The organism is Gracilibacillus pellucidus, assembly GCF_033949965.1.
Taxonomy (GTDB): Bacteria; Bacillota; Bacilli; order Bacillales; family Amphibacillaceae; genus Gracilibacillus; species Gracilibacillus pellucidus.
Map to the genome: position 1 here is coordinate 403,701 of NZ_JAWZSR010000002.1, position 57,671 is coordinate 461,371.

The 57,671-nt window shown below is 36.6% G+C and carries 58 protein-coding genes and 1 pseudogene (1 of these 59 only partly in view); 15 read left to right on the forward strand and 44 right to left on the reverse strand.

What is annotated here, in order from left to right:
- Positions 1-280: 280 nt before the first annotated feature.
- Positions 281-455 (forward strand): annotated as a pseudogene (locus tag SH601_RS05240) (NADH-dependent flavin oxidoreductase); the annotation flags it as partial.
- Positions 456-724: 269 nt separating this feature from the next.
- Here SH601_RS05240 and SH601_RS05245 read toward each other — a convergent pair.
- From SH601_RS05245 to SH601_RS05255, 3 genes are all read right to left on the reverse strand, one after another.
- Entirely contained in the window at positions 725-1,282 is a 558-nt protein-coding gene (locus SH601_RS05245; RefSeq protein ID WP_319957203.1) for a hypothetical protein, read from the reverse strand.
- Between the two features lie 146 nt (positions 1,283-1,428).
- A complete protein-coding gene (locus tag SH601_RS05250) occupies positions 1,429-1,845 on the reverse strand; it encodes a DUF6680 family protein (RefSeq protein WP_319957204.1) in 417 nt (138 codons plus the stop codon).
- Positions 1,846-1,887: 42 nt separating this feature from the next.
- Positions 1,888-2,769 carry a DUF6414 family protein gene (locus SH601_RS05255; protein WP_319957205.1) on the reverse strand — a complete coding sequence of 294 codons (882 nt, stop codon included), beginning with the start codon at positions 2,767-2,769 and terminating at the stop codon, positions 1,888-1,890.
- A gap of 143 nt (positions 2,770-2,912) precedes the next feature.
- Here SH601_RS05255 and SH601_RS05260 point away from each other — a divergent pair, with 143 nt between their 5' ends.
- Entirely contained in the window at positions 2,913-3,038 is a 126-nt protein-coding gene (locus tag SH601_RS05260; RefSeq protein WP_319957206.1) for a hypothetical protein, read from the forward strand.
- A gap of 388 nt (positions 3,039-3,426) precedes the next feature.
- Here SH601_RS05260 and rlmH read toward each other — a convergent pair whose 3' ends face one another.
- On the reverse strand, positions 3,427-3,906 hold the full coding sequence (gene rlmH, locus SH601_RS05265; RefSeq protein WP_319957207.1) for a 23S rRNA (pseudouridine(1915)-N(3))-methyltransferase RlmH: 480 nt from the start codon (positions 3,904-3,906) through the stop codon (positions 3,427-3,429).
- An 11-nt stretch (positions 3,907-3,917) separates the two neighbouring features.
- Positions 3,918-4,352: a MarR family winged helix-turn-helix transcriptional regulator gene (locus SH601_RS05270; RefSeq protein ID WP_319957208.1), complete on the reverse strand. Its 435-nt coding sequence runs from the start codon at positions 4,350-4,352 to the stop codon at positions 3,918-3,920.
- Between the two features lie 175 nt (positions 4,353-4,527).
- Here SH601_RS05270 and SH601_RS05275 point away from each other — a divergent pair, with 175 nt between their 5' ends.
- Complete coding sequence (locus tag SH601_RS05275; RefSeq protein WP_319957209.1) at positions 4,528-4,950, forward strand: organic hydroperoxide resistance protein; 423 nt, start codon at positions 4,528-4,530, stop codon at positions 4,948-4,950.
- A gap of 160 nt (positions 4,951-5,110) precedes the next feature.
- Here SH601_RS05275 and SH601_RS05280 read toward each other — a convergent pair whose 3' ends face one another.
- The 3 genes from SH601_RS05280 to SH601_RS05290 all read right to left on the reverse strand — a co-directional run bounded on the left by SH601_RS05280 (position 5,111) and on the right by SH601_RS05290 (position 10,743).
- Positions 5,111-6,490, reverse strand: coding sequence for a glycoside-pentoside-hexuronide (GPH):cation symporter (locus tag SH601_RS05280; protein ID WP_319957210.1), 1,380 nt, complete (start codon positions 6,488-6,490; stop codon positions 5,111-5,113).
- A gap of 208 nt (positions 6,491-6,698) precedes the next feature.
- Positions 6,699-8,927: a glycoside hydrolase family 3 protein gene (locus SH601_RS05285; protein ID WP_319957211.1), complete on the reverse strand. Its 2,229-nt coding sequence runs from the start codon at positions 8,925-8,927 to the stop codon at positions 6,699-6,701.
- A 31-nt stretch (positions 8,928-8,958) separates the two neighbouring features.
- Positions 8,959-10,743, reverse strand: coding sequence for a sulfatase (locus SH601_RS05290; RefSeq protein ID WP_319957212.1), 1,785 nt, complete (start codon positions 10,741-10,743; stop codon positions 8,959-8,961).
- A 176-nt stretch (positions 10,744-10,919) separates the two neighbouring features.
- Here SH601_RS05290 and SH601_RS05295 point away from each other — a divergent pair, with 176 nt between their 5' ends.
- The 4 genes from SH601_RS05295 to SH601_RS05310 all read left to right on the forward strand — a co-directional run bounded on the left by SH601_RS05295 (position 10,920) and on the right by SH601_RS05310 (position 16,028).
- Entirely contained in the window at positions 10,920-12,146 is a 1,227-nt protein-coding gene (locus SH601_RS05295; RefSeq protein ID WP_319957213.1) for a helix-turn-helix domain-containing protein, read from the forward strand.
- Positions 12,147-12,314: 168 nt separating this feature from the next.
- Positions 12,315-13,928, forward strand: coding sequence for a gamma-glutamyltransferase family protein (locus SH601_RS05300; RefSeq protein ID WP_319957214.1), 1,614 nt, complete (start codon positions 12,315-12,317; stop codon positions 13,926-13,928).
- Between the two features lie 251 nt (positions 13,929-14,179).
- Entirely contained in the window at positions 14,180-14,902 is a 723-nt protein-coding gene (locus tag SH601_RS05305; RefSeq protein WP_319957215.1) for an ABC transporter ATP-binding protein, read from the forward strand.
- Positions 14,880-16,028, forward strand: a complete 1,149-nt coding sequence (locus SH601_RS05310) for an ABC transporter permease (protein ID WP_319957216.1) — start codon at positions 14,880-14,882, stop codon at positions 16,026-16,028. The genes SH601_RS05305 and SH601_RS05310 overlap by 23 nt, the downstream gene beginning before the upstream one ends.
- Before the next feature lie 240 nt (positions 16,029-16,268).
- Here the strand turns inward: SH601_RS05310 and SH601_RS05315 are convergent, their stop codons facing one another.
- Positions 16,269-16,886: a TetR/AcrR family transcriptional regulator gene (locus SH601_RS05315; RefSeq protein ID WP_319957217.1), complete on the reverse strand. Its 618-nt coding sequence runs from the start codon at positions 16,884-16,886 to the stop codon at positions 16,269-16,271.
- A 222-nt stretch (positions 16,887-17,108) separates the two neighbouring features.
- Positions 17,109-18,824 (reverse strand): ABC transporter ATP-binding protein, encoded by a 1,716-nt coding sequence (locus SH601_RS05320; protein ID WP_319957218.1) that lies wholly within the window; start codon positions 18,822-18,824, stop codon positions 17,109-17,111.
- A gap of 181 nt (positions 18,825-19,005) precedes the next feature.
- Here SH601_RS05320 and SH601_RS05325 point away from each other — a divergent pair, with 181 nt between their 5' ends.
- The 4 genes from SH601_RS05325 (at position 19,006) to SH601_RS05340 (ending at position 24,452) form a co-directional block, all read left to right on the forward strand.
- A complete protein-coding gene (locus tag SH601_RS05325; protein ID WP_319957219.1) occupies positions 19,006-20,418 on the forward strand; it encodes an ABC transporter permease in 1,413 nt (470 codons plus the stop codon).
- A gap of 16 nt (positions 20,419-20,434) precedes the next feature.
- The gene (locus SH601_RS05330) at positions 20,435-21,919 is read left to right on the forward strand and encodes an ABC transporter permease (RefSeq protein WP_413775098.1); all 1,485 of its coding nucleotides are present in this window, start codon (positions 20,435-20,437) and stop codon (positions 21,917-21,919) included.
- Between the two features lie 27 nt (positions 21,920-21,946).
- Positions 21,947-23,755, forward strand: coding sequence for an ABC transporter substrate-binding protein (locus SH601_RS05335; protein WP_319957221.1), 1,809 nt, complete (start codon positions 21,947-21,949; stop codon positions 23,753-23,755).
- Between the two features lie 337 nt (positions 23,756-24,092).
- Positions 24,093-24,452, forward strand: a complete 360-nt coding sequence (locus SH601_RS05340; RefSeq protein ID WP_319957222.1) for a Lin0512 family protein — start codon at positions 24,093-24,095, stop codon at positions 24,450-24,452.
- 220 nt (positions 24,453-24,672) lie between these two features.
- Here the strand turns inward: SH601_RS05340 and manA are convergent, their stop codons facing one another.
- The 8 genes from manA to SH601_RS05380 all read right to left on the reverse strand — a co-directional run bounded on the left by manA (position 24,673) and on the right by SH601_RS05380 (position 34,585).
- Complete coding sequence (gene manA / locus SH601_RS05345) at positions 24,673-25,635, reverse strand: mannose-6-phosphate isomerase, class I (protein WP_319957223.1); 963 nt, start codon at positions 25,633-25,635, stop codon at positions 24,673-24,675.
- Positions 25,636-25,955: 320 nt separating this feature from the next.
- Positions 25,956-27,194 (reverse strand): S1C family serine protease, encoded by a 1,239-nt coding sequence (locus tag SH601_RS05350; protein ID WP_319957224.1) that lies wholly within the window; start codon positions 27,192-27,194, stop codon positions 25,956-25,958.
- 46 nt (positions 27,195-27,240) lie between these two features.
- Complete coding sequence (locus tag SH601_RS05355) at positions 27,241-28,038, reverse strand: MBL fold metallo-hydrolase (RefSeq protein ID WP_319957225.1); 798 nt, start codon at positions 28,036-28,038, stop codon at positions 27,241-27,243.
- A 3-nt stretch (positions 28,039-28,041) separates the two neighbouring features.
- Positions 28,042-28,980 carry a two-component system regulatory protein YycI gene (locus SH601_RS05360; RefSeq protein WP_319957226.1) on the reverse strand — a complete coding sequence of 313 codons (939 nt, stop codon included), beginning with the start codon at positions 28,978-28,980 and terminating at the stop codon, positions 28,042-28,044.
- A complete protein-coding gene (locus tag SH601_RS05365; protein ID WP_319957227.1) occupies positions 28,961-30,328 on the reverse strand; it encodes a YycH family regulatory protein in 1,368 nt (455 codons plus the stop codon). Before SH601_RS05365 ends, SH601_RS05360 begins: the two co-directional genes overlap by 20 nt.
- Positions 30,325-32,151: a cell wall metabolism sensor histidine kinase WalK gene (gene walK / locus SH601_RS05370; RefSeq protein WP_319957228.1), complete on the reverse strand. Its 1,827-nt coding sequence runs from the start codon at positions 32,149-32,151 to the stop codon at positions 30,325-30,327. Before walK ends, SH601_RS05365 begins: the two co-directional genes overlap by 4 nt.
- 6 nt (positions 32,152-32,157) lie before the next feature.
- A complete protein-coding gene (gene yycF / locus SH601_RS05375; protein WP_319957229.1) occupies positions 32,158-32,862 on the reverse strand; it encodes a response regulator YycF in 705 nt (234 codons plus the stop codon).
- A 313-nt stretch (positions 32,863-33,175) separates the two neighbouring features.
- Positions 33,176-34,585 carry a peptidoglycan DD-metalloendopeptidase family protein gene (locus SH601_RS05380; RefSeq protein ID WP_319957230.1) on the reverse strand — a complete coding sequence of 470 codons (1,410 nt, stop codon included), beginning with the start codon at positions 34,583-34,585 and terminating at the stop codon, positions 33,176-33,178.
- 288 nt (positions 34,586-34,873) lie between these two features.
- On the opposite strand from SH601_RS05380, the gene SH601_RS05385 reads away from it, so the two are divergent.
- A complete protein-coding gene (locus SH601_RS05385) occupies positions 34,874-35,557 on the forward strand; it encodes a hypothetical protein (RefSeq protein WP_319957231.1) in 684 nt (227 codons plus the stop codon).
- A gap of 4 nt (positions 35,558-35,561) precedes the next feature.
- Positions 35,562-36,182, forward strand: a complete 621-nt coding sequence (locus SH601_RS05390; protein ID WP_319957232.1) for an ATP-binding cassette domain-containing protein — start codon at positions 35,562-35,564, stop codon at positions 36,180-36,182.
- Positions 36,183-36,230: 48 nt separating this feature from the next.
- On the opposite strand, the gene SH601_RS05395 is transcribed toward SH601_RS05390, so the two are convergent.
- From SH601_RS05395 to SH601_RS05415, 5 genes are all read right to left on the reverse strand, one after another.
- On the reverse strand, positions 36,231-37,520 hold the full coding sequence (locus SH601_RS05395; RefSeq protein WP_319957233.1) for an adenylosuccinate synthase: 1,290 nt from the start codon (positions 37,518-37,520) through the stop codon (positions 36,231-36,233).
- A 429-nt stretch (positions 37,521-37,949) separates the two neighbouring features.
- Positions 37,950-39,311 (reverse strand): replicative DNA helicase, encoded by a 1,362-nt coding sequence (gene dnaB / locus SH601_RS05400; protein ID WP_319957234.1) that lies wholly within the window; start codon positions 39,309-39,311, stop codon positions 37,950-37,952.
- Positions 39,312-39,387: 76 nt separating this feature from the next.
- Complete coding sequence (gene rplI / locus SH601_RS05405; protein WP_319957235.1) at positions 39,388-39,834, reverse strand: 50S ribosomal protein L9; 447 nt, start codon at positions 39,832-39,834, stop codon at positions 39,388-39,390.
- Positions 39,831-41,810: a DHH family phosphoesterase gene (locus SH601_RS05410; protein ID WP_319957236.1), complete on the reverse strand. Its 1,980-nt coding sequence runs from the start codon at positions 41,808-41,810 to the stop codon at positions 39,831-39,833. Before SH601_RS05410 ends, rplI begins: the two co-directional genes overlap by 4 nt.
- A gap of 29 nt (positions 41,811-41,839) precedes the next feature.
- A complete protein-coding gene (locus tag SH601_RS05415; RefSeq protein ID WP_319957237.1) occupies positions 41,840-42,754 on the reverse strand; it encodes a YybS family protein in 915 nt (304 codons plus the stop codon).
- A 224-nt stretch (positions 42,755-42,978) separates the two neighbouring features.
- Between SH601_RS05415 and SH601_RS05420 the strand changes: the two genes are divergently transcribed.
- Positions 42,979-43,761 (forward strand): HAD family hydrolase, encoded by a 783-nt coding sequence (locus SH601_RS05420; RefSeq protein ID WP_319957238.1) that lies wholly within the window; start codon positions 42,979-42,981, stop codon positions 43,759-43,761.
- Between the two features lie 480 nt (positions 43,762-44,241).
- Here the strand turns inward: SH601_RS05420 and SH601_RS05425 are convergent, their stop codons facing one another.
- Positions 44,242-44,460, reverse strand: a complete 219-nt coding sequence (locus tag SH601_RS05425; protein WP_319957239.1) for a hypothetical protein — start codon at positions 44,458-44,460, stop codon at positions 44,242-44,244.
- Between the two features lie 711 nt (positions 44,461-45,171).
- Between SH601_RS05425 and SH601_RS05430 the strand changes: the two genes are divergently transcribed.
- A complete protein-coding gene (locus tag SH601_RS05430) occupies positions 45,172-45,339 on the forward strand; it encodes a hypothetical protein (RefSeq protein ID WP_319957240.1) in 168 nt (55 codons plus the stop codon).
- A gap of 63 nt (positions 45,340-45,402) precedes the next feature.
- Here SH601_RS05430 and serA read toward each other — a convergent pair whose 3' ends face one another.
- The 20 genes from serA to SH601_RS05530 form a co-directional block, all read right to left on the reverse strand.
- Positions 45,403-46,989, reverse strand: a complete 1,587-nt coding sequence (gene serA / locus SH601_RS05435; RefSeq protein ID WP_319957241.1) for a phosphoglycerate dehydrogenase — start codon at positions 46,987-46,989, stop codon at positions 45,403-45,405.
- 308 nt (positions 46,990-47,297) lie between these two features.
- The gene (locus SH601_RS05440) at positions 47,298-47,486 is read right to left on the reverse strand and encodes a hypothetical protein (RefSeq protein WP_319957242.1); all 189 of its coding nucleotides are present in this window, start codon (positions 47,484-47,486) and stop codon (positions 47,298-47,300) included.
- A gap of 259 nt (positions 47,487-47,745) precedes the next feature.
- Positions 47,746-47,976: a 30S ribosomal protein S18 gene (gene rpsR, locus SH601_RS05445; RefSeq protein ID WP_319957243.1), complete on the reverse strand. Its 231-nt coding sequence runs from the start codon at positions 47,974-47,976 to the stop codon at positions 47,746-47,748.
- A 20-nt stretch (positions 47,977-47,996) separates the two neighbouring features.
- Positions 47,997-48,512: a single-stranded DNA-binding protein gene (gene ssb / locus SH601_RS05450; RefSeq protein ID WP_319957244.1), complete on the reverse strand. Its 516-nt coding sequence runs from the start codon at positions 48,510-48,512 to the stop codon at positions 47,997-47,999.
- 15 nt (positions 48,513-48,527) lie between these two features.
- A complete protein-coding gene (gene rpsF, locus SH601_RS05455) occupies positions 48,528-48,818 on the reverse strand; it encodes a 30S ribosomal protein S6 (protein ID WP_319957246.1) in 291 nt (96 codons plus the stop codon).
- Positions 48,819-48,964: 146 nt separating this feature from the next.
- Positions 48,965-50,065, reverse strand: coding sequence for a redox-regulated ATPase YchF (gene ychF, locus SH601_RS05460; RefSeq protein WP_319957247.1), 1,101 nt, complete (start codon positions 50,063-50,065; stop codon positions 48,965-48,967).
- 215 nt (positions 50,066-50,280) lie between these two features.
- On the reverse strand, positions 50,281-50,481 hold the full coding sequence (locus SH601_RS05465) for a hypothetical protein (protein ID WP_319957248.1): 201 nt from the start codon (positions 50,479-50,481) through the stop codon (positions 50,281-50,283).
- 160 nt (positions 50,482-50,641) lie between these two features.
- Positions 50,642-51,382 (reverse strand): hypothetical protein, encoded by a 741-nt coding sequence (locus SH601_RS05470; RefSeq protein WP_319957249.1) that lies wholly within the window; start codon positions 51,380-51,382, stop codon positions 50,642-50,644.
- Entirely contained in the window at positions 51,379-53,013 is a 1,635-nt protein-coding gene (locus SH601_RS05475) for a phage tail tape measure protein (protein ID WP_319957250.1), read from the reverse strand. Before SH601_RS05475 ends, SH601_RS05470 begins: the two co-directional genes overlap by 4 nt.
- 87 nt (positions 53,014-53,100) lie before the next feature.
- Entirely contained in the window at positions 53,101-53,250 is a 150-nt protein-coding gene (locus SH601_RS05480; RefSeq protein ID WP_319957251.1) for a DUF3954 domain-containing protein, read from the reverse strand.
- Complete coding sequence (locus SH601_RS05485) at positions 53,250-53,591, reverse strand: hypothetical protein (RefSeq protein ID WP_319957252.1); 342 nt, start codon at positions 53,589-53,591, stop codon at positions 53,250-53,252. The genes SH601_RS05480 and SH601_RS05485 overlap by 1 nt, the downstream gene beginning before the upstream one ends.
- A complete protein-coding gene (locus SH601_RS05490) occupies positions 53,591-53,791 on the reverse strand; it encodes a hypothetical protein (protein ID WP_319957253.1) in 201 nt (66 codons plus the stop codon). Before SH601_RS05490 ends, SH601_RS05485 begins: the two co-directional genes overlap by 1 nt.
- Positions 53,788-53,955 carry a hypothetical protein gene (locus tag SH601_RS05495; RefSeq protein ID WP_319957254.1) on the reverse strand — a complete coding sequence of 56 codons (168 nt, stop codon included), beginning with the start codon at positions 53,953-53,955 and terminating at the stop codon, positions 53,788-53,790. The genes SH601_RS05490 and SH601_RS05495 overlap by 4 nt, the downstream gene beginning before the upstream one ends.
- The gene (locus SH601_RS05500) at positions 53,955-54,164 is read right to left on the reverse strand and encodes a hypothetical protein (RefSeq protein ID WP_319957256.1); all 210 of its coding nucleotides are present in this window, start codon (positions 54,162-54,164) and stop codon (positions 53,955-53,957) included. The genes SH601_RS05495 and SH601_RS05500 overlap by 1 nt, the downstream gene beginning before the upstream one ends.
- A gap of 98 nt (positions 54,165-54,262) precedes the next feature.
- Positions 54,263-54,436 carry a hypothetical protein gene (locus tag SH601_RS05505; protein ID WP_319957257.1) on the reverse strand — a complete coding sequence of 58 codons (174 nt, stop codon included), beginning with the start codon at positions 54,434-54,436 and terminating at the stop codon, positions 54,263-54,265.
- Between the two features lie 12 nt (positions 54,437-54,448).
- Positions 54,449-55,054, reverse strand: coding sequence for a hypothetical protein (locus SH601_RS05510; RefSeq protein WP_319957258.1), 606 nt, complete (start codon positions 55,052-55,054; stop codon positions 54,449-54,451).
- 1 nt (position 55,055) lies between these two features.
- Positions 55,056-55,202 carry a hypothetical protein gene (locus SH601_RS05515; protein ID WP_319957259.1) on the reverse strand — a complete coding sequence of 49 codons (147 nt, stop codon included), beginning with the start codon at positions 55,200-55,202 and terminating at the stop codon, positions 55,056-55,058.
- A gap of 324 nt (positions 55,203-55,526) precedes the next feature.
- Positions 55,527-55,934 (reverse strand): hypothetical protein, encoded by a 408-nt coding sequence (locus SH601_RS05520; RefSeq protein WP_319957260.1) that lies wholly within the window; start codon positions 55,932-55,934, stop codon positions 55,527-55,529.
- The gene (locus SH601_RS05525; protein ID WP_319957261.1) at positions 55,931-57,637 is read right to left on the reverse strand and encodes a hypothetical protein; all 1,707 of its coding nucleotides are present in this window, start codon (positions 57,635-57,637) and stop codon (positions 55,931-55,933) included. The genes SH601_RS05520 and SH601_RS05525 overlap by 4 nt, the downstream gene beginning before the upstream one ends.
- A 2-nt stretch (positions 57,638-57,639) precedes the next feature.
- Positions 57,640-57,671: the end of a bifunctional DNA primase/polymerase gene (locus SH601_RS05530; protein ID WP_319957262.1), read on the reverse strand. The gene runs 793 nt beyond the window's last position; the window shows 32 of its 825 coding nt (coding positions 794-825); its start codon lies beyond the right edge, outside the window — the gene reads right to left on this strand; it ends in the stop codon at positions 57,640-57,642.

A 57,671-nucleotide genomic window follows, 5' to 3' on the forward strand; every position in this document is an offset into this window, starting at 1 on the left:
TTTCTTCAATCTCATCAGTAGGTGACTACCTATATGACAAACACTTTCCTTACTTATTCCGCGGTAAAGTGATCATATAAAAGTTCGAGATAGATGTCATATCATGATATTTTTCTTTTAACCTATGAAAATAAAAAAAGTTATGGAGGCAAGCCTGTTGATCATCTAAATTATACCAAAAAATAACAAAAAGAAAAGAGAGACCCTCGTGTACAATGTAAGTGCCTAAACCAACATTGATGAAACGAGGAATCTCTCATATATAAGAATACTACGCCCTATCCCACTTCTCGCCTTAGGAAGAGAGCTTATCATTGATCCTGATTGGATTCGAAAGGTAGATGAAGGTAGAGATGATGAAATCATTACAGAGATTGATAAAGCGAAACAAGAAGAGTTGGTCATACCAGATCTATTGTGGAAAAAATACACCCGGATGGTTTCCAGGGATATAAATTGTTAAAGGCAGATCTGTGGTCTGGAACATAAATCCTTATTGATGTGAATTTATACTTTTTTATAAAAACGGGCCTCTTTGAACTTTTCTGATGCTCAAAGAGATTCGTTGTGCTTTTATTTGGATTGTTGTCATAGCTCCTTGGTTAATTCTATTTTCGCTATCTGTGATGCGGTTCACCGTGATGATTTAAGAGGCAAAAAACAGCATTGGGACATAAATCTCAATGCTACTTTTGGGCAAACATATCCGCTTTATTATATATTATTATTTATACGATAATTCCTCGTGTATCACTTTATCGTTAACTGAGATTGTCTGTCTAGAAACTTTTGTAATGTAATCTTCGTGAATCTTCTTTGCTGTATCTATATTTAAGTTTTTCATTAACTTCGGCGAGCAACAAGATTTTAACAATTCGACATCAGGTTCACCAATTCCTTTCCATATTATAAAAGGTTGTTTGTGACCTTTTCGTAATATTTGGTGGTCGCCACGAGTATCAACAACCCCTAAAAATGGACCAAACTTATCTTTACTAACGTATAATAATTGACTATATTTTGATTCAATAACTTTTTCTCCACTACTTTTAAAAATATTTGCAACAGCTTGCATATGTCTCTCAGCAGTTTCTTTCTGATAATTTCCAAGTAGTTGAGGAATTACTGTTATAATCCCTCCACTTCCAGCTCCTCCGATCAACATGTCATCGTACTTGAATATTTTTCTATCAGTTCTGCTAGTTCCGTTCTCATTTGATACATGAGTATCCCCGGAAATCACGGAAAATTCATCAGTTAAAGTACAACATACTAATGTCATAATTATTCTTTCCCTCCGTCGGCAATCTTAACTTTATTTTTAAATATATTATAAAAATAGATGTCTCTTTTCCATTTACTCTAATCAAATTTGCCACTAACTAAAGAACAGCTACATTTTTATAATCACATCAGTTAGTTATTATTCTAGTAAAGTGTTTGTTTAAACTGTTCCAGGCTAGGTGCCTTTATACCTAAATCTTTATACATGCTTTTAATCATTTCATAAAGCAATTGATCTTTTCTCTCATTAGATACATGTTGAGAAGAAACCATAGCATTTTTCCACTCATGGTATTTCTCAATCACTTCCAAGTTGTCATAAAAAATTACATCAATCCGATTTAAAGCAGAGAAAAAAGGTGCCTTATACATTTCTATTCTTTCATCAGATACTGGTAATAAAGCAGCCCTATTTCCTATTAAACCTTCTAACACTTCAAGTTTTATTTCCTTTCTTCTCTCTTCTTTCCTTTTTCTATCAGTTAAAAAAACCTGCAAACCACCACCACTTAAAGTAAAAAGACCACCTATAACTACTCCAACAATGGTATTCCAATCCATAGAACCGTCCCCCTTTAATATATTTCAAAGCCACAATAGGAATTAAGAGTATATTGCCATTGGTATAACTAACATCGAAGGATTCAAAACTTTTGTTCGAATTTCTGGAAAATCTAGTTGTTCATCAACATTTTTATTCATTGATAGAAATAAGTTTTCAAGAGTCTGTTGCTTAAACAATTTGAATCCCGTATTCCTAAACAAATTTATATTATCTTCTGGACTTCTTACAACTTTGACTACCTTTCCTATTACCGTATAGTTACCATCAATGATTTCATTCATGTTATTTCGGACAAAATAATCCATATAAACAGGTATAACAGCCTTTAATTTTTCAGTTTCATTAATTGTACAAATTATATCTAAAATCCCATTATATACCAAATTATTTCTCATCGTCTTTATCTGTTTAAGAACTTCCTGATCATTATTCTTCTTTCCGCCATTTTTGTTTCCTTGAAAACTCATTGCCATTACACCAATTTGTTCTAATGAATCCAACATTGAAACTAATGGATTCTTTTCTAATCTACTTTTGAACCTTACGAAACTCCCTGTATCCAATTGTTGCAAGTTTTCTCCACATGATATGTCTCTAATTAATTCATTTTCATCCAAGTAAGTTACTAACTTTGAAAATAAAGATGTTGGCGTATGCACTCTTTCTTCATTGGCACTTTTCTCATCCTTATTATTCTTTTCTTTTCCAAAAGCAGCTTTAATCTTCGTTTTCACGCCATAAAGGCCAAATCCAGTTTCCCCATCCGCACTCCCTGTTGTTGTGATACTTTTTGAAGTTGATATGTTTAGATTAGTTACCTGTGCAAATCCATCTTCTATTACAGCTAATAAGTCAAAAACTATCTTTTGATTAAGATAAGTAGTAATTGGTAAAACGTAATTTTTTTCTACTACATTCATTAGACTTCCTCCCGAAAATTTGTAATAAAAAATCCTCTTCAATCTATAATACTATATCTTCACAAAAAGAAAGGGGGATTTTGCCTATGGACAAAGACACATTCTTCACTAGGTTTCATGGACTACCACATATACACTAGAGGATGCTGTCAAAGGAACTAGAATTAATTGAAGAACAGCTGTCAGAATTGGAATCATTACAAGATCGCTATTTAGAAGCATTTGAAAAGAACACCCTTCCAACAACGATTCTACAAGAAAGATTATAAAAGGTTTGTAAAGAAAAAAGTGGAGTTAGAGCAAAGGAAAAATGAGATAACCATACAGCTAAACTCTACAGGTTCGAAGGTTATATAACCCGAACTGATTGAAATGTTGCTGGACCGATTTACCTTAACGTACAAGGAGGCTTCGAGGGAAAGTAAAAAACAGTTGCTTCAACATCTTATTAACAAAATAACGATTAAACAACTAAAAGAAAAATCACGAACAATAGATGAAATTGAACTTGACTTTGATTTTAGAGAGGTCAATATATCCAAGACCTTTACACTTATCCATATGCTGTATCATGGAGCGGATAATGAAAGTGAATATACACTTTCAATACCCACTTATAGCAATAAAACACCAGATTATTCACAACAATTTTTGCCTCTATTTATGGTAAGGCTCCCCCCTATTAATCCTAAACCCCCGATAAACCTGCTCCAACAACACCAATCGCATCAACTGATGTGGCAATGTCATCTTAGAAAACGAAAGCGCAAAGTTACTACGCTGCATCACTGCGTCACTCAATCCTAATGACCCACCAATCACAAAGGCAACCTTACTCTTACCATGTGTTGCAAGCTGGTCTAATTCACGCGCAAGCTGTTCTGAGCTTAGTTGTTTCCCTTTGATTTCTAATGTAATTACATGGGCATCTGCAGGGATTTTGGCTAAGATTCGTTCGCCTTCTTTGTTTTTTACTTCTTCCATTTGGGCGGCACTTAGGTTTTCTGGTGCTTTTTCGTCTGGTACTTCGACTAGATTGATATTGGCATAGGCACGAAGGCGTTTGGTGTATTCCTCAATGCCTAGTTTTAAATATTTTTCCTTTAATTTTCCGACACTAATAATCGTAATATTCATGGCTTGTCTCCTTATTCTTCACCTAGTTGGTTGAGCATTTTTGCTAGGATTCGTTTTAGTTGATCAGATTCTTCTTCGTTTAAGTTCGTTAATTCGAGAAATTGTAATGGGATATCCTCTGCTTGTTGTTCTGCCTGTTTACCTTTTTTCGTTAAGATAACTTCCACGACACGTTCGTCTTCTGTTGAACGGGTTCTTTTGACTAAATCATGCTCTTCCATTCGTTTTAACATGGGAGTTAATGTCCCTGAGTCTAAGTACAATTTCTTGCCTAAGTCTTTGACAGATATCCGGTCTTTCTCCCATAAGACGAGCAATACTAAATATTGTGGGTACGTAATATTTAACTCTGCTAATAACGGACGATAGCGCTTCGTCATTTCTCGTGTTGCAGCATATAGCGGAAAACATATCTGATTATCTAATTTTAACCGTTCTTTTGTCATCATCATTACTCCTACTCTATAAATTTCATTCATGATCAGCGTGAAAAGCCGTCCCACTGACCAACGTCTCTCTTTATTATAGCAAGTTCCGGTTATAAATTATAATAATTGACACAACACAATTAAATTGTGTACAATCTAATTGTAAACAATTAATAATAAGGAGTGTTTTAAAATGGGAGCAGCATTATATACAGCAACATCAACAGCAGCAGGTGGCCGTCAAGGGACAGTGAAATCATCTGATGGTACATTGGATTTAGCATTATCTATTCCTAAAGGTTTAGGCGGGAATGAAAAAGAAGGGACAACAAACCCTGAGCAACTATTCTCAGCAGGTTACGCAGCTTGCTTTGACAGTGCCCTACAAATGGTAGCAGGTCTTGCCAAGAAAAAAATCACTTCAACCATTACAGCAGACGTAAGTATTGAAAAACAAGAGCAATCATTCGGTCTTGCTGTGAAATTAACAGCCGAAATTGAAGGTGTTTCTCAAGCAGAAGCAGAAGAATTAGTTGAAAAAGCACATCAAACATGTCCATATTCTCGTGCAATTAGTGGGAATGTAGAAGTAGAAAGAATGGTTATTGCTAAATAATGACGTGCCCATTACCGTTTGTCTGAGAAGTGAAGTAGACTCTTCCATACGATTAATAGGCCACATTCGCTAAGTATATCTAGCTTGCCTTCTCCGTTCAGGACTTTAACGCTAGACACACAGTAAAAAGAGTCGCAGTAAGAACACTGCGACTCTCCTTTTAGGAAATAGCTTGATTATCCTTTCTCTCTTTGATTTCTTTCAACATTTTAGCATGGTACACATTATCAATTTTGTAAAATTTCAGGGCAATAACGGTGGCTATGTGACCTAAGATTGGTATTAAGGCGAATAAATATACAATCATTCTTAATGTCTCCGCTGACTGAGCTTGACCTGCGACATAGCCTGTTGCTGCTAACAAAGCACCACCTAACATTCCTCCAATAGCGGAACCTAACTTATTGATAAAGGTTAGACTGGAGGAAATAACACCAGCACCCCTGATTCCAGTCTTCCACTCACCATAATCGACACAATCAGGTAACATAGCCCATGCGATGGCACCAGTGAAGGGGCTAAGAACCGCAATAAGAACAGCTGCAGAAAAGTTTAAACCTACCATATCGTAAGAAGAGAATAAGATGATACCAAAAGGCAGAATTGAAGCTATGCTTCCATATACGAAAACCGTTTTCTTCCCGAATCTCTTAGATAAATATGGCAAAAGGAAAAAGGTTGGGACACTTAGTAAAATACCTACCATACCTACTATTGGAAATAGATCTTCTCTTCCCACGTTATACGTCCAATAATAGATGGCGACTGCACTTTGAGTAGAAGTAGCAATTAAGTTCGTACATAGCGATACCATAAGCATTAATAATGGTACGTTTGTTCCAACTAAGGCAAGCTGTTTCCCTAATGAAAATTTCGGTCTATTTCTGCTAGCTTCTTCGCTACAATCTACCACATCATGTCTCTTTGCGCTACTAGCACAAATATAGAAACTGATTACCACGACGATCGCGAATAGCACCGCAGTTATTAACCACCCTTGTTCTCCCCCTCCTGCTAGCGCAACTAAAGGTAACACAAGCACTCTTGCGAGAAAATTAGCAGGTGTTCCCATAAATTGCTTTGCCGTAGCTAACCATGTTCTTTGGTCTGGATCTTCACTAAGAACAGGTGTCAAGGAGTGGTACGGAATATTTACCACAGTTGAAATGACAGAGTAGGCAATATAAGTCACATAGATATATACTAATTTCATATCGGGACTTAGGTCTGGAACCCAGAATAATGCAACAACACTAAGACCTAATACTGGCCCACCAAACAATAGCCAAGGACGATATTGTCCAAGCTTGGTACGTGTTCTATCTGCGATCATTCCCATTAAAGGATCTGTTACCGCATCAATAAAGCGTGTAATAAAGAATAGTGTCCCTATTGCGGCAGGAGATATTTGTACGACATCGGTATAAAAAAACATCAAATATGAAAGAACTAAGAAGAAGGGAATATTAGAGCCCAATCCACCGAATGCATATCGAAAGATTTCCCCTTTAGTTGACCGTCTGTATTCTACTTTTTCCATATTAATCACCCTTTCCTTATTTCTTCTAACCTGTTGTAACATCATCAAAGATTTGCAAACGCGATAAAGAAAGCGCATTCATTAAAAGGAACAGTTTTTGCTATATGGTACTTACGCTGGTCGTCTTTTTATTACTTTAGCTAAAAACTGTTTCAAGCTTCCTAATGGGATGCTCCTAAATTAATGGATACATCCCTATTAAGATAAGCTACTTTTTCTTATATTTTTCTGTTCGATCGTCCGATATAAGCCCGCTCCAATTTAAGCCATATGCAAAGTCATAGCAATTCCCTTCTGAGTCTATGTGAACCTGCATATCATGAGGAACATCTTCTAGTTGCTCTTCAACTGTTTTCATATTTGCTGGCATTTGCATCGGCAATAAGCCAGAAGGTTCCTCTTCTCCTGATAAAATCTCCAAAAGCGCTTGGTCTTGAACACCAAAGTTAACAAGAAGCGCATCGATTTCCTTTTCAAATTCAGATACTATTGCTGGGTTTGATAAAAGCATCGATACGATAACGGGTTTTCCTTGCATAGCCTCCTTTGTTTCCAGAACCAAATCGAGATCCGCTCTATTCCTCGTTTCTACAGATTTCCCTTTATAGGATCGATTAGGAACCTCTCTATCATCATTACCAATACTTACTTCACGCGCATCCACTGCAGTATATGGACGATATTGAAGACTAATCGGCTCATAGCCATTACCACCGGCTTCACGGTCTTCCTTACTATATCCTCCACCTGAATCAGGGCCATGAATACATACTAGTGCAAAATCGGCTTCCTCTGGACAATCTGTTACATGGAAATATTTCTGCACCATCTCCAGATTAATAGAATAGTCCGTCTTATCTGGCGTTTTATTGCCAAACCAGTCTATTTGTTCTGGATAGTATCGCTTAGGAATATAAACTGTCCTTTTCTTGGCTAAAGGAAGAACATTATTTTTATTCTTTAGCATCACAATAGATTGTAATTGTGCTTCAAATCCTTGCTTCATAAAAGTAGGATTACCAACAATCTCGCTACTGTACTCCACGTCAAGATAAGGATTTTCAAAAAGTCCCGTGCGGAAAATATTTTTTAATAACTTTATCGCAGAGGACTCAAAGCGTTCGCGCATAAATGCTTCACCATGCTCCTTAACGCCCATTTCAAACGCCGCTATTACTGGCTCCACTTCATTATTTCCACCAAATTGATCAACACCAGCCATCAGTAGCTTATAATGACGTTCAACCACAGATAAATCTTCTACACCCCAAGGCTTTCCAGCAAATTGTTCCACTGTTTCTGGTTCATCCGCCGTAATCAACCAGTCTGTACAAACAACCCCATCATAATGATACTTGTTGCGTAACAAGTCATTAATTAAATAGGAATTATAAGAATTACCTACATTTTCACCATTTACATGGTCCTGATGGAGTGAAATAGTATAGTATGGCATCACAGCAGAGGCAGATTGTGTTTTGCCTTTCAACTGGAAAGCACCTTCAACAAAAGGCTTTAAATGATCGTTCATGTTATCTCCTGGGTAAACAGCATATTTTCCGTAACCCCAGTGTGCATCACGACCTGCTTCACCACTGCCACCCCCTGGCCAGTGCTTCACCATAGCATTTACACTTTCATATCCCCAACCATTACTGATTTCGGCTTCATCCTCTGATGTCTGAAAACCATCAATATAGGCTCTACCTAAATCGGTTGATAATTGTGGATCCTCGCCAAACGTCCCATTAAATCTATACCATCTTGGGTCTGTTGCAATATCTATTTGTGGCGATAAGGCGGTTGTAATTCCTAATCCTCGATATTCTTTCGCAGCAACTTCCCCAAACTTCTGCACTAAGTGGGGATTAAAGGTTGCGGCAAACCCTAGACTTTCTGGCCACATCGAAATCTTACCACCTGCCCCTTCATTAAACTCTTTACTGGAATCACTACCATGGCGAGGGTCAGAGCTATTATTAGCTGGAATCCCCAGCCCCTCGCCTTCTACCAATGCCTGTACTTCGTTATTCCACTTTGCGGCCGTTTCAGGATTTTCAACAGTAGTGATAAGGACATGGCGAAGGTTATCCTTTATTAAAAATTCCTTTTGTTGATCAGATAATGCCCATGGTTCTTCACCACTTTCATCAAAATCTTTTCCATTATAAGTACTTTGAAACATACCTCTAGTAGCTGCAGGTATAGATTGATGACGGCTGTACAGCATTAAACCGGCAATTTGTTCGATCGTCATTTTCGATGCTAAATCTTTTGCACGTTCTTCAGGTGACAAACGCCAATCCTTATAGGGCTCAACGATTCCACTTCTATTTAGGTCTTTGAAAAAATACCCATCTTCTTCTAAGATGCCGATACCAGATTTCGTGGAATACCCTAATGTTGGGCCATCCTGATTAGCTACATATTTAATCATTCATTTCACTCCTCTACTTAGACGGTCGCCATTAATTAGTACGACCTACTAATCCCATAAAATAGTCAAACATAGAATCATCCATATGCTGTAAGTGTTGTTGTTTAAACTCATACAAATCTGATTCCAAAATAGTCGTTTTGTTCTGTTGCCTTAAGAAGGATACAAGAGCTTGTAAGGTTTGATCGCGCTCCTCAGAGGGAGTCATGTTCATCAGACCGATGATTTGATTGCGAACACTACGTTTCATATCGAATTCTGCTAATTCTTCAAGTTCTCCACTTCTTTCTTCACGCTCTCGATATGCCTTTATATCCTCAATAGTCAGCTCTTTAGCACTATCTAAACCTAGCCGTTCATATTGTTCCATCGGTGCATCATTTTCTTTCATCAATTTCACTAACGCTTTCGTTAGACGAAGTTCTACTTCCATATCTTGCATTTCATTTTCTTGCTTTGGATCTTCTATAAGGTTATAGAGCTTTGATCCATATTGATACGGGTTAATCAATCCTTTACCCGCTTTTATTTTTAAAGGAGTGACATTTTTCATAAAATCAAATGGTTCCGTTAGCTCCATGTTGTGCAACTCACTCGGTGAGAACATATTTCGCATATGAGTCGGCATTAGCGTATATTCATATAAAGGGCCATTCTCTGGTGTTGCAGGTCCTTTCATAAAAACATAATCACCATCGGTAATGTTGACATGAAGTCCATGATGTCCAAATAGTGCGGCTTCACGAATCTTTTCTCCCTCTTTTATTACACCTCTTAATGGTTTCCCTTGCATCGTCTCTGGAATATCCACATTAAAGAATTCTAATAAAGTTGGAGCTAGGTCAATTGTCTGTACTAATGCCTCTCTTCGTGTATTACGAGCTTTCTCTCTTGGATCCCATACAAATAACGGGATATTGGCAATTTCATTGTAAACAGGCATTACCGTTTTTGCCCACCAGCCATGCTCGCCTAGCAAATATCCATGGTCCGTATTGACAATTAACATCGTATCTTCCCACATGTTATATTTGTCCATCATATCTAGAACTTTACCTAGGTTTCGGTCACACATACTTAACAAGGCTGCATATTCCATTTTCCCATGCTCGACAACCTCTTCGCTTTCTTGTACAAAATAATAGGGTGGCCAATCAAAATGCTTCCCCTCGTAATCATGAGGATAGAGATCTTTGTATTCTTCGTAGCTAACGAAAGGTTCATGTGGATCAAATGTTTCTAATTGAAGGAACCAATCATTCTCATTATGATTTTTTTCAATGAATTCTAAACCATTCTTAAAGGTTAAAGACTGTGGATGAGCGTTCTCCTCTTTGTAGTATTCTCTGTTGATCTGATCTTGTTCGAATAATTGTTTCATGATTGGGTTTCTTGTATGGTCTACTTCTGTTTCAATGTTCACGCTCTCATTCACATGCCCTTTCCACGGGTCGCCCTCTTGACCACGAATTAATTCAAACGTGCTATAACGTGTATGATATGTTCCTCCTCCATCTTCCCAGTAGTGTTGGTGATCTGTCACTAAATGGGAGTGAACATTGTTATTTTTCAAAAGTTCTGGCATAGAATCATCAAACGGTTCTATTGGCCCCCAACTTCGATGAAGGAAGTTATATCGTCCCGTATGAAGTTCTCTTCTTGCTGGCATGCATGGCAAACTTCCAGCATAGCAGTTATCAAATGTTACCGTTTTTTCTTGAAGACGTTTAAAATTCGGCGCATGCAACCAATCACACCCATAGTTAGGAAGCATGTTGCGATTTAATGAATCAAACATAACCATTATCGCTTTCATTCTTACACCTCATTTATCGATTTATTTATAACGGGATTAATTCCTGTTAACGCTTTCTTAAAAAGATTCTAATACTTTTCACTCTCTATTTATGGTTATTTAATTGTATTTTTGGTATTTTAATTTTATATAATAAAGAAATGATAAACATCTTAAATGATGAAGGGGGTTTTCCTATGAATGAGTCAATGAAAGATTTGTGTAAACTCGTGTCAGGCACTTTTGAATTATCAACTTTCTTCATTGATCGGAGTGGCGAAGTCCTCTTTGAATGTATCCATAATGATGTATTAAATCCGTTATACCAAAGTAAAAAACAGAAATTATTTGATCTATTAAACTTTAAGCCCCAACAAGAATTCGAGTTTCCTGTTATCAGACAAACATCCCTTTTTGAGAACTTTATATGTATGAGTGTCAGACAACATAACCGCTTCGAAGGAACGTTAATAATCGGACCTACGATTTTTTATCGTTTATCTCATGAAGATATCAATGGCCTAATCAATGACTATGCGGTTTCTGCGCATAAGAAAAATGTATTTCATTACTATGAATCTGTGCGCGTTGTAAAAATGGACAAGCTAGTGACATTTAGTTTGATGATTTACTATACGTTCTACCAAAAGCTGCTCTCTGCTGAAAAGATACTTCATGAAGTCAATGAAATGGAACAAGGACCCGTTCATGTTAATAATCCCGATTTGGAAGTCTCCAAAAGACTACAAAACGTATCCTTGCACCATGACCCGCTCCTTGAGAAAAGATTTTTTAACAATATTAAGGAAGGACGGTTAGAAGAAGTAAAGAAATTTCTTCAAGCTCTTCGCGAAAAAGAACCTGGTCCTCTATCTAAATCAAGCTTCCTCCGTTCAAGAAAAAACCTTGCGATCGCCACTATAACGATGGCAACTCGGTCTTCTATAGATGGGGGACTTCATTCGGAAGTGGCCTTTACATTAAGTGATACGTTTATCCAACGTGTGGAAGAACTGAGCGAAGTAAAGGATTTAAATCATCTAGTCGAAGAAGTGGTGTACACTTTTACAGAGAGAGTTGCAAAAGTCAAAGAACAGCGTTATTCCAAGCCCATTACACTCTGTCAACATTACATCTTTAGTCATATTTATGAAGAAATCACTCATGACGAATTATCGGCAGCTGTTAATTTGAGTCCATCTTATTTGTCCGTGTTATTTAAAAAAGAAGTGGGGATTTCAGTAAGCGAATATATTCAACGCACAAAAATTGATGAAGCAAAAAAATTACTTACCTATACGGAGAAACCTCTATCGGAAATATGTTCATTTCTCCATTTCACTGACCAAAGTTATTTCACAAAAGTTTTCAAGAAAGTAACAGGTGTTACACCGAAGCAATTTAGAACAATCTCTGATAAATAAGATGCATTCTACTTAGACAATTAGGCATATAATGAGAAAAGGTTCCGACCATTAAAGAACATTGATCGGAACCTTTTTTATTTATTTTAGAAACGTCTATTATTGACAAAGCATTAGTATTCTCCTACTATAAGATTAATTTTATTCTCGACAAAAGGAGCTTGTTACATGGATTTTTCGAAATTTTCGGAAGTATCGCACCATTTATCAAGAAAGTCTGTTTACGCTAAAAACGGAATGGTTGCCACTTCACAGCCACTTGCAGCGCAAGCAGGTTTAGACATTCTAAAAAAAGGCGGCAATGCTATTGATGCAGCGATCGCCACAGCTGCAGCATTAACCGTAGTAGAACCTACTTCTAACGGGATTGGTGGGGATGCTTTTGCTCTCGTCTGGACAAAAGGGAAACTGCACGGCTTAAATGGTAGTGGGAAATCACCACAATCTATCTCGATCGATGCCTTAAAGGAAAAAGGATATGAAAAAATCCCGACACATGGTTGGATACCTGTCACTGTTCCAGGTGTACCAGGAACATGGGCAGCATTAGCTGAACGTTTTGGCAAGCTTTCATTAAAAGAATCCTTAGCACCAGCAATTGACTATGCGCGAAACGGTTATCCCATCTCACCTGTGCTAGGCAAGTTCTGGAATGGTGCTTATCGCAAATTTAAAGAGAAGTTAACAGATACGGAGTTCGAACATTGGTTTCAGACATTTGCACCAAGTGGACGCGCGCCAAAAGTTGGCGAGGTTTGGTCCTCTGAAGCTCATGCTACGACATTAGAAGCAATTGCCGAGACGAACGCCAAATCATTCTATCAAGGGGAACTGGCTGAGAAAATCGCTTCTTTCTCGCAAGAAACAGGTGGATTTTTGACGGCTGATGACCTTGCTGGATTTGAACCAGAGTGGGTGGACCCAATCAAAGTGAACTATCGCGGCTATGATGTATGGGAAATCCCACCGAATGGGCAAGGGATTGTCGCATTAGAAGCATTGAATATATTAAAAGGATTCGATTTTGCTATACAAGAATCTGTTGATACCTATCACAAGCAATTTGAAGCTATTAAACTAGCATTTGCTGATGCATTGAAACATGTTACCGAAGAAAGTCACATGCAATATACGAGTGAGCAACTATTAAGTGATACCTATGCAAATGAACGTCGCGCACTCATTAACGACGATGCGTTAACACCTGAAGCAGGTGAACCAAAAGCAGGTGGTACCGTTTATTTAGCAACAGCAGACAATGAAGGAAATATGGTATCCTTTATCCAAAGTAACTACATGGGCTTCGGTTCAGGCATTGTCGTACCCGGAACAGGCATTGCCCTACAAAACCGAGGACACAATTTCTCCATGGATAAGACACATGTGAATGCACTGGCAGGTGGCAAGCGTACCTATCACACAATTATTCCTGGTTTCCTATCAAAAGATGGTGAAGCGGTTGGCCCATTCGGTGTCATGGGTGGATTTATGCAACCACAAGGACATGTACAAGTTATCATGAGCACCGTTGATTTCGGACTGCATCCACAAGCAGCACTAGATGCAGCACGCTGGCAATGGATGAAGGATAAAACGATTGAAGTGGAAAACAGCTTCCCACATCATCTTGCACAAGCATTAGCAGCCAAAGGACATGATATCAAAATACAGCTTGAACCAAATAGCTTTGGCCGCGGACAAATTATATGGCGTGATCCCGAAACAGGTGTCCTAGTCGGCGGATCAGAATCACGAACAGACGGTGCAGTTGCCGCTTGGTGATGAGATTTTACATTTAAAGTTGCCAGTAGCTCTTCGGAGTTTACTGGCAACTTTTTTTGTTTTACTAGCAACTTCTTCACCAGATATAAATAGCAATCTGTGATTTACTCTCCACTTGAAACAATTGTCCCATCCAACTTTAGTATCTATTTTCCTAAATCTTCAAAGAAGAATTGCCACTATTTATTTTTTCTGTTACCATAGTGAGTGAGTACTCACTATATAAATTATAGAAAAGGAGCACACCAAAAATGATCAAATTATCCAATATATCTAAAAGCTTTGGAAAACAAACTATCTTACAAGATGTATCTGTGGATATCCATGCTAATAAAATTACTGGTTTGATTGGTCCATCAGGTACAGGTAAGACAACCTTGATTAAATGCTTAATGGGAATGGAAAGATACGATAATGGATTCATCAGTATAAATAACGTAACTGTACCAAATCGCAAACTTTTGAATAAAATTGGCTATATGGCTCAAAGTGATCCGTTGTACCATGATTTAACTGGATTAGAAAACATTCAATTTTTCTCCCATATGTATGGAATGAAAAGTTCCAAACAGACAATCAAATCCATACTAAATCTAGTTCAGCTTGAACAGCATAAAAAGAAATTAGTACAGCACTATTCTGGTGGAATGAAACGCCGGTTATCTCTTGCTATTGCCTTGATTAACCAGCCAGATTACTTGATTCTAGATGAGCCAACTGTCGGAATTGATCCTGTTCTCAAATTGAACATCTGGGACCAACTGCATGATTTAAAGAAGGACAGTACGATGTTAATTACCACACACATTATGGATGAAGCAATGAGGTGTGATCAGCTATTATTGATGAAAAATAAGGGGATTGCAGTAAGTGGTAGTCCACAAGAGATATTAGAAAAATTTGGTGCAAGTGATATTGATCAAGTCTTTTTGAAATTGGAGGAGAGAGAACATGAGAATGCTACATCTAATTAAAAGGATTTGCCAACAGGTACTACGTGATAAACGTACACTTGCATTATTATTTTTAGCCCCTATCTTTGTCATCACGCTGCTTAATTATATTTTTCCTGATCCAGATGACAAGGTGACGATTGCTACTATCAATGTTAATGAAGATGTCATCAATAGTATGGAAGACAATGATATGATTGTGAAGCAAGAAAATGGGATGGATATAAAGTCTTATCTAGAAGAAGGGGATGCCAACGCTGTCTTGGAAGAAAAGGATGGGGAATGGACATTAATCATTCTCAATGATAATCCAATAGATGAAGGTCCAGCTATTCAAGGGAGTTCACAAGCAGTGATGAAAACAAACTTAACTAACCTTTCCAATAACATTGATGAAATGATTAATAACATGGAGGAGATGATGGAACAGCTTCCTTCTGAAGTAGCTCCGAACACGAACATAGATATAGACACTGATATCAATACAGAAATAGATATGGATGAAGACCTAATTAAAGTAGATTACATTTATGGGGATAAAAGATATACTTTTTTTGAAGTATTAAATCCAATTTTGGTAAGTTTCTTCGTATTCTTTTTTGTCTTTTTGATTGCCGGAATGTCTATGCTAAAGGAAAGAAGTAGCGGCACACTTGAGAAACTATTATCGACTCCAATTAGGAAATCTGAGGTTGTATTCGGTTATTTAATCGGATATGGGATTCTAGCTATTCTACAGTCAGCTGTTATTATCTTGTATTCTATATATATTTTAGACATGGAAATAGCGGGTTCAATGACCAATATGTTTATTATCAATATTTTATTAAGCTTTGTGGCACTTGGGCTTGGCTTGCTGCTATCCACATTTGTTAGCAGTGAATTCCAAATGATTCAATTCATTCCTATCGTTGTTATTCCGCAGATTTTCTTCTCCGGAATGCTAAATGTAGATATGATGGAGCCTTGGCTACAATTGATTGCGCCAATTATGCCACTTTACTATGCAGGAAATACAATGATTGACGTTGTACTAAAAGGATTCACACTGAGTGAAATAATAACTCCTTTATCTATTTTACTTTTATTTATCGTTATTTTCATTACGCTCAATATTTTGGGGATGAGGCGATATCGGAAAGTATAAAATGAAAGTTCTTGTTATATAGGACTAGTAAAAACTCTTTCTCAACTTTATTGTGAGAAAGAGTTTTTTATAACTGATTTAGCTTATAGAGATCCATAATCTAAATACATATTGTATCTAGTAATCTAGCAAGTAACTGTAATGTATCTCTTTATCAACGCCCGCCACTGGACGTAACTCACTTAGTCAAAAAAGCTCAACATTCTAACGAAGGTGGTCAATCCACGTACTAAGTTCTCTTTATTGCATAACTCCGCTCTTCAATATTTGAATAATTCTTTCTATCTCCACTTCCTCCTCATCCCAATTTGCTTCAGGAAGAAGGACATATCTCATAACAACATATGACAAAATAGAGGAAGCAATAGTGCGGATAATCACATCTGGATTCATATCAACCAATTGTCCTTTATCTTGATAAAAACGGACAATTCCTTCCATTCTTTCAAAAAGATCCTTTCCGATTGATTCAATAAATTGTTCTTTAAGTTCCGGATGAAAAGGAATTTCCTGAATCAGTATTCGTAGCAATGGCAAATTATTTTTAATAAATTCTTTTCGGTTTTCAATCATGGCCCGAATTAAGTCCTGAAAATGCTCAAATTCTTGATCCAATACTTTTTCCATATCTTTTTTTATCATTGGAGCAAGAAATCTCATCATCAACGGGGAAACAATCGCCAATAGCAGCCCTTTTTTTGATTTAAAATGCTTAAAAATAGTTCCCTCCGCTACTTCTGCCTTCATCGCAATTTCACTTGTTGATGTCCCAGCATAGCCTTTTTCCGCAAACAATTCTGTTGCAGCCTCTAATATAGCTTGTTGTTTTTTCGTTAATTTCGGTTCATTATTTGTCATTTTCATTCGCCTCTTATTCAGATCACACTTGTTATATCCACCACTTTACTATGAAGCAGGAGAAAGTGCAAATACATATAAAGGCCTGAAACCCTCGTGATTAAGTCTTACAATTCTAGAGAAATATTAATCTCACTCAAGAGCAATGTCATTCCATTAAAATCGGTTTCATCGGTGACACGAAAAGAGAGCATCACCCTCATAGTTTTGCTCTCCTCTCCCCTACACCAAGACCCAATGATTCGGGCGTTTTTCTTCAAATATATTCTTTTCGAATTGATAGCTTTGTAATTCAATACTATGCTCACGGATTTTCTGTGATTCAATGATCGGATCTGGTACTGGCACTGCATCGAGTAATGCTTGTGTATACGGGTGAATCGGATGCTGGTAAAGCTCTTCGCTTTCAGCAAACTCGATAATTTTTCCTGAGTACATCACGGCAACACGATCACAAATATGTTTCACCATGGCTAAATCGTGGGCAATGAATAGATAGGTTAAGCCTAATTTTTTCTGTAAGTCTTGTAATAGATCCACGATCTGTGCTTGGATCGATACATCTAAGGCGGATAATGGCTCATCACAAACAATGAATTTCGGTTTTACCGCAAGTGCTCGGGCGATACCGATACGTTGTTGCTGACCACCGGAGAATTCATGTGGATACCTGTTTGCATGTTCTTTCTTCAGTCCGACAAGCTCTAACAGCTCTTCCACTCGTTCACGTCGCTCTTTTTTCGTTTTGCATAGCTTATGAATATCTAATGGCTGCCCAATAATGTCCAAAATCTTCATTCTTGGGTTCAATGATGCTTGCGGATCTTGGAAAATAATTTGCACATCGCGACGCAATTCTTTCATTTCCTTCTTATTAAATTGGTGGATGCCCATCCCTTGGAACATTACTTCCCCATCTGTTGCTTGCTGCAATTGCAAAATCAGTCGTCCTGTTGTGGATTTACCTGAACCAGATTCACCAACTAGACCTAATGTTTCACCAGGTCGGATCTCAAAATTAATTTTATCTACCGCATGAACCGCTCCCCCGAATTTTAGTGGGAATAACTTTTGCAAATCACGTACTGCAACAAGTGGCTCCGCGTCTTCCTCCAAGTGATTATCTTGCTGAATCTTCGGTTGATCGATTCGAGGCAAAGCATTTAATAGCTTTTTCGTATACGGGTGTGCTGGTTGCTGGAAAATAGATACTGTATCATTTTGTTCTACAAGCTCTCCATCCTTCATCACGACAACCCGATCACACATACCTGCTACTACACCAAAATCATGTGTAATTAAAATTATACTCATCTCGAATTTCTCTTGTAAATCTTTCATTAACTGTAAGATTTGTGCCTGAATTCGCACGTCTAATGCGGTTGTCGGTTCATCAGCGATTAATAGCTTCGGACGACACACTAAGGCCATCGCAATCATCGCTCGTTGCAACATTCCACCGGAAAATTCATGTGGATATTGATGGTATCGTTCTTCTGGCTTGGAAATGCCGACAAGCTCTAACATTTCTATGGTATCTTTTTTCGCAGCATGAGCAAAAATATCACGGTGCTTCATACTCATCTCATCTATTTGTCTACCAATTTTCATCGTTGGGTTAAAGGAGCTCATCGGGTCTTGGAAGATCATACTTATTTCTTGTCCACGTACCTTTAACATTTCCTTTTCGGTATAGCTCGTAATATCCTTTCCATTTAACAGGATACTTTCTGCATCAACGTTAGTCGAATGATCTGGTAACAATTGCATGATTGATTTTGCCGTAACACTCTTTCCTGAGCCGGACTCCCCGACAATGCCTAACGTTTCCCCTTTTCCAACTGCAAAAGAAATATGTTTAACCGTCTCTATATCCTCTTCCGTTGTATGAAAAGACACGGATAATTGATTAACCTGTAATAATTCCTCCATCTGCATTACCTCAGTTCCAAAATTATATTACCTCTTTTTATTAATATATAAGCTTCAAATTCAAAATAATTCGAATATAATGAATCATAATATTGACATCTAATTGAAACATTCCTATAATTCTCTTTAAGCTATTCTATACTAAACAACTAGGAATTATCAACTTTCAAGGAGGTATTTAGATTCATTGACTGATATAGTACAGAACAATGCGCTTTCAACTGGATTCCGTACGATTAATCGGCACCCAGTTTTAAGATGGTTACAGTGGATCATCGGCTTCCCTATTCATCTAGTCGCCTTCTTGTTCTTTTTAATAAAAGGAAATAACAAAACATACCAAGAACTATTACAGGGAAAGGAATTGAATATTCTCCAATCAGAGCTTGGTAAAACGTTACGTCTCCGTTATGAGAAACAGTATGATAACAAACAAGCATACTTTAATCGAACTATAGATGAAAAAGAACGTGAAACATATGTGCAAGCAGAATTAAACAAGCGCCTGACGAAACTAGCAGAGGAAGAATTAGCTCAAGCTGGGATAGAGAAGGTGTCCTATGCAGATTATTTTGATCAGCTTCTTCATCGTAAAGGCTTTGTCGTCGCGAGTTTTATTCCAGGTATTCTCGTATACGCTTTTTATTTTATTTATCAACAAGCATTTATTCGTTTTGTTGTGGAACGACTTTTTATGACGTTATTCGTTATATTATCCGTTATCGTCGTTGTATTTACGATTCTTTATATTTCACCTTCAGATCCGGCGGCAAATATATTAGGAGAGGCAGCGACACCAGATCAGCGTATTGCATTTAATCACCAGTATGGCTTAGACCAGCCGTATCTTGTACAACTTTGGCATTCGATTACCGGCATTTTCACTTTTGACTTAGGTAACTCCTTTGTCGGAAATGAAGCGATCATTACAAGTATCTCTAATCGTTTACCTGTTACCTTAACGCTTGCGATCGGTTCTCTTTTATTAGCGGTAGCGATTGCTGTGCCAGTTGGAATGATCTCCGCTGCCAAAATGAATTCTATTTGGGATTATAGCTTTATGTTTCTTGCCTTAATTGGTCTGTCGATTCCGAGCTTTTGGCAAGGGTTGATCCTTATCTTAACCTTTGCAATTCAGCTAGATTGGTTACCGTCAACTTATTCACCGCATGATGCGATGTCGCTCATTATGCCGATAGTCGTACTTGGTACAGGACTGGCAGCGACGATAGCAAGGATGACGCGCTCGTCCATCTTAGAAGTCATGCATGATGATTATATGGTAACGGCAAAGGCAAAAGGATTAAACGGACGCGAAATGTTTATCCAACACGCACTTCGTAATGCATGGATTCCGATTCTAACCGTGATTGGTTTACAATTTGGTGTCATGCTCGGTGGTGCAGCCGTTACAGAGAAAGTATTCAATATTAGTGGTTTAGGTAGTTATATTGTAGATAAGCAATTCATACCAGATACCCCGGCTATTCTAGCTGGTGTTGTCTATATTGCGATTGTTATCTCTATCGTTAACTTAATCGTTGATCTTCTCTATGCCTTACTGAATCCAAGAATTCGTTCACAAATGAAATCTAACTAGCCAGAGGAGGTGAAGCATATTGGAACGATCTCTTAAACAATCACAACTGTATAAGCACGGACTGTTTTCACTCGTCTTATCGATTGCACTCAGTCTCATTTTCTTATTCAACAGTTATGATTTTAGCAATCAGACTTTTTCGACTGGCTTTAGTATCTTTACGATCCTGTATGCTATAACAAGTATCTATCAAGCATTCTTACTGCTTTTGTTACGAAATGATTTACAGAAAAAAGGAGAAGTGGCAACAAGAACACGTATGTTAGGTGGTATTCAACTTCTATCCTTATTTTCAGGAAATGTATTCGCGACAACATTTGCTTTTCGCCTAATGCGAAAGAAAGCTTCCATTGAATATACCTTTGCCTATTACATGCTAATGACTGATTTTCTTATTGTCGCAGTTACTCTATTAAATTTATTTAAGCCATATGTATCGAATTTCTTTCTATTATCAATGTCGATACTAGTTGTTTTATTCGTTACAGACATTGTACTCGTTATTTTCTTACTTAAATATAACGGCTCTATTCACACTTTACCGAAGTTAATGAAAGGTATTGCGATTGTATTATTTATTACCGGTTTAACGGGTAATATATTCCGCTTCTTATTAGGTTATAGCTTACTATTAAAAGGCTCGAACCGTGAACAATCTGTTATTGATCAGTGGCATTTCTTCTGGGTGAAGTTAACGAAAAACTTCACCGCCATGATCGGGATGTTATTTATCGTCTTTATCTTTTCGATTTCGATTACTAGTTATGGAACATTTGTCACAAGTTTCGCTACATCAAACAACTATAGTGCACTTTTGACAGAACCAAACTTAACGTATCCATTTGGTACAGACAACTTTGGTCGTGATGTCTTTTCTCGTATTATTTTCGGTGCACGAATATCATTAATGATTGGATTATTAACGACTATCATTCCATTAGTAATTGGTGGACTGTTAGGCGCTATTTCTGGATATTACCATCAAGCAATTGATCATACGATTATGCGAGTGATGGATATATTATATGCGATTCCGGGTATTTTACTTGCAATAGCCATTATCGCTGCTTTTGGTTCTAGTACGGTCAATTTAATTATTGCATTAAGTGTAGGCTCCATCCCTATCTATGCAAGAACAATGCGGGCAAATGTGCTAATGGTTTCGAACTTAGAATATATCGAAGCTGCCAAAGCTTTAGGGGAATCACATTGGAAAATCTTATTCCGACATGCCGTACCAAACTCCTTTGCTCCAATGATTGTTCGAGCGACTCTAACAATTGGTACAGCCGTTATTGCGACAAGTAGCTTGAGCTTTTTAGGATTAGGTGTTGAACCACATATTCCTGAATGGGGAAATGTATTACGAATTGGTAGTGCATACTTAGAGACAGAACCTTACCTGGCAATATTCCCAGGTTTTGCGATTATTTTGCTTGTCCTTTCCTTTAACTTTTTAGGAGATGGGCTCCGCGACGCATTAGATCCAAAAATGAATTAATGGAACATTACATTAGGAGGTAACAACATGAAGAAATTAAGCTTTATTTTATTTGGTGCACTAGTATTATTTTTAGCTGGATGTGTCAGTACAGAGTCTGATGTAGAAAATAACAATGACTCAGATGCCAATGACACGCAAGATCAAGAGCAAGCTCAAGGTGATACATCTATTAGTATTCTTGGTATGAGTTCAGAAGAAGATGATTTAAATATTTTACGTGATCAATTAACGAATAGTGGTTTCGACGTTACATTAGATATTCAACCAGACTTCGGTAGTTTTTCCGCGCAACGTGATGCAGGGAACTATGATTTATCATTAAATAGCTGGACTACTGTAACAGGTAACCCTGATTATGCAGTTCGTTCCCTATTTACATCTGATGGAGATAATAGTCTATTTTCTGATGATGAGGCGGATCGATTAATTGACTTAGCAAGTACACAATTACCTGATGAATATCTAGACACATATGCTGACCTAGAGCAACATATCGTATTTGATCAAGCATATATTGCTCCACTTTATACATCTTATAAAGCACAAGGTGTAAACCATGAGATCATGGATGAGTCTACGATTCGTTTACCAAAATCTCGTGCAGCTGTTTGGGAAGATTACTCATTCAATGATGAATCTCAAAATGATAGCCAGCCATTGTTAACACACCAAGCAATCGGTGATTTAACATCACTTGATCCAATCAAAGGTAATGACGGATCTATTAACACATTAAACACAAACATGTATGTGCGTTTAGTAAACTTAACAGATGATGATCAAGTTGTCTCTGATGGATCACTTTCACGTAACCATGCGATTGCAGATGGCAACCAATCTTACTATTTCTTATTACGTGATGACATTCATTTTGCTGCTGTTGATGGTGATGATGCGGTTGACACTGGCGAACTTGTTAGCGCAGAAGATGTTACATTCTCCTTAGAACGTGCAAAAGATCGCGATTCTGTACCAGACCACCGTACGTACAGCTTACATGAAAATATGGACACTATTGAAGTTGTTGATGATTTAAACGAGTTAGAATCTACAGAAACACAAGATGGTACTTCTATTAAAGAAGCATTGGAAGATGGTGTAGACCAGTCTATTTCTACTTTAACAGCTGATAAAACAGAAGTAGATAATGCAAATGGTGTTTACCAAGTAGTAAAAGTAACAACTACTGAGCCATTCCCGCAAGTATTAAACTATCTTGCACACCAATCTGCTGGTATTGTTTCAAAAGACCAAGTGGAAAGCATTAATACGTTTGATGTAGATAGTTATGATGTAAATGAAGATATTGCCTATGGTGACCAACGTACTGTAACAGGTGCTGAGGAAAATACGTTATATGCTAGTGGTCCATATATCATGGTTAGTAAAGATGATTATGAAGCAGATTTCGTCAAAAACCCTGGCTATATGGAAGGTACAGAACATGAACCGAAAATATCAGAAGTTGTTGTGAAATTCATCCAAGATACAGAAGCTGCTTTGGCAGCGCTACGTAATGAAGAGATTTATGTATTCAATGGTGTGCCAGAAAATCGTTATGATACAGTTGAAGACGATGATTCATTAACATTACAACAAAGTGAAAGTAATGCTGTATCTTATTTAGCAATTAATATGAACGAAGACAAATTTGCCGATAACCTAGCGTTGCGCCAAGCAATTCTTTATTCGATTAATCAAGATGAATTCATTTCGTTCTATCAAGGAAACAAAATGCCTGCTGTATCTCCTGTAAGTCCATTAGTAGATACAGGGTTGAAATTAGAACCAAATCAAGAAGAAGTAGAACGTTTATTAGGTGAAGGTGAGTAATATTTAAAAGAAAACCCTAAACTAACTATGTTAGTTTAGGGTTTTTAATTGAAAAGATCTCAATCTTGTCAAAATTTGCGATCAATTAGATAGTGTTACATGCCAATGTTTTACCTTAATGATATAATAAAGTGAGACTTCAATCAGTGGGAGTTTTTGAATCTCACTGATTGTTAGCGAAACTTATCAGGGCATTAGCGTCCGTTTATCCCCCACTTAGCTTCTTTGTTTTAACTCGAATCTTGAAGTGGGGGAATTACGGACTCATGCACCGTGATAAATAGAGCAAATCCCTTTTATTATTACCCGGGAAATAATGCAAGGAGCTGACTGACTAATGGAGAAAATTATCTTTATTGAAACAGGAACAGGAATTGATGTACACGGACAAAATGTGACAAAGGCATGTCTACGTGCTGTAGAAAATGCTATTCACTACAATTCCATGCCAGGTATTAAAGATTACTTACCTGAAAACAATTTACATAACATGAAAGTAAACGTTAAATTAGCAGTACCGATGGATAAAGAAAAGGTAGATATCGACCTAGTGAAGCAAGAAATTCCTTATGGTACGGTTACTGTCGAGATTATTGATGGTGGTATGGCTACCACATCAGGCATTATTCTTGAAGATAAAGAGGATAAAAATGATTTGATGTATATCGTTAACGCGGCGGTAGAAGTCGGATATTAATTTTATCTACTGACTCACAGAAAACTTCATGTTGATGAGTGACCTTTTTCTTTGAAGTTCATTGTTTGGGGCACTCATCAAACCAATGAAGAACCTTTTTCACTGATTTTACATTTTTCGGTCATTCATCAAGCTTATGAATGACCTTTTTCTGTGCGATTCCATCTTTTTTCGTCACTCATTAACGCTTGAGTGACCAATCTCCCATCCTTTTTCACGATTAAGATGTATGAGATACTATGAAGCTTGCCTTACCTGCTAATTGATAAGAGGGAACGCTTGCTGGAATAATGAAATGATCACCTTTTTTGATTGGATGTACATTGTCTGCTATGGTAACTGTTCCGTCTCCATCAATGACACTCACTTGTAGGAAGTCTGCTGTTCTATCTAATGATACTTCCCCATTTAGTTCCCAGTGATAAACCGTGAAATATTTCTCTTCTACAAGTTTTTTCTCAATTAGACCAGCTTTTTCAACGATTTCTTCACTTATTTGTGGTGTTTCATGTGGGACAGTCGTTACATCTTTCGCTTCATTTAAATGTAATTCTCTTGTATTACCTGCTGCATCTGTTCGATCATAATCATAAACGCGATAGGTAATATCAGAGCTTTGCTGTGTTTCCAAAATGACAATGCCTTTACCAATAGCATGGATCGTTCCACTTGGTACATAAACAAAATCACCAGCTTTTACTTTTACACGACGTAATAAGTCATCCCATTTGCCTTCATCAATCATTGTAGCTAATTCTTCACGTGTCTGAGCATGATGACCAATAATTAATTCGGCATCTTTTTCTGCACTTAACACATACCAGCATTCGGTTTTTCCATATGCTTCATTAGCCACTTCTCGAGCATATTGATCATCTGGATGAACCTGCACAGACAGATTATCATTTGCATCTAATATTTTTATTAACAGTGGATAAGCTTCTTCATTGTTATCCACAGGCTTATTAAACAACTCACCATGATCGTTCCATGCTTCTAATAATGTTTTCCCTTTTAATTCACCATTAATAATTTTACTTGGGCCATTTTCATGAGCAGAAATTGCCCATGCTTCCCCCGTTTTTTCGTATGGAATCGTATAATGAAAGTCTGTATGTAGCTTTTGTCCTCCCCAAATACGCTCTTGGAATATCGGTTGAAGAAAAATTGGTTCCTTGTACATAAATAGATTCCCCTTTATTTTTTCTTTTATTATATCCTAAACAAAGTGATCTTCAAATAATAAAACAGCTGTCATTTATCCACAACTTTGTTCACACCATAAGTTTTTCAGTAGTTATTCACATGTTAACCGCAACACAAAACACCTTATCCACATCATTATCAACATATTAACATTTTTCATATATATATCGTATAGGAATTTATGTTCTGTACTATATATGGGGAGTTATCCATAATCATATCCACAGGATGTGAATAACTATTCATTAATGTGGATAAAGAAAAAGCTCCGCACACTAATTGCGAAGCTTTTCTTATTCAATCATTTGATAAGGATGTTAATTCTACTGTCGTTTCTTGCTTCTCACCCTCACGATAGTACGTAATTGTTAAGCTATCACCTATATTTTTCTCCGAATAGAGATGTTTTCGCAAATCGACAATATCATAAACAGGCTCACCGTCTAATGCTGTTATGACATCATATTCGGCTAATCCACCTTGGTCCGCTGGTGACATTGGCTCTACATGGCGGATATACATACCTCCATCGACCTCATCTGGTAAATGTAAGCTGCGGTCCCACTCTATTTTGGCAATATCGTTTAACGAATATGCTTCAATTCCTAAGTACGCCCGTTTTACTTCACCATCACGCTCTAACTCTTCAATAATAGGAATTGCATCATCGATCGGAATCGCAAAACCTATCCCCTCGACAGCAGATTCAGCAATTTTCATCGAATTAATACCAATTAATTGCCCATCCATATTTAGAAGTGCACCCCCACTGTTACCGGGATTAATGGCTGCATCTGTTTGAATAACTTCTGTTTGCCAATCCGCACGACCATCCATCGTAAAATCTTGTGGAATCGCGCGCTGCTTACCACTAATAATACCTTGTGTGACAGATCCAGATAAATGTAGACCTAGCGGATTACCAATTGCAATTGCTGGCTCACCAACATGTACATTGGCTGAGCGGCCAATTTCGATTACTTTGCTCACATTACTAGCATCCATTTCAATTACCGCTAAATCTGTATACAGGTCACTACCAATCAAGTTCGCATCTAGCTTTGTTTCATCAGATAAAACAATTTCTACTAGATCTGCTCCTTGAATAACGTGATGATTGGTCACAATATATGCTTTGTCATCTGTAATTTTATACACAACTCCAGAACCTGTACCTTGTTCGACTTCCTCTCTTTCTTGCCAGAAGGATGCTTGGTTTTGTACGTTAACTACCCCAACAACTGCTGGTGACACATCCTCTACAATCTCCGATATTTTTGAGGAGATGTCTACTTGTATCTGGTCAACGTCACCAAAGAATGTATCATTGTCACGATTGTCTGACTGGTTGAGATTAGCTGACTGATTATGATCACCTACTACCACTTGATATGGTAGTAAATTGTTCCCCACTAAAGATGGTAGTAATATAGCGAATAAAAATGCACCTAAAACAATCCCAATGACAAAAGGCATTAACCATCTCTTTCTTTTTGGTTTTTGTCTTGATGGATAATGATCATCATAATAGCCCAATTACTTCACCTCTTTCCTAATATGTCGCGGTGACACGAATCTCTTCTTACACTACTTCATAGATAGGTGTTGGCATTTTTGGATCGGTATCATGTAATGTGACATGATCACCAACAGAAAAGCCAAAGTCATTCAATCCATTCTCAACAGACATTCTTGCTAATTCCTTCATGTTATTATCTTTGCTTAAATGTGCTAAATAAATACGCTTTGTTTCATTATCAATAATATCTTTCAATGCAACCGCACAATCATCATTCGAAACATGACCACTATCACCTAAAATACGTCGCTTCACACTCCATGGGTAACGACCCATTCTCAACATTTCCACATCATGATTCGCTTCAAAAACTAATGCATCTGCACCATATACAGTCTTCTTAATTCGCTCTGAAACATAGCCTAAATCCGTTACTAACGCCACTTTCTTACCATTATGATGAAAAGCATAAAACATCGGATCAGCCGCATCATGTGAAACAGCAAAGGATTCGACATCCAAGTCACCAAACGTTTGCGTTTCTTCCTTGTTAAAAATAAATTTTTGATCAAGATCAATTTTACCAATTGCGCCATCCATTGCTTTCCATGTTTTTTCATTCGCATAAATCGGTAAGTTATATTTTCTCGCAAATATACCTAACCCTTTAATATGGTCACTATGTTCATGTGTTACTAATATTTTTGAAAGGGTAGAAGGATCGACGTCAATTTCTGAAAAAAGGCGTGTCATTTCCTTCCCACTCAAGCCTGCATCCACTAAAATCTTCTCGTTCTCCGTACCTATATAAAAAGCATTCCCTGTACTACCTGATGCTAAAACACTAAAATGTAACGTCATATCTTACTCCACTCCATTTGTTTCTATTTCTTCTTCTCCTAAAATTTCCACTAAATATTGTTCGATCTCTTCCTCATCCCAATCTTCCCCACTAACTTCAATAGTAGCGTTACTGTCCTTATTAAAATCGCTCAATAAATCATATTTTACCTCATCAATAAATTCTTTCGTATTTCGATAAGATAAGTGGCTTTCTATCGCATTGACGAAATAATATCGTTCACTATTTACTTCGAATTGCCATGTAGGAGCAAGCACTTGTACACCATTTGGCAATGGTAACAAGTTATGATAACCAAGCGCTACTTCCTTCGTTATTTCATCTCCAGAAGTAATATAACCATCATTAAAATACAACCCTGCTAATGCTTCGAATGGTGTATTGATTTCTTCTGGACTTGAGCTATCTTCCGTTTTTTCTAAGATTGTTTGGACATAGCCAGTTACTTCACCCTCTTCATTCGTGTGAACTAATAACAAGCCGCTTTTATTAAAATAAACGGGATGGTCCATTTGTTGAAAAAATATATAGGAATCTGTTACCTCATCCATACCGAAATATTGATATTGATCAAAATCCCAAACATAGGATGCCAATTCTTGTGGGCTTTCGGCAATATTTATGTTAAGTGGCTTATCAAACTCTGCAAAAATTAATTGGTTATCTATAATAACCTTTTTCTGATCTGGTAATGCATCAATCTCTTCTCTGTCTTCCTCATCAAACTCTTTCGTTGCAGCATACAGAATAGCTTCCTCTGTAGGGGCATTATCTGGCAAGTAGTCAAGTCCAGATATATTGTTTCGCACATCATCTTCTCTAGGAAATTCTTCCGTATATTCATAAACCGCACTTGGATTACTAATGTAATGATGTAGCAAGAAGATATCAAGGATAAGAAAGCAAAGAATGAACAGTGTTTTAATTTGTCCCCATTGCATCTGATTCTCCTCCTTGTGTAGCAGTATAGTCTTCACTCGTTACATACTGCCAGCTGTTATTCGTCTCAATACACCATGTTGGTATTAAATCAAACGCTTGTCCACCAGCCTGTTCTTCAATACGATAGCCCAATTGAATATCCACTATTTTATCTAATGAAAATCGGTCTGTTTGCTCGATATACTCTAATAATTCATCGCCATTCATTAATATATCGGACGCTCGATCGTAAGAAAAGGTTAACTGCATCAACGGACGGTTATATTGATATTCCATCTGGTTTTGATACGTCACCATAATCGTTGATAATCCCTCTCTCGAAAAAACCGGGAAATTATGATACAGCATACGGTACTCTGCTTCACGACTAAACTCGCTTACATTATATAAGCGATAACGCAGGTCCTCATCCACTAGCCAGCCATTATGTCTATTCACATACTCAATCGAATTCGTAATAAGAAAGTCACTTAAGGGTTCTGTTAGACTAATTGATTCTTGGCTATTTTCTTCAGACGCTGAAAAATCAATATATTCCATAGCATAGCCTTTAATCGTCACCTCACGTTGTCCATCACTATAAACACGACCACCATCATACGTTGGTGAACTAGCAACTGTTGTCGGATTACGGAAGAAGATATTCTTAAAGTTAGTAGAATCATCAGGAATACCTTCATAACGATATTTCTTTCCTTCAATATTAATCTCATTCGGTATATAGATAGTTCGATCGCCAGCAACCTCTACTTTTTTATATGGAATAAACTCATTTACTAACTGCATACGACTGAAATAATCCATCACACGTGTGGTGTTTTGAACGCTTGCCTGAATATTAACGCCATCCCGATCATTACTTTTAAACACGACTTTCGGGTTAGACATCTCATTATCGATGTAAATATACACACGGTCAAACTTACTAGTCATAGACGGAATATCATCTGTCGTAAACAGCTCGCTAATCATCGATGCAGGAATAGACGTAGGGAAAATAAGTTCAATCGTATGCTCCATATCATCAGCATCCTCCATGTTGTCCGTTGAAATCGTCATGAAATCATATAGAGACCAATCCGAAATATCTTGAAATACCTCCACTTCTTCTTGTTTATCACTAAATCCAGTCGTTTCCCCATAATGATGAACAAGCACTTGTGATGGCTGAATTAATTCTTTTTTCGTTTGGCCTGTACCATTTAGCTGGGCATCCTCTGCTATTAATTCACTACTTGAAGACTCATAATCCCCCTGATATGTCCAAATCCCTAATGTTAGCAATATACTTAGAGCAACTAAAAAAAGTAACAATATAGTCTTTACAATCTCAACATTTATTCTCATTTTTTACTACCTCGCTTTCGTTTCGTTAGCGGTAGTGTAAAATAAACAGTCGTCCCTTGTCCTTCCTTACTAGAAGCCCAAATGTGACCATGATGCCCCTCAATTATTTCCTTGGAAATAGCCAATCCTAATCCTGTACCACCTAATTCTCGTGAACGGGCTTTGTCCACACGATAAAAACGGTCAAAAATCTTATCTAACTTTTCTCGTGCAATTCCTAACCCTTGATCGCTAATACTAATACGAACACGGTGTGGTTCCTTCACAAGTTGTAAAGTGATTTTCCCACCTTCAGGAGAGTATTTAATAGCATTGGACATAATATTATCTGTTACTTGGGTAATCTTATCCTGATCCAACCAAACCGAAATACTTTCCTCCGGTATTTTCCGTTCAAAATAAATCTTTTCTGTCTTATTCATTTCAAATCGATCTAAAATTTGATGAAACATCGGCACAATATCAAGCCGTTTTTTATACATCGTGCTTTCTTTATGATCCATTTTCGACAATTGTAATAAATCATTAACTAGTCGAATCATCCGTTCTGTTTCATCTTGTGTAACTTGTAAAAATCGTGGTGCTAACTCCTTGTCCTCCAATGCGCCACCATCTGTTAACGCCTCTAAATAACTTCTCATCGTTGTTAACGGTGTACGTAGCTCATGTGATACGTTAGAAACGAATTCCCTACGTTCCCTATCTACCTTCTCTTGCTCGGTAACATCACTTATTACCGTAATTAATCCATTAAAATTGCCTTCTTCATCCTGCACAATAGTGAAGTTCGCTTTAATAAGGAATAATTGGTCGTCATCACTGAAATCGATCGTTAAAGAACCTATTTCCTCTAATTCCTTCACATCGACTACCTTATCCTCTACTTGTAAAACTTCTTTTAACGGTAATCCTTTCGCATCATTTAACGTTATACCAATTAATCGTTGAGCAGGTTCATTCATTACCGTTATGTTTCCTTCTTCGTCTGTTGCGATAACACCATCAGACATCTTAGACAGAATCGTACTAAGCTTTCTACGCTCTTCCTCTGTTGATTGATTCGCTAATTTCAGCCGATCATTCATATCATTAAACGTCATTGCAAGCTGACCAATTTCGTCCTGTCCATACACATTTACCTTACGCGAAAAGTCCCCTCGTGCCATTACCATTGCTTGCCTTCTCATTTCGGTAATTGGCTTTGTAATGGTTCGGGCTACAAGCACACCTAAAATAACAGATACGATAATGGCTAAAAGTGTCCCGTTCAGGAAAATTTGATTAATCTCTTGTAACTGATTGTAGACACCTTCAATAGAAGCTTCTGAATAGATTGCTCCTACTGTCACATCACCATCCATAATAGGTACTGTCCGAACGTAGACACGATCAGAAGATTCCTTGTTCCTCCTCGTGTCCTTATCCGGCTGACCATGCAGTAATGCAAGACGAATACTACTATTCCCTGATATCTTCTTCCCTATCATATTGATACTATTAGCACCTAATACACGGAATTGGGAATCAATGACTTGTAGCTCTGAAAACATATCACTAGAATATCGTGACGTTATATCGCGAACTTCTTCTTGTAACGTAGGACCTTCTTCATCATCGCTTCTTTCTGTACGAAAGGCTTCTTCTAAATTGGTTACTAATACTTGCAATCGTTCATCAACATTGTCCTTGTGACTTGCTAACAAAGTTGTTTCTAATTGTTGACCAAAATAGGAACCAATTACTTGAATAGCCAATAGTAAAAACAAAGAAAGAATCACAATAATCTTTAAACGAATAGATTGAAAAAAACTAACTTGATTCATTAAACATTACCCCTGTTCAGGATTTCGCAAATAATAGCCGACACCTCGTCTTGTAACAATCCACAATGGATTACTTGGGTTATCCTCAATTTTTTCTCGTAAACGTCTTACGGTTACATCTACCGTACGAACATCACCATAGTAATCATAACCCCATACTGTCTCTAAAAGATGTTCTCTCGTCATTACTTGACCAATATGGCGAGCTAAATAGTGTAATAATTCAAATTCTCGGTGGGTCAGTTCAATGTATTCTCCGTCTCTTGTCACCGTATATGCATCAGGGTGAATAACAAGGGAACCAACTGTTATATCGGATGTTTCATTCTTTTGGCTGACTGGTTCTACTTGTAAACGTCTTAAATTAGCTTTTACTCGTGCGATTAATTCTCGGTTACTGAATGGTTTGGTTACATAGTCATCCGCGCCAAGTTCCAGACCTAATACTTTATCAATTTCAGCGTCTTTTGCCGTTAACATAATAATAGGCATGCTATGTGTTTTTCGTACTTCTCGACATACTTCATTACCATCTTTCTTTGGTAACATAATATCTAATAAAATTAAATCAGGATCTTCATTGACAGCAAGTTCAATTGCCTCTTCACCATCATGTGCACAAAGTACGTCATATCCTTCTTTTTCTAAATTAAATTTCAATATATCTGCAATTGGTTTTTCATCGTCTACCACTAATATTTTTTGACTCATAAAATGCACGTCCTTTTCTTTCATGATTTTTTAGCCTATATCTATTCTAACCGAAATGTTAAGAAATGTCTTATAGCTGCTATATATAATGTTTTGCAATCTAGATAATTAGTGTCCAGCAAAAATGTCTGTCCCCGCTGATTGGAGTCTCCATTTATATGCAAAAACCCTTGCTACTATTTCGTGTAACAAGGGTTTTCTACCATTTAGTTAACTATTAAACATATTCTTTGTGCAAAAGTCCGCTGTTTCCATATGTCAAGATTCATTTGACAACAAGAAATCAAAAACTCACAATAACTGAAGTCTCACTTTATAAATAGTCTGTCGGGTTTTTTAGTGCTCCATCTTTGCGAACTTCAAAATGTAAGTGGACGCCTGTTGAACGGCCTGTTGCTCCCATTACACCGATCTTTTGGCCTTTTTCAATTGTTTGTCCTGCTGATACATCGATAGAGTCTAGATGTCCATACAATGTACGATAACCATTGTTATGATCAATCACAATTTTATTGCCGTAACCACTGCTATCATATCCAGTAGATACAACTGTTCCATTGTCAGCAGCTAAAATAGAACGATCACTTACACCAGCAATATCAATCCCTTTATGGAACCTACCCCATCGTTCTCCCATATGACTAGAAATATATCCACCTACTGCTGGCCAGTGGAAATCGCCCGTACCGTGAGAGGATACTTCTTTGGTCCCCTTCACAATAACTTCATCAACAGGTTCTTCTACTACATTTTCATCAATTACTTCTTTCTCAACTGTCTTACCATTTACTTTTTCTAGACGGTATTGCTTCTCAACCGTTCCGTTCTTACCTTCTTGTTTGACTTCTTCTTCACCTTTGTATAAATCATCGGTTTTTTCTATTTCCGTCTCATAGTCCAGTTCTTCTTCTTTTACATTTTCTTCGACGACACGTACTTCTACATACGGCTCATTTACCGTAACATTTAATTTATCACCTGGCTTAATCGTATCATCTTCCGTTAAATCTTCATTTAATGCTAATAGTTCATCTAGAGAAAGGTCATATTTATTAGCAATAGCACCAAGTACTTCTCCGTCTTTGACTTTGTGCTTTTTCGTTTCTAATTTTCCTTTTTCTAGTAAAGTTACTCCCTCATCAACAGATAAAACATCATCTTTTGCAACTTTTTTTGTTTTTGTTGAAACTTTATCTGTTAATGATACGTCTATAATAGTATACTCCCCTACAGATAATGATTCAGATTGTTGGTCTGAGTCATTATCTATTTTATCTAATTCATCCTTACTGACAAATTGTTCTTGATATGCTTGAATGACTTCTTCTGCTACCTCTTCATTAGCAAAATAACCAACAACATCGTCTCCAACTACTAATGCTTCCGCTTCAACTGCTACTGTTAGTTCATCATCTAAATAATCTATTACTTTCTGATCATCAGCTTCTGGAGAGAACACTTGCTCTGGTACATAACGAATCTCCTCATTGATCGTATATGTAAGTTCATCCTCATCCGATTGCTTTTCTGCTATTTTATCTATGATGTAATCTTCTACGATTTCCTTGTCATCTACTGTTCCTGCATAATCACTATCTACATAAACGTGATATACCTTAGTCAACGATGATTCCTCTGCAAAAACAGTTTGTGCAGTTAGACCGATACCGACAACACTTGCGGCAGTTAACCACTTCATCGCCTTTTTCCAACTAAAACGCATTAAGGCTTCCTCCTACTATCCCAAATATTCTATCTATTTATCTTTAATTCGAACAATATACGCCTCTCAATCTATCATAAAACAAGATAGTATAAAACATTTTTAATCATAATGTAACAAAAGTGTATAGAAACACCCAATAAATTACATGTTTTATAACAATAAGTGCATACTCGTACACTTGATTCATGAAAAAATTGTTTAAAAACGCTTGATTTACCAAAAGATATTTTGTTAAAATATAACATTATTTTATCTAAATTTTCTCAAAAAGGAGTGATTATATCATTGGCTATCATACTTGCTTATTGTCAATTACATATCAAAACGCTTTTAAAGGAAAAAGTAACCCTTATTTGGTCTATTATGATTCCATCTTTGTTCCTCCTACTAAACGTTAATTTAGATTCAATCCACTCGATTGATGATATTCGCTTCTTCTGGGTTATCATCATCTTTATGACCTTTGTATATGGTATCGGGATGCATGCAATTAAGTTACGGAATTATAGTACACTTAAAACATACTTTTCCATTGCAGATACGAGAGTACGTTTTCTACTGCCTTGTCTTATCACACAATTAGTCACGATTATTATTAGTTTTACTGTTTTTAATATTATTGTTTGCTTGATTTTTCCATTTTCTATTGTCGATGTATTACATCTATCTTTAAAAATGTTGCTGTTATCCATTCCGTTTGGATTTCTCAGCTTCAGCTTCGTTTTGTTGAGAAAGGTGAAGTATGAAACATTGTCTGGCATTATGGGAATCATAACCTTTATTCTTTTATTTACTATGTCGTTTAAACTACCGCTTGGCCTGATTCACCCGCTAGTCTATATAGCTAATCTTATTTATATTGAATCGTTTCAACAAATCGTTATTTATCTGCTTATCGCATTGTTATGTCTTTTAATTGGGCTTTTCAGTGCAAGAACATTCACAGCATTCTCAGAAGAGAGGAGGTAAGGCAATGATAGAAGTTAACCAATTAACCTATAAATCCATTTTAACCAATATAAATGGCCAATTCGATCTTACGCTCAATCATCTTAAAGGAGATAATGGTGTTGGGAAAACAACCTTACTTGATTGTATTTGTCGTATTAATAATAAATATAGTGGCAGCATTACAGGCAATCAACAATTAGTCTATCTCAATCAAACATTATTCTTTTCTCACAAGCTGAAAGGAAAAGACTTTGTGCAATTTGTCTACCAATTAGAAGGAATAAAATCTGCTAAACAAGCATTTTTCCAATTTGCCGAAGAAAATGGCGCACTATATGATTTAGAACCTCTGTGGAATAAAAAAGTTGGCATTTTATCTGGTGGCGAACGGAAAAAACTCTATTTTGCGACGATTTGCAGTTTGGAGAGAAAATGGTATGTCTTCGATGAACCATTTGCAGGAGTGGATGAGCGAGGAAAACATTTTATAACTGCACAGTTGAAGCGACTATTACAACAAAACAAAGGAATCATTCTTACACCACACGAAACAGAACCACTACAAGCATTTCCACACATGGAAACTTTTCAATTAAAGCCAAATGAATTAACTAAACTATCTACACCTATCAGTAAAGCATAAGAAAGAATCCGAACTAAAAAATAGTTCGGATTCTTCATATAGCGCTTCTTAATTACTATATACGCTTCTTACTACATTTGTTTGTGAACGGTCTGGTCCTACAGAGAACACAGATAACGGAATACCTGTTAATTGTGAGATACGCTCTAAATAATGACGAGCATTCGCTGGTAACTCATGCAAGCTTCTCACACCTGTAATATCCTCTGTCCAGCCTGGTAATTCTTCATAAACAGGCTCACACTCTGCTAGTACATTCAAGCTAGCAGGGAATTCTTCCATAATTTCACCTTTGTACTTGTAAGCTGTACAAATCTTCAATGTTTCAATACCTGTTAACACATCAATGGAATTCAATGATAAGTCGGTAATACCACTTACACGGCGAGCGTGGCGTACAACGACACTATCAAACCAACCAACACGACGCGGACGGCCTGTTGTTGTACCATATTCATTACCAACTTCACGAATCTTGTCACCAATTTCATCATGTAATTCCGTCGGGAATGGACCATCACCAACACGTGTTGTATATGCTTTTGAAACACCTACAACATGGTCGATTTTAGAAGGACCGACACCAGAACCGATCGTTACACCACCAGCAATTGGGTTAGATGATGTAACAAATGGATAGGTACCTTGGTCAATATCTAACATAACCCCTTGTGCCCCTTCGAAAAGAACACGACGACCAGCATCTAATGCATCGTTTAATACAACGGATGTATCTACTACATACTTCTTCAATTGCTGTCCATATTCATAATATTCTTCTAGAATATCTTCTACTTCGATACGGTCTGTTTCATATACTTTTTCAAAGAGACGATTTTTCTCGCTCAAGTTGCTTTCTAATTTCTCACGGAAAGCCTCTTTATCTAATAAATCAGCAATACGAATTCCGACACGAGCAGCCTTGTCCATATAAGCTGGACCAATACCTTTACGTGTTGTACCGATTTTGTTCGCACCTTTATCTTCTTCTTGTAAAATATCTAATTTAATATGATACGGTAAAATGACATGTGCACGATTACTAATACGTAAGTTATCTGTGTTAACATCTTTGTCATGTAAATACTTCAATTCTTCGACCATTGCTTTCGGGTCAATTACCATACCATTTCCTAATACACAAATTTTATCATCAAAAAATATTCCTGAAGGTATTAAGTGTAGCTTGTATGTAATGCCATCAAATTTAATTGTATGACCTGCATTATTACCACCTTGATATCTTGCTACTACCTCTGCGTTTTGTGAAAGAAAGTCTGTAATCTTACCTTTTCCTTCGTCTCCCCATTGTGTTCCAACAACGACTACTGAAGACATAAACGGCACCTCCGCCTAATTAAATTATTCATTCCGAACTAATTCTACCAATGTTAACGAACAATGTCAATTAAATGACGAACATTTTTATCGATATGTACATTATTGTTCGTTAAAAACTGTATGTAAAGCACTATTTACTATTATGTTCTATCATTTATTATGCTATTCAGCAAAAAGAAGGAATCCATCCTAATATAGTTAAAAAATTCTTTATCTCTTAATATCTTCTATCTTTTTTTACTAGTATAGTTACTTACAAGTGCTAATACGAGAGGAGGAGCATCCATGGATTTAATCGTAGGTCTTCTTGATGTAGTTACAGGACTTGTTGGCGGTCTTCTTGGTGGTCTTCTATAAGCAGAAGTTTAAAAAAGGGCGTATGTTGATAGTAACACTTCAACATACGCCCTTTTTCGATTACCACACCTACGCTGGTGGTACGTCACTATCTTGGTAACGATGATCCAAGTCGACGAATTTATTATATTCTTTTACAAAGGCTAGCTCTACTGTACCAACAGGACCGTTACGTTGTTTTGCCAAAATAATCTCAATAATATTTTGCTTTTCTGATTCTTTATCATAATAATCATCACGATATAAGAATCCTACAATATCGGCATCCTGCTCAATACTTCCTGATTCACGTAAGTCGGACATCATCGGACGTTTATCCTGACGAGATTCTACCCCACGTGAAAGCTGAGATAAAGCAATTAACGGTACATTCAACTCCCTTGCTAATCCTTTTAAGGAACGAGAGATTTCCGATACCTCCTGTTGACGGTTTTCCTGTGAACCTGCACTACCTTGAATAAGTTGCAAATAATCGATTAAAATCATGCCGAGACCGTGTTCTTGCTTTAAACGACGACATTTCGAACGAATTTCACTTACTCTAATCCCTGGCGTATCATCAATAAAGATACCTGCATTAGATAAGCTTCCCATCGCCATCGATAATCGGCCCCAGTCTTCTTCTTCCAGAGAACCTGTACGCAGGCGCTGTGCATCAATATTCCCTTCGGCACAGATCATACGAGAAACAAGCTGATCTGCCCCCATCTCCAAACTAAAGATAGCAACATTTTCATCTGTTTTAATCGAGACATTTTGCGCAATATTTAGGGCAAAGGCGGTCTTACCAACAGATGGCCTTGCCGCAACAATAATCAAGTCATTACGTTGAAACCCTGATGTAATCCTGTCTAAGTCACGAAACCCTGTCGGTATTCCTGTAACCTCTCCTTGGTTTTTATGCAGCTGATCAATGTTATCATACACATCTATTAAGACATCTTTTATATTTTTAAAAGATGAAGCATTCTGACGATTAGACACTTCTAATATTCGTTTTTCCGATTCATTCAATACTTCTTCTACTTCATCTTCCTTTGAAAAACTATCCGTTACAATCTCTGTCGCTGTACGAATAAGCCTTCTTAAAATCGATTTCTCTTCAACGATCTTACAGTAATAGGCGATATTCGCTGCAGTAGGCACAGCATTTGCTAAATCACTTAAATAGGATACTCCACCAACATCATCTAATTGCTGACTATTCGCCAAAGCAGTCGTCGTCGTAACGATATCAATCGGCTCGCCTTTATCTGCCAGTGATAGCATAACGCGATAAATAATCTGGTGACTAGCACGATAAAAATCTTCTGGCGTTAACATCTCTGTTGCACTAGATATCGCCTCTGGCTCTAAGAAAATCGCCCCTAGAATGGCTTGCTCCGCTTCAATATTATGTGGTGGTGTTCTTCCTTGCATAACATCAGACATCTCATATCCTCCTTCCTCACTTACGATGGCTATTCTTCATTAGAAAAAGGGAAGTAATATATACTTCCCCGAACTTTTACGCTTCTACTACATGGACTCTTATTGTACCTGAAACTTCCGGGTGAATTTTCACTGGCACATTTGTATAACCTAATGCACGAATTGGTTGATCTAATTCAATTTTACGCTTGTCCATTTTGATTTGGTGATCTTTCTTCAATACTTCTGCAATTTGCTTACTTGTAATAGAACCGAATAAGCGACCACCATCACCTGATTTAGCTGTTACTTTCACTTCTAAGTTTGCTAAGTTTTCTTTTAATTGTTTAGCTGCTTCTACTTCTTCTTGCTCTAATTGCTTCGCTTTCTTTTTCTTCGCATCAAGAGCTTTCATATTTGCTTGATTTGCTTCAATCGCTAAATTATTTTTAATCAAATAGTTACGTGCATATCCATCTGATACGTTTTTTACTTCCCCTTTTTTTCCGTTCCCTTTAACGTCTTGTGTAAAAATTACTTTCATTCCGATTCTCCTCCTTCATAATAGTTATCGATAATATCTTTCAACCACTCATAAGCATCGATAACTGCCATATCATCTAATTGAGTCGCAGCATTTGTTAAATGTCCGCCACCATTCATTTTTTCCATCATGACTTGGACATTGATATTTCCAAGTGACCTTGCGCTAATACCAACTCTGCCATCTTCCCTGACAGAGATCACAAACGAGGCTTCGACTCCTGTCATCATTAATAACGTGTCTGCTGCTTGGGCAATAATCACTGGTCCATATTTTTCCCTTGAATTCCCTACCGATATAGCTATATTACCACGATAGATATTGGTATTTTCAATTAACCTGCTTCGCTTCACATAAATATCTAAATCTTCTTTCAGAAACTTCTGTACTAAAACGGTATCTGCTCCTCTTGAACGCAAATAAGAGGCTGCATCAAATGTTCTCGATCCTGTTCTTAATGTAAAGCTATTCGTATCAACGATAATCCCTGCTAATAAGGCAGTTGATTCTAGCATTGATAAAGACAACTTACTTGGCTGATACTCTAGCAGTTCTGTAACAAGCTCTGCGGTAGATGAAGCATATGGCTCCATATAAACAAGTGTCGGATTATCGACAAACTCTTCTCCTCTACGATGATGATCAATAATCACCACATGCTCTATTTTATTAATGAGCTTCGATTCCTGTACTAAGGACGGCTTGTGTGTATCTACTATAACAAGTAGCGTGTTCTTTGTCACAATATCTAATGCCGATCCGGGATCAATAAAGTGTGACCACAATTCTTCATGTTCTTTCATTTCATCAACTAAACGTTGCACACCTGTATTTATATCATTATCATCAAGCACTACATATCCTTCTACATCATTTGCCTGTGCTACCTTCAGCACACCAATAGCCGATCCAATCGAGTCCATATCAGGTGATTTATGTCCCATAACAAGCACTTGGTCACTTTCTTTAACTAATTCCTTCAAGGCATGGGAAATTACTCGTGCCCTTACTCTTGTTCGTTTCTCCATTGGATTGGTCTTTCCACCATAGAAACGTACTTTACTAGACTCGTCATCCTTAATAACTACCTGGTCTCCACCTCGACCTAATGCCAAATCCAGACTTGATTGTGTCAGTTCACCTAAACTTGGTAAACTCTCACTACCTAAGCCAACCCCTATACTTAATGTCAATGGTACGTTTTTATCGGTAATTAACTCTCGAACTTCATCTAAAATTTCAAATTTCGCTTTTTCTAAGTCTGCTAAAATCGTTTGATTCATTACAGCCAAAAAGCGTTCTTGTGATGTTCGTTTTAAATAAATGCCATTTTCATTTGACCACTTATTTAAAATAGAGGTAACTTGTGAGTTAATTTGACTCCTTGCTGTATCATCCATATTCTGTGTGATTTCTTCATAGTTATCTAAAAAGATAATCCCAAGCACCGTTTTTTCATTTTGATAAAGTGTATGAAGCTCCGTTTGGTCTGTACGGTCGAATATATATAACAATCGTTCTTCCTTCTTATGGAATATTTGACAATCATATTGATCGATTGTTAACCAAAAGGACTCCGTATCATCCTTCAAATGAGAAGGGAACTCATTTGATAAGATATGGAGTTGTTCACCTATTAAAGAATCAACCTCTGCGAATTGGCTCATATAAGGATTAGCCCACTCAATTTGATTGTCTTCTCCATATAAGATAATTCCAATTGGCATCTCTAACAGGGCTTCTTCGCCAACTTTTTTAACACGATAGGAAAGTGTAGATATATATGCCTCCGTTTGGTCAACCAGTTGCTTTTCACGCTTAATGCTATAATATAATGAAATAGCAAATAGCACTGTCATGACGATACCAATTATCCAGTGATAATAATATAAAAACACTAATAGGGCGAAGGATAAAATATACACCCCTATAATATGTTTGCCCATGGCCACTGGTTTATCTTTTACATTCGGCATTGTTGTCAGCTCCTAACTAATAGTACCCTTTACTTTGCCATTCTTTTTCTCATTTCGAAACCTAAATCAATTATACCTAATATTCTTAGCAAATAAAGACCCATAAAAGGATAAATTATAACTAAGACAATAGCTAAAATCGGTAATACAAGTGATTTTTTCTTCGTATAGCTATAAAAGAAAAGGAATGATAATCCTTGTAGAGCCATCAATATGCCTGCTAACTGATAAATATTTGTTATGATCATCCACGCTGTCGTAGAAGGATCTAACGCAAAAAAGGAAATTACTAAAATAATAAAGTATAACCACAATATCACCTTAGGTAATTGGAAATTGCGAAACGGCGGGAAATATAATTTTTCCTTATATACCTTATTGATTAGTTTGTAGCTTATCCATTGTGTGATGATTGCCATTACCATCGAAATAACAGCTAATATGACAGGCAACAACTGCAACAGATTGGCCACCTCTTCACGAACTTGATCGAGATTCTGTTCTAAACCAACCGTCTTGAACAGTTCCGCTGTCATTTGTAGAGATTCATCCATTGTCTGATTAAACGTATCAATAATCGAAATCTGAAGAACTACTTCGATATACACATAAATAAGCACTAGCCCTAACACAAAACCAGTCGTACCTTTTGCCCATGTTTCATATGGGTGTTGCCCTTGCTTGATACTCCAACCGATCATTCCACCACTAATTATTGCTAACAGTGTTACAGGAAGTGAGAATACTGGAATAACAAATGAGGCGAAAATCAGAAAAATAAGCCCCCCTATTGCTGACCATTTCACGGAATAGCCTTTTACCAATAAAACAATTGGGATTGGTAATAAAACCATCGCTAACGGAAAAAACATTGTTAGAAACAGGAGCAATAAATAACTAGCCACATATATAAAAAAGTCTTTCTTTATAGGCTCTTGATTCATTAAGAAACCACCTTTACTACATCTATTTGCTTGAAAAAGCACAGCAGAAAAAGCGCTGTGCTTTCATCAACGTTCACTATTACTATATTCATTATATACGATCCATAATACCTCGACAAATCAAATCGATTCGCTCGAATATTGAAAAATATTCCGCTAGCTAATGCACTTCCACCTGTTATACCGTATAATGTAAGAAGAATGTACCTGAGGAGGCGTTATAAGTGGTAAAAACGATTATTTTTGATCTGGATGATACACTTTTATGGGATAAAAAGAGTGTCAAAACAGCCTTTGAAAAAACTTGTCAACTAGCAACAGATAAATTCGGTGTTGATGCGGAACAATTAGAAGAAGCCGTTCGCGATGAAGCACGCAAACTCTATCAAGGATATGAAACATACGAATTCACTCAAATGATCGGAATTAATCCATTTGAAGGACTATGGGGAAATTTTCTTGATGATCATACATATTTTAAAAAAATGGCGGAAATCGTTCCAAACTATCGTAAAGATGCTTGGATAAATGGCTTGAGACAGCTTGGTATTGATGATGCTACATTTGGTGCATATTTAGCCGAACAATTCCCTGAAAATCGCAAGAAAAATCCATTTGTCTATGAAGAAACCTATTCTGTTCTCGAAAAACTACAACATGATTATCAATTAGTCATGCTAACAAATGGTTCACCAGATTTACAAAATACAAAACTAACCATTACTCCTGAATTAAAGCAATACTTTGATCATATTATTATCTCCGGCGGTTTCGGCAAAGGAAAACCGGATCCAAGTATTTTCGAGCATGTATTAGAAACAGCTAACATCTCGAATGACGAAGCAATCATGGTTGGCGATAATCTCATGACAGACATTCTCGGCGCAAATCGCACTGGAATCAAAAATGTCTGGATTAACCGTGAAAATAAAACTGCTCAAGATGTACAACCTACATACGAGATTAAGCATTTAGAAGAATTGTTTGATGTGCTAGCGAAGCTTTAAAATACAATGAAGGTGAGATGATGAAAGTGCAGATAATCCATAAAGAGGCTGGGACATAATTAAATAGGGAGAATGAGAATCCGAACAATTCTATGCTAAGCGTAGGCAAAATACGTAGACTCCTGCGGGAATAGCACGAGCTGAAGATCCACTGTGTGAAGTGCTTTTCTTCACACAGTTAGCTGAAGCCGTGCCCGCGGAAAGCGAAGTGTTTTGCCGAAGCGATGTTTGAGCATATTTCAATGTTCGGATTTTTCTTATTTAATTATGCTTTTTTCCCAGCCCCCTGACAGCATTATTTTAACCTTTTTGTCTCTACTAACTTTTAAATGCATCCGAAAAATCGAATCGTCCTTAGCAACTGTTAGAAAGAAAAGAAAGGACGATGATCCATATAGTTTGTAGTGCTCTTATTGTTCCGTAATTGAATACTTCTGAGGGAAGCCCTTTTTAAATACAAGTTATTTATTTGAAAAGGGCTTATTCAGATTGTTTTGTAGTCCTAGAGGAGTATCGAAGCGTTACATAATGGACTAACAGCATAGATAGAAGTACTATAGAAAATAGAAATTTATAATCTAACTCTTCGATACCAAAGAACATATCATTTAAAATAATTGTTACGAAATAGAAAAGCATAAAAGTATAAGTAGCATTTCGATGCGCCAAGGCTTTAGCCTGAGTGATTTTCTGCTTCAACGCCATTCCTCCTAAGTAAAGTAAGTTATGATAATACATAACAATAGACCTCACAACATAGTAGAGGTCTATTTAGATTATCCTATTGTTTTTTCCGTTTTTTGTTATTCAAAATCAGCAATATGATTGAAATTAAACCAGCAATAATCTTTATTGAATAGTGTACTGTTGAAACTATTAACAAAATCATTCCTATAGCAATAAAAATGTTATTTTCATTGGTTTTCTTAACATTCCCCTTAAATAGCCGATAACCGACTATGCAAATGCCTAGCACATACACGAATAAAAATAGAATATTTGCTATTAAATTCAAGTAATCAGAATCCATGTAATCACCTCAAACTTCATTGTAATCAAAACAATTTTACTATATTTATAGATGCAATTCCAAAAAAACTGGTATATTAAACCTATAAAATTTTCTGTTTATGGTAATAATAAATGTACAAATACAGCCTCTATCACTAACTAGCGGGCTTTATTTTCCTGTTAATTATCCTTTAGCTATCATCCTGCTTTGCTCACTTTTATCAGAATTTCATAACCTATACAAGTTTACTATATCCAAATTTTGCGACATATTTTGTCGGATTTGGTTTATTGGCATGCGGGCTCATTATTGGTTATAGGAAGATCGTTAAAAATTAAAGGCATAATTGAAAGGCGAAGCACCATGAACTATCATACGTGGAATCGGAGGTTAATTCTATGTCTACGCTATTATTACAAATAGCCAGTATACTAGGAATATTATTTGGGGCTATTACTTTTTTTATAGAATTAAAAAAGAAAAAAAGAGAAAAACTACAGCTATTCATTTCACTGGGCATTTTGATCAGTTGTTTAGCTATATTTACAAGTTTTACTTTTTATTAATGAAATAACTCAAAAAAGCACTTTTTAAGTACATTACATACTAAAAAAGTGCTTTTCGTCTGCTTACAACTCCATCGCTGTTAGTTTTTCGATTTCATCAATTTGTTGTAAAGCTTCGATTTCTGCTTCTTCTAAATATTTATCAACGGTTAAGACCATAATCGCTTCTCCACCGACATCTGATCGACCTACTTGCATTGTCGCGATATTAATACCTTTTTCGGCAAGTAGATTACCAACTTTACCGATTACCCCTGTGCGGTCATTATGCTTAATGACAACAAGGTCACCTTCTGGTACTAAATCAACCGTATAGGCATCTACTTGGACAATACGTGGCCCAAGACCATTTAGCAATGTACCTGCAATAGAACGAGTTACTTCTTTTGTTTTCACTTCTACTTTTAACAGGTTAGTAAATCCTTTCGGTGTAGAGGATTTATTTTCATTTACTTGAATACCTCGTTTTTCTGCTAAATAAGAAGCATTCACATCATTCACGTGATCTCCTAAGTGACGTTTTAGTAAACCTTTAATCGTATTTCTTGTTAATGGTGTAACATCAAGCTCTGTTAACTCTCCTGAATAGGAAATATTAATCTCTTCAATAACACCTGGTGTTAAATATGTTAAGAATGTACCAAGTTTTTCAGATAAATGGAAATATGGTTCAATTTTATTCAGCAATTCTTTCGGTACAGATGGTAAGTTCACTGGATTTTTCGCTACATCTTCTGTTAAATAACGAACAACATCATGACTAACATCCACTGCTACATTTTCTTGTGCTTCTACCGTACTAGCACCTAAATGTGGTGTAGCAATAACCTCTGGTAGCTCTAATAAACGATGGTCTGTTGCAGGCTCTTCTTCAAATACATCAAGTGCTGCTCCTGCTACTTTACCTGATTTAATAGCATCATATAATGCATCTTCATCAATAATACCACCACGGGCACAATTGATAATACGGACACCATCTTTCATTTTGGCAAATGCCTCTTTATTAATTAAATGTTTCGTTTCTTTGATTAACGGCGTATGTACGGTAATAAAATCTGCAACTTTAATAACATCCTCTACAGACCCAAAATCTATACCAAGCTTATCCGCTCTTTCTTTTGTCAAAAATGGATCATACGCAATGACATTCATTCTCTGGCCTTTCGCACGAGCTGCAACTTCTGCTCCGATACGTCCCATACCAATTACACCTAATGTCTTACCTTTTAACTCAACGCCGACATGTGTTTTACGATCCCATTTCCCATTTTTCAATGCTACAAATGCTTGTGGGATTTTTCGAGCTAATGACATCAACATAGCAACCGTGTGCTCTGCAGCCGAATTCGTATTACCATCTGGAGCATTTACGACGATAATGCCATATTCTGTTGCGGCACTTAAGTCAATATTATCAACCCCAACACCTGCACGACCAATGATTTTCAAGTTAGATGCTTTACTAATAATATCTCTCGTTACTTTTGTCTGACTTCTAACCAATAACGCATCATAGTCTCCAATTTTTTCGATCAATTCATCAGGAGATAAGCCAGTATCAATATCTACTTGTACGTTATCTGCTTCACGTAACGGTTTAATTCCATCTTCACTTAACGGATCACTAATAAGAACTTTAAAAGTCACAGTTGTCCCCTCCAAAAAATATATTTCTCCACCTACTGTATTAAGTGAAACATTTCACTTAAGTCCACTTATTCCTTATTATAGCATCTTTACCCTTTTTCAGACAAAAGAATTAAGAAAATTTCGATAGTTTTTCTTTTTTACATTTTCACTATGGATAAGTTTTCTCTATCATAGCAAATTTGGTAATAATGTCAATATAAAATCGTTTATTTATTCCATATTCATTCGTGTTTTCGTGTATTTTTCTTGTTTTACGATGGGTAAAATCTAAAAATTAAGTATAAACACGAACGTTTTGTTTTTTACTACTGCGTAGAAGCGATCAGCAGCGCAAAATAGACAACGATTGCGATAAATGAAGCCGTCATTAAAAAGCCGTTGAAATATGTACCATCATCTTCATGTATCTTTCTTATAACAGCTATTAAATTATAACAAAAAACAATGGATATTATCGGCAACAGATAAAAACCGAATATTACTATGATTTCCAATCTTATCCCCCTTTTATCATTATATTTTTAAACTGATTAGAATGTTAGTACCATCCTTTTAACCTTTTCTGCCTATGAATCAGCGTATTTTATACTGTCATAAAACCTCCAGTATTAACTATTCTCCATTCGTCTTTTATTTTTCCATAACCATTTACCTATTATTTTATCAAAAACCATAATATCTCTGTAATTAAATTACTCTTAACAATAAAAAAAGCCTGAAACACACTAAAGTGCTTCAAGCTCTTTCGATTGATCAATCGTTAACGTAAGGTAAAAGCGCCATTTGACGAGCGCGTTTGATTGCCTTAGTCAATTTACGTTGATATTTTGCAGAAGTTCCAGTTACACGACGAGGAAGAATTTTTCCACGCTCAGAAACGAAACGACTTAACAAATTAATATCTTTATAGTCGATGTGTGTAATACCGTTCGCTGTAAAATAACACACTTTACGACGTTTTGCACGACCACGACGAGCTGCCATAAGTAAAAACCTCCTTTAAATTAAAATGGTAAATCATCATCGGAAATATCAATCGGTTCTCCGCTATCCTGGAATGGATTGCTCGGTTCCGCATTTCCTTGGTTATTTGAATTATTTTGGTTAAATTGATTTTGGTTTGCTTGACTCGGTTGGTTCTGATTTTGATTATATCCTGATGGACCTTGCATATTGTTAGGTTGTCCACCTGGTGCTCCACCTTTAGATTCCAAGAATTGAATCGATTCAGCTAATACTTCTGTAATAAAAACTCTTTTACCTTCTTGATCATCAAAGCTTCGAGTTTGTATACGACCGTCTACACCGATAAGACTTCCTTTATTCATATAATTAGCAAGATTTTCTGCCTGTCTACGCCAAACTACACAATTAATGAAGTCTGCTTCTCGCTGACCTTGCTGATTAGTAAAAGGTCTATTACTAGCTATTGTAAAATTAGCTACAGCAACACCATTCGGTGTATAACGTAAATCAGGATCTCTCGTTAACCTGCCGACAAGCACGACACGATTTAACATCAGAACCACTCCTTATTATTGATCGTCTTCACGAATTGCCATGTAACGTATAACGTCATCAGAATATTTCGCTTGACGGTTAAATTCGTTAATAGCTGCTTCATCACCAGCAAAGTTGATTAACACGTAATATCCATCACGGTGATCGTTGATTTCATAAGCAAGACGTTTCTTACCTAATTCTTCAACTTTTTCGATTTCCGCTCCATTATCTGTAAGGATACCATTGAAACGCTCGATTAGAGCAGTTTGTGCTTCCTCTTCGATATTTGGGCGGATGATGTACATAATTTCGTATTTATTCATCCGTTTACACCTCCTTTTGGTCTTGACGGCTCTATTTCTTTGAATAGAGCAAGGAGTAACATTTTCATTACTCACGATATCATATTATAACAAATTATTCCCATTAAATCAAATATTATTTTGCTCTATTCTAGGATTCCTCTAGCTTACACATTGAAACGGAAATGCATAACATCTCCATCTTTCACAATGTACTCTTTTCCTTCTAATCTTACTTTACCGTTTTCCTTAGCAACCTGCTCTGATCCAGCTTCCATTAAGTCATCATAAGAGACTGTTTCAGCACGAATAAATCCTTTTTCGAAATCACTATGGATAATTCCTGCTGCTTGTGGTGCTTTAATCCCTTTTGTGAATGTCCATGCTCTTACTTCTTGTTCACCTGCTGTAAAATATGTTGCTAAACCAAGAAGGTTATATGTTGCTTTAATTAACTGATCTAAACCAGATTCAGCGATACCCAGTTCTTCTAGGAACATTTCTTTCTCTTCTCCGTCTAACTCTGCAATTTCAGACTCTACTTTTGCACTTACAACAATTACTTCCGCTTCATCTTTCTCAGCGAAATCTTTTACACGTTGTACATATTCATTACTATCTGCATCTAGTAATTCATCTTCTCCAACATTGGCAACATATAAAACAGACTTACTTGTTAATAGATGTAGACCTTTAACAAGTTTTTGTTGTTCATCATTGAAAGATACGGCACGTGCTGGCTGTTCTTCTTCAAATGCCTCTTTTAATTTCGCAAGCACTTCAAACTCCGCCATTGCTTCTTTATCTTTTTGTTTTGCCATTTTTTCTACTCGTTGGATACGTTTTGAGACTGTTTCTAAGTCTGCCAAGATTAGCTCTAAATTGATTGTTTCAATATCAGAGATAGGATCTACTTTTCCATCAACATGGGTAATATTCTCATCCTGGAAACAACGAACAACATGACAAATTGCATCTACTTGGCGAATATGCGAAAGGAATTGGTTACCTAGTCCTTCCCCTTTACTCGCACCTTTTACAATTCCTGCTATATCTGTAAACTCAAAAGCTGTCGGAACCGTCTTTTTCGGTTTTACTAACTTAGTTAGATTATTTAATCTTTCATCTGGAACTTCTACAATCCCAACATTGGGATCAATTGTACAAAATGGGTAGTTAGCCGATTCTGCACCTGCTTGTGTTATTGCGTTAAATAACGTTGATTTACCCACGTTAGGTAAGCCAACAATTCCTGCTGTTAATGCCATATTAACTTTCACTCCTTAAGTTCTCTATAGTTGATTTTATCATTTAAGTTCTAATATGGAAAGCATTGTTACACAAGACTTTGAATAAGATGAAGTTTATTATTTAGTGCCCATTTATAAGCTTGTTGTCTGATTTGGGCAACTACTGGACAACAAGCTTATAATGTTCACATAAAAAAACGGCCACTCTTTATTTTGGGCCGTGATTTTTAGTATTATGCTGTTTCTTGTAATTTTTGAAGTTCTTTAATATTTACTTGTTTCTCTAAATAATCGTATTCCTTTAGAATCTTTATTAGTTGTTCCGCAGCGCACTCTTTTGTATACAAATCGTCATCTAGTAAGGACAGCACAACTTCCAGTACATCTTTGGTTACGCCATATCTCTCAAGTAATGTAATAATATCAGTTTTCATTGATTAAGGATGCTCCTCTCTTTGTTTTTTGTTTGAAACTATGATTCTATCTCTATGTTGTCCATATTGAAGTAATGTTAAACAAGGGTAACGCAACTTTGCGCTTACCCATATAAAAGTGGGGTTGCGCAATTATCAGCAACCCCACTCAATAAATACGTTATGATATTTGTTCTGTTATCTGCTTTTCAACGTTAATTAAGGCTTGATAAAATCCTAGCGCCATTTCTTCATCATTTACATCTTCTAAATGAAAATTGATATAATTCATAGCACCATTTACATTTTTGATAATATGCACATTCATATCATTAGAAATAGTTTTTGGATTATTATTTGCCATGTCTCTATGCGCTTGCCAAAATTCAGCAAACATGTAGTGGATACCAGGTTCTTCAATTCGATTTAACCGATTCACATAAGGCATAACATCATCGCTAGGAGCAACCCCAGTACATGACCATTTTGATTCATGATTATACTTGGTCCATTGGCCCTTTTGAAACATACCTAAGCTTGCTTTTCCCTTTTTATCAAACCCTACCAAAGACACCACCAATCCACGTTCATCATCTAAATACTTATGCCAAGAAGGATCTTTTTTATTAATTAGTTGTTGATGTATTTTTTTAGCGTGACGTAAACAATCGTCAAGATTATCCGTTTCTTTTACACGCCCACTTAATTCCTTTAATAACCATTGTCCCCATTCTTTTATACCTCCAGAACGATAAAGCACTCGGTCTGTTAACTTTACGATTTTGTTATTTCTGCTTGGTAGTGATATAGGTTTACCATTTACACCGTTTCCACTAAAATCTTTGTACTTCACAACTTTGCTATCAGAAGTGCATACGATAGCATTATTTAATACATGAGCACCTTCAAATATTAATGTCATACAGTTACCGCCTTCCCTTTATTATTAAAAAGATCCATAAGTCTGTTACTAGGCTTTTCTTTTCTACCTTCTACAACCTTGTTAGGTGTGTAGGTTTTTCCGCAGTTCAAACTTGGTATATTAGGGATGTCGGGGAAACCAATATTCATACTTTCTCCCCCAAACTTCGGTACCCACGATGGTATTGTAGGGGTTGAGATGTTAATGCTACTAATAGCGTTCAACATTCCGTTGATAGCACCAATCACTCCGTTTATAGCGCCTTTGATTGTGTCAATAATGCCATTCCAAATGTCGCTTGTAGTGCCACTAATCGCTTCCCATGCGCTTGTGATGGTGTCTTTTATTCCATTAAACACGCTTGATACACTAGACTTCAATCCATCCCATATACCTGTGACTGTTGACTTTATGCCATTCCATACGCTTGACGTAACACTTTTTATCGTGTTCCACACGGTTGATATAAGGCTTTTAACAAAGTTTAAACGATTCATAAACAAGGATTTTATACCATCCCATGTAGTCGTGAAAAACGTTTTAATACCTTCCCAGACGGATGAAGTAATTGATTTTATTGCCTCAAAGGTTTTAGTAAAGAACACCTTAATAGCCGTCCACGTTACAATTGCATAATCTTTTATTGTATCCCAATTTTTATAAAGTGCGACACCTATAGCAATTAATGCCCCGAAGGCTGCCGCCACTGCCAACGCTGGCAAAGATATACTCGATATAACAATTGCTAATGACGCACCCAATGAAATAAGAGGTGGCAAGGCTACAGCTATAGCCGTAAAGATACCCAGTATTTTTTGCGTTGCTGGTGAAAGGTCCATAAACCATTGCGCTAACTCTATCACCCTATCAGCCAATGATTGAATAGCAGGAACAAGCATACCAACGATTTGATCTTTGTGTTGATTAAACAGTTCAAATAATGGTTGTAATGCTTGCCCCATCACATTGAATAACGTAAATTTTAAGTTGTCCCATTCTTTTCTGAATTCGTTCATTTCGTTTAATTCGTCATTACTGAATGGTACGTCAATTTCTTGCATGATTTGATCAAGGTTCATGCCTTTGCCTTCTAATTCACTGATAAGAGGCAGCATTTCAGCCATATTCATTTGGTTTGCAAAAGCTCGCCTGTCTGCATCTTCTAATTCAAGCATGGTATCTACAACTTGTCTCATTTGTTGGTCTGGATCCATCTTCTTAAAATCATCTACATTTGTTCCCATTGTTTCAAACGCTTTTGCTAATCTTGGTGATAAATCACTACCTCTTTCCAATTGTTTATTAAGGTTTAATAAAGAATTAGAAACAATCTCTGTATCCACCCCAGCATCAGTCGCCACTTGGCGCCAACGTTGCAATTCATCTGTTGACATTCCTGTTTTAGATGCCGTATCAAGCATTTGGTCAGCAAACTCACCGTATTTAATCATGGCAGCTCCTGCTGCCGCACCTACTCCCAAAAATGGGGCAGTAACAAATGCTGTCATCTGTCCACCAATCTTTTGAAGTCTCTTAGCGCCATTTTTAACTTGGCTTTGCATACCTTTTATACCACGTTTTACTGGCTTGTCATCTAAACTTGTCGATATAGTGATTTTTCCATCACTCATGTAAACACTCCTTTCTGAAATAAAAAAAGAGGCATCCACTCACGCTAATTTGCGTAGAGTAAATGCCTCGATTGTTTCGATAGCTTTTTATTTAGTTTTTACTGTATAATTGATCTCATAAAGAATTGGTTTCCCATCTTGCCATGTAATGACCTGTTTTCCAAATCCATGGGGTGGCGTATCTACTTTTGTTTTCACGCCATCCTTGACCATGTAGACTGCATTATCTTCACTCATTAATACATCACACCTTTTTGCTCTAATTCCTTCACTTTACCATTTAGCCAATCTAATATATCGTTTATCACATCTGCTACTTGATCTAAATCGTTATCAGTAGATTGGTAGATTGTTTTAAATGATCCTTTGCCAAAGAACCCATCTAAAGCATACTTACTAGCTTGATACACCTTATTTCTATCACGATCAGTTAATTTGTGTTCAGGCTTTTTAAGAAAACTCTTAATCATTAATTGATACTTGTCCGTTATTTCAATATACTTTTTGATGCTCGCAACATCATAATATAACTTATAATCATTTCCATTCACTTCAAACTCTTGATATGGTTTATTCATTAATTCACCTCCTTCCAGTAATCTAAATCACGTATTACAATTGCCTGTTTATACTTTGGATCTTGTAATTCCTTTTCGAGTTCTTCCTCACTTCCATGTGTGCAATTTTCATGATCCCCAACACGAAAAATATAAATCTTTTCATCCTTAACCCTGTGCTTTTGTTCCAACTTTCTTAATCTCGCTTCTAAGCTTATCATTCTAGAATGACCTCGATAATATCGCTTATATCGACTTCTTTATTAGCTTTCTTTGGTTTTCTTGTTGTCTTTGAACCATCTTTGTTATGAGTGACTGTACTTATACCTAGCATATCAGCAATTTTCAATGCTTTGTCATAGGCTTCTTTATATTCTTTTGACATTAACCATCACCTTCCAATTGCGATTCAATTGCTTTTAATCTCTCGTCAAAGTCACCATCTTTTATTGCAGTTAATGCAATATTGGATAAATAGGCAATGGCTCTAGCTTTGTCGATCGGATCTAGGCCATCATCACGCCTTAAAATATTGATTTGTTCCTGCATTAATGTTTTAATATGTTGCGGTCTATTAATGCGTTTATCTTTCATAACATGCCCCCCTACCTTAAAAATGTTGATATGATGATATTTTGCAGGATTTTAGCATGACATTTTGTGTACTAAAACCCTGCTTTAATAGTCATGTTTTAGGCTGTTTTTCTGCCATTTTTGTGTAGTTTTATAAGCAAATCTGGAATTGTTTTTCTATCATCTATTTCGTGTGCATTATTGATCTGTTCCATTATCTTCATACCTCGGATATAAGCAGAGTTTTTAAGGTATTTTTTCTCTAGTCGTTTCAAACGAGATTCAATACTCATACACTCACCCTCTTATTGATACTTATTCATGACATTTGCAAAAGCATCATCACCTAATTCTTGTTGATATTCAGCCTCTTGTTGCTCGTATGATTCAAGGTCTTTCTGATAATCCTTTTGCATAGCGTTCAATGTGTTCTGTTGGTATTCGCGTTCCAGTTCTTCTACTTGCGCTGCCTTCATAGGATTAGCTTCTAATTGGATGTAAGCATTAATATAAGCCGGCGCGTTCAATGATTTGTTTTCCACTTCATCTTTCATTTTAGGATATAGACCTTTAGCATTGTCTTTATACTGGTGCAATAATCTTCTTTCAAGGCTTGCGTTTCGTTGTTCCATAATTAATTTGCGCATTAATGATTTTTCGCTTGCCCCTTCAAATTCCGCCTTAGATAATTTGTCTTGCACTTCCTTTTTACCCTTGTTCAGTAATTCAGTAATTTTAGTATGGTGCTCTTGCTTTTCTCCATCTCGTTTTTCTTTGATCTCATTAATTTGTTGTTGTTTATACCCTGGGGCATACTTATCATCATTTTCAATTTGCTTGATTTGTGCATTATACTTTTCTACCACTTTAAGCTTTGATTTACGTAAATCCTTAATTCTTGAAATACTCATATTAATCATTCTCCTTTTTTAATTGGTTTATATAAACTGGTGCAAACAATGCCACTACTTCTACAATGGCGTTATCTTCTGAAATACCTCTTAATCTAGCAATTTCTTTTACGTCACGTTCTAATTGAGCAGTATCTACTTTCTGCAATTCATCACCTCATATTTTTGTATGTTATATACATTTATAGTTAACATAATGTTTATTTTGGGAAGTTGTTATATTTTAAAACCCTTGATATATAAGCCTTTTAAAAACGTTCTTTTTTATTGTTTATGCAACATTTTATACATTGTTGTTTTCTCAAGGTTTTTACCCTTTTAGAGATCACTTAGTTAAATCCGATTTTGCATGAAATCCTGCATAAATGACTATACTTTTTAACTTGTACACTCTGGGAGATTTATTGCCATATACTTATCGTTCAATATACCACCTCCTTTCAATATTAATAACGAACATTACTATTAGAACTTACCTCATTTTGTTTACGTATAAAAGGTATCGTTCAGCTTTTTTTATAACCTCTTCAAAGGTATTGACTTCTGCTATTACTTTTGTACTTATTGCTTTTTTGCGCCCTTTATGATATGTTTCTCGCCATGCATGCCATTTGTTATCTATCAACTCTATATAAGCTTCACTATAACGGCTAACAGACTGATTGTAGAGTAAGCCACTTATGCCGACCATAAAGCCTATTGACTGAGCTTGTTCATCCCGTCGTAATGATTCTATCAACCCTTGTTTGTGATCCACTATATGAGTTTTAAGGTAGCCTGGAAGATGCTTACCTCTTGTAATTCTTAGATTGTCACCTTCCAGGTAGAATTGATGTCCTAACGCCTCTGCATATTCCAGTAGTTTTATAACTTCTGTCATATAATCAAGTCCTCATCATCATTTTTAGAATTAGAAATGAAATTATCGTCATTATCGTAACTATCGTCACTAACGTTGATTTCATGCGGTTTATAAGGTGACGATGTTTTTTCATCATCGTAACCTAGTGACGATATATCGTAACCATTTGAATTATCGTAACCATTATCGTAACCCTCAAAATGTTGATTTATAGCCTTCGGTGACGATGGTAACGTTGTTGACGATATTTCACCCACCTTCTCTAATCGTAAGGTTTTATTCTTTCTACTTTCATATTCAACATAAATAATATCTTTCTTTTTTAATGCAGGGTTGATACGCCTTAAACGATTTCTAACACTTCTGCTTGTTGGCCATGCTTTTGATGACTTTGTACGCTCATCAACAAACCTTGATAATTCACCTAATAGCTGTGAAGCGTTACCGATCCATTTATTTTCGTGTTTCATTAACTCTAATACTGAGCTGGCGAATGGATCGCTTTCTAAGCCTTGATCTATGGCTTTCTCACGATTACCAGTATATATTTCCATAAACTCACCCTTTGACCAATTAAGAGCCTTCTCTGCTGCGGTTATCCATAGTGCAAAGTCTGCCATTCTCGGCTTACTAGATAGTTTCGTATGAGGTAACTCATTTAATGCTTGGCTTGCCACGGTACATAATGCTCCTAATATAGATGGTCTTATTTCCCGAAATTCTTTCCAGAAAGTCTTTTCATCTTTTCTTTTTTTTTCTTCAATACTAGGAAGGTGCAAAACTATGGATCTATCAAGTAAGTCTTGTCTATGACCTATATCATCGATCCCATTTAAAATAGTAGGTCTCATAATTTGGAATACCGCTTCCTCATCATCCGTATATAATTTGCGTGTCGCAAGACCTCCACCTGTCGATACCTTAGCAAGCGCATCACTCATTTGATTAGATAGTCCACTTAAATTATCGAATGCTAGTATCCATGTATTATTAGCTGCAATAGACAAGTCTTTTTCTTCTTTTGGCAATGCCCTCAATGGAAGGGAAGAAGGATCTATTAATGCCCTTAATACCTTTGTCATGTTCGATTTACCACTTCCTTGTTCGCCTTGGATAGTTAATATAGGAAATGGGTTGTTTTCCTTAAACGTTGACAACAAATATGCTATAATTAGCTTATAATCATAGTCGTTATCGTAATTGATGAACGGCTTTAAATTTTCTATCACTCCATCAGGTGTAGGCGTTGGCAATGGTTGCATGATTTTAGACCTCTTAAAATAAACAGGAGGATCATCAACTACTCGCCAACCTTTTTTATTGATCTCTATTGCTTGCCAACTCTCATTACATAGGTCTACATAGATTTTATCCTCTAATTCAGCTACTCTTACATGAACCTTTTCTTGTTTGCCATAGATTTTAGACTTAGCTTCAAGCACTCGTAAGGCATCTTCCATAGCTTGTGAACCAGGGGCTTTGTCTTTATCTTTTGATAGATTCAAATATCTAATGGTTAGAATATGCTTAAAATCTTGTGTTCTTATTGGCCATACTTCATGATGCTCATGGACTTTTACACGAGCATAGGAAGTTCCTTGTTCGTCATAAAAGAATTGCATATCAGAGGCTAAACCAACTATGATTTGTGATTGAGTTTTCTTCTCTTCTTGTTCTGCTTCTTGCTCTTGTGCCTTAGCTAGCTTATCTACGTTGTCCAATGTTAGCCCCCTTTCAGACTTCTGCGCTTTAATT

What these genes read in the sequence shown, in the direction of transcription:
- SH601_RS05245 (WP_319957203.1), bottom strand. Translation starts at nt 1,282, where the DNA reads ATGACATTAGTATGTTGTACTTTAACTGATGAATTTTCCGTGATTTCC.
- SH601_RS05250 (WP_319957204.1), bottom strand. Translation starts at nt 1,845, where the DNA reads ATGGATTGGAATACCATTGTTGGAGTAGTTATAGGTGGTCTTTTTACT.
- SH601_RS05255 (WP_319957205.1), bottom strand. Translation starts at nt 2,769, where the DNA reads ATGAATGTAGTAGAAAAAAATTACGTTTTACCAATTACTACTTATCTT.
- SH601_RS05260 (WP_319957206.1), top strand. Translation starts at nt 2,913, where the DNA reads ATGCTGTCAAAGGAACTAGAATTAATTGAAGAACAGCTGTCAGAATTG.
- rlmH (WP_319957207.1), bottom strand. Translation starts at nt 3,906, where the DNA reads ATGAATATTACGATTATTAGTGTCGGAAAATTAAAGGAAAAATATTTA.
- SH601_RS05270 (WP_319957208.1), bottom strand. Translation starts at nt 4,352, where the DNA reads ATGACAAAAGAACGGTTAAAATTAGATAATCAGATATGTTTTCCGCTA.
- SH601_RS05275 (WP_319957209.1), top strand. Translation starts at nt 4,528, where the DNA reads ATGGGAGCAGCATTATATACAGCAACATCAACAGCAGCAGGTGGCCGT.
- SH601_RS05280 (WP_319957210.1), bottom strand. Translation starts at nt 6,490, where the DNA reads ATGGAAAAAGTAGAATACAGACGGTCAACTAAAGGGGAAATCTTTCGA.
- SH601_RS05285 (WP_319957211.1), bottom strand. Translation starts at nt 8,927, where the DNA reads ATGATTAAATATGTAGCTAATCAGGATGGCCCAACATTAGGGTATTCC.
- SH601_RS05290 (WP_319957212.1), bottom strand. Translation starts at nt 10,743, where the DNA reads ATGAAAGCGATAATGGTTATGTTTGATTCATTAAATCGCAACATGCTT.
- SH601_RS05295 (WP_319957213.1), top strand. Translation starts at nt 10,920, where the DNA reads ATGAATGAGTCAATGAAAGATTTGTGTAAACTCGTGTCAGGCACTTTT.
- SH601_RS05300 (WP_319957214.1), top strand. Translation starts at nt 12,315, where the DNA reads ATGGATTTTTCGAAATTTTCGGAAGTATCGCACCATTTATCAAGAAAG.
- SH601_RS05305 (WP_319957215.1), top strand. Translation starts at nt 14,180, where the DNA reads ATGATCAAATTATCCAATATATCTAAAAGCTTTGGAAAACAAACTATC.
- SH601_RS05310 (WP_319957216.1), top strand. Translation starts at nt 14,880, where the DNA reads ATGAGAATGCTACATCTAATTAAAAGGATTTGCCAACAGGTACTACGT.
- SH601_RS05315 (WP_319957217.1), bottom strand. Translation starts at nt 16,886, where the DNA reads ATGACAAATAATGAACCGAAATTAACGAAAAAACAACAAGCTATATTA.
- SH601_RS05320 (WP_319957218.1), bottom strand. Translation starts at nt 18,824, where the DNA reads ATGCAGATGGAGGAATTATTACAGGTTAATCAATTATCCGTGTCTTTT.
- SH601_RS05335 (WP_319957221.1), top strand. Translation starts at nt 21,947, where the DNA reads ATGAAGAAATTAAGCTTTATTTTATTTGGTGCACTAGTATTATTTTTA.
- SH601_RS05340 (WP_319957222.1), top strand. Translation starts at nt 24,093, where the DNA reads ATGGAGAAAATTATCTTTATTGAAACAGGAACAGGAATTGATGTACAC.
- manA (WP_319957223.1), bottom strand. Translation starts at nt 25,635, where the DNA reads ATGTACAAGGAACCAATTTTTCTTCAACCGATATTCCAAGAGCGTATT.
- SH601_RS05355 (WP_319957225.1), bottom strand. Translation starts at nt 28,038, where the DNA reads ATGACGTTACATTTTAGTGTTTTAGCATCAGGTAGTACAGGGAATGCT.
- SH601_RS05360 (WP_319957226.1), bottom strand. Translation starts at nt 28,980, where the DNA reads ATGCAATGGGGACAAATTAAAACACTGTTCATTCTTTGCTTTCTTATC.
- SH601_RS05365 (WP_319957227.1), bottom strand. Translation starts at nt 30,328, where the DNA reads ATGAGAATAAATGTTGAGATTGTAAAGACTATATTGTTACTTTTTTTA.
- walK (WP_319957228.1), bottom strand. Translation starts at nt 32,151, where the DNA reads ATGAATCAAGTTAGTTTTTTTCAATCTATTCGTTTAAAGATTATTGTG.
- yycF (WP_319957229.1), bottom strand. Translation starts at nt 32,862, where the DNA reads ATGAGTCAAAAAATATTAGTGGTAGACGATGAAAAACCAATTGCAGAT.
- SH601_RS05380 (WP_319957230.1), bottom strand. Translation starts at nt 34,585, where the DNA reads ATGCGTTTTAGTTGGAAAAAGGCGATGAAGTGGTTAACTGCCGCAAGT.
- SH601_RS05390 (WP_319957232.1), top strand. Translation starts at nt 35,562, where the DNA reads ATGATAGAAGTTAACCAATTAACCTATAAATCCATTTTAACCAATATA.
- SH601_RS05395 (WP_319957233.1), bottom strand. Translation starts at nt 37,520, where the DNA reads ATGTCTTCAGTAGTCGTTGTTGGAACACAATGGGGAGACGAAGGAAAA.
- dnaB (WP_319957234.1), bottom strand. Translation starts at nt 39,311, where the DNA reads ATGTCTGATGTTATGCAAGGAAGAACACCACCACATAATATTGAAGCG.
- rplI (WP_319957235.1), bottom strand. Translation starts at nt 39,834, where the DNA reads ATGAAAGTAATTTTTACACAAGACGTTAAAGGGAACGGAAAAAAAGGG.
- SH601_RS05410 (WP_319957236.1), bottom strand. Translation starts at nt 41,810, where the DNA reads ATGCCGAATGTAAAAGATAAACCAGTGGCCATGGGCAAACATATTATA.
- SH601_RS05415 (WP_319957237.1), bottom strand. Translation starts at nt 42,754, where the DNA reads ATGAATCAAGAGCCTATAAAGAAAGACTTTTTTATATATGTGGCTAGT.
- SH601_RS05430 (WP_319957240.1), top strand. Translation starts at nt 45,172, where the DNA reads ATGTCTACGCTATTATTACAAATAGCCAGTATACTAGGAATATTATTT.
- rpsR (WP_319957243.1), bottom strand. Translation starts at nt 47,976, where the DNA reads ATGGCAGCTCGTCGTGGTCGTGCAAAACGTCGTAAAGTGTGTTATTTT.
- ssb (WP_319957244.1), bottom strand. Translation starts at nt 48,512, where the DNA reads ATGTTAAATCGTGTCGTGCTTGTCGGCAGGTTAACGAGAGATCCTGAT.
- rpsF (WP_319957246.1), bottom strand. Translation starts at nt 48,818, where the DNA reads ATGAATAAATACGAAATTATGTACATCATCCGCCCAAATATCGAAGAG.
- ychF (WP_319957247.1), bottom strand. Translation starts at nt 50,065, where the DNA reads ATGGCATTAACAGCAGGAATTGTTGGCTTACCTAACGTGGGTAAATCA.
- SH601_RS05465 (WP_319957248.1), bottom strand. Translation starts at nt 50,481, where the DNA reads ATGAAAACTGATATTATTACATTACTTGAGAGATATGGCGTAACCAAA.
- SH601_RS05470 (WP_319957249.1), bottom strand. Translation starts at nt 51,382, where the DNA reads ATGACATTAATATTTGAAGGTGCTCATGTATTAAATAATGCTATCGTA.
- SH601_RS05475 (WP_319957250.1), bottom strand. Translation starts at nt 53,013, where the DNA reads ATGAGTGATGGAAAAATCACTATATCGACAAGTTTAGATGACAAGCCA.
- SH601_RS05480 (WP_319957251.1), bottom strand. Translation starts at nt 53,250, where the DNA reads ATGAGTGAAGATAATGCAGTCTACATGGTCAAGGATGGCGTGAAAACA.
- SH601_RS05485 (WP_319957252.1), bottom strand. Translation starts at nt 53,591, where the DNA reads ATGAATAAACCATATCAAGAGTTTGAAGTGAATGGAAATGATTATAAG.
- SH601_RS05490 (WP_319957253.1), bottom strand. Translation starts at nt 53,791, where the DNA reads ATGATAAGCTTAGAAGCGAGATTAAGAAAGTTGGAACAAAAGCACAGG.
- SH601_RS05495 (WP_319957254.1), bottom strand. Translation starts at nt 53,955, where the DNA reads ATGTCAAAAGAATATAAAGAAGCCTATGACAAAGCATTGAAAATTGCT.
- SH601_RS05500 (WP_319957256.1), bottom strand. Translation starts at nt 54,164, where the DNA reads ATGAAAGATAAACGCATTAATAGACCGCAACATATTAAAACATTAATG.
- SH601_RS05505 (WP_319957257.1), bottom strand. Translation starts at nt 54,436, where the DNA reads ATGAGTATTGAATCTCGTTTGAAACGACTAGAGAAAAAATACCTTAAA.
- SH601_RS05510 (WP_319957258.1), bottom strand. Translation starts at nt 55,054, where the DNA reads ATGAGTATTTCAAGAATTAAGGATTTACGTAAATCAAAGCTTAAAGTG.
- SH601_RS05520 (WP_319957260.1), bottom strand. Translation starts at nt 55,934, where the DNA reads ATGACAGAAGTTATAAAACTACTGGAATATGCAGAGGCGTTAGGACAT.